Raw genomic sequence first — 57,671 nt, forward strand, 5'->3', positions numbered from 1 at the left:
TAGCCGCCATCAATTCTGGTGCCTTTCAGGCCGAGATTGTGCCGGTCAGCGTCACGTCGCGGAAGAAAACCATCGTCTTTGACCGCGATGAATTCCCCAAAGCCGACTCGTCAGCGGAAGGCCTTGCCGCCCTGCGTCCGGCGTTTGATAAGGCCGGCACCGTCACCGCCGGTAACGCCTCAGGGATTAACGACGGCGCGGCGGCGCTGGTGGTCATGGAAGAATCTGCCGCGCTGGCAGCAGGGCTGAAACCGTTGGCACGCATTAAGGCCTACGCCAGCGGCGGCGTCGCCCCGGCGCTGATGGGAATGGGCCCTGTACCCGCCACGCAAAAGGCGCTGCAATACAGCGGACTACAGCTTTCGGATATCGATCTGATTGAAGCCAATGAGGCGTTTGCCGCGCAGTTCCTCGCCGTTGGCAAAACGCTGGGCTTCGACCCAGAGAAGGTGAACGTTAACGGGGGCGCGATTGCGCTTGGTCATCCCATCGGTGCCAGCGGCGCGCGAATTCTGGTGACATTACTGCATGCGCTTTCAGCCAGGGATAAAACGCTGGGTCTGGCGACGCTGTGTATCGGCGGCGGTCAGGGAATCGCCATGATTGTGGAAAGGATGAATTAATACCTGGCGTCCCCCGGTTATACACAACATCATTCAGATGGCATGGATGCCGCTCCTGTAAACCCCTGGCACAGAGATAACGATGTGCCAGGGGTTTTTTACACCCCGGCAAAGCGATGGTCCGTAAGAGTGAGGTTCATGGATGAGCCGAGTAATGCCGTAGCCAACACAGAGGCTGCTTGAAGGATAAAGTGTATCTGTCATAATAAACAAAACCGAGGGACCTTAATGAACATTATCGAACAACTTCAGTTACTGGTAAAAACAGGCTCGCACGCGGAACAAACAATTAGCCGTTACATTCTGGCTACATTATCGGGCGCGGAAAAACTGACGTCGACGGCAATTTCAAAAAAGACACAGACCAGCCAACCCTCTATCGTGCGTTTTGCGCAATCCCTCGGTTATACGGGTTTTACGTCATTTAAATATGATTTAATTAAGTGTCTGCGTAGTGAACCAGAAACACTACTCCCGGCCCAGGCAACGAAGAACAACGTTATCCTTAGCGAGTTCATTAATAATAATAATCCGGCGGCACTCAACACTTTCTTTGAGATTATTAACTCCAGTCGCAACCTCTATTTCTGCCATCCGCGGGAATTAAGCTCTTTACTCAGCAATATTATTCAGGACTATAGCGATATTGGTAAAGTCTGTATTCCCGTAGAGTACCAGAATGCCCATTCACTGCTGACAAACGCCCTGACGGATTGCGATTCGGTGATCCTGCTGCCAGGACTCAAAGATGAGCCTGACAATCAATTGATTACGCTGATTCGAGAGCACGAAGCCGCCTCACTGGCGGTTGCCTGTCATCAGAGCGGCGCGTCGCTGGCCGATGTGACCTTATATACACCTCAGTCCAGTGCCAGTCCTCTTAGTTTCGCCGCGCTGAAAATGTCATTGCACACCCTCTTTTTCCATGCGCTGCAATATTGCTATCTGAATATGAATAATGAAAAGACGCCTCATAAACGATGATCATCGACCGGGTTGTGGGGGAATAAAGAACCCTGCCTTAATCAGAGAAATTAAAGCCAGAAAAGACTGTTTATGAGGCATAAATTGTAGATTAATTATAACTGCACAATACTTCCTGTTGATAACGAGTGGTGCACGGCTTCACAAATTAACGTAGCCTGCAACCCATCGTCTGCGGTTGCCAGATACGGGGTATCAAATAATATGTGCTCAACAAAATCATGTATTGGCTGAATTCCGTAACCGCTAGCCTTATTATTAACGTAGTTAATAAAATTATAATTTGGCGTTGCGCTACGCTGTGGCGTAAACATTTCATAACCCCGCAACTGCGCGTCGGCACGATAATAGTTATTCTCGGTGATAACAAAACTGCGACCGTCATTTGCTTTGGGGAATGAAGGAGGTAAGCACCACCCCACTTCAACAGTCCATTGCGCGCCATTATCAAACGTGACGAAAGACTGAATGGTGTCCCAGGAATCGATGCCTTCCGCAACCAGCTTCTTCTTCTGTCCTATCGCATAGACGCTTACTGCATTGGCGCCATTCATATAATATCGAATCAAATCAAAGCAGTGTGTTCCAAGGAAATGAACGGGAGAGCTCTCGTTCGCCCATGACAGCCAGTTTTTCGGCACGTCAATGATATCGTCCATGCTCATGTAGCCACGCAGAACCTGGCCGGTTTCGGGTTTCAACAGCTCATGATGAATATGCTGCGCCATCCCGTCCCAACGCTTGTGGTAATCGACACCAATCTTTACCCCCTGCTGTTGTGCACAACGGATGATTTCCCGACATTCCGCCGACGTTGTCGCCATCGGTTTTTCAATCAGCACATGTTTACCCGCGTTGATGGCCTCAATGGTGGCATCAAAGTGGAACGGATCCGGTGTGGCAATGGACACCAGATCAACCTCCGTCGCAGCAAATAACTCTGCCAGCGAGGCGTAACCGGGTACCTGAAACTCCGCCGCCACTCTGGCGCGGATGTCCGGATTGATCTCGCAAAACCCCACCAGATTCACCCACGGATTATAGTGATACGCATTGATATGATGTTTGCCGTAAATACCAGCCCCCACCACCGCGGCATTGATTTTGTTCATGACATGATTCCTCAGTTAAACAAGCCAAACGAAAACAGATAACCGATGGCCACCGCCAGAGGCGCGGTAATCATCCGTGATAACAAGAACGAGGGAACACCGAGACGAATGGTCTTCTCTTTCGCCTCCTGCATGGACAGCCCAACGGGAATGAAATCGGCCCCCACCTGGACGTTAATCGCGAACAGCGCCGGCAGCGCCATCAGAGGCGAAACCACCCCGCTACCGATGAGCGTTCCCACCAGCACGCCAACGACCTGTGCAATCGCCGCGCCGGGAGCCAGAATGGGCGAAATAAATGGCAGGCCGCAGATAATCGCAATCACAAACAGCCCGGTTAACGATCCGGCAAGCGGCGACAACGCATTCCCGGTCCACTGGCCAATCGCGGTTTCCTGAACCAGCGCGATCAGCACCGAGATAAAGGCCATAAAGGGGATCACGTTTTTAATACACAACTCGACCGATTCACGCGCCGAGGCGTAGAGAAGGCTGACAAAGTTACCGATCCCCGTCGCGAAACTCGTCATCAACTCCAGTGCGGTGTTGGTCGCTGAACCGCGCGGTTTTACCTGCCCGGTATCGCGAGCCACAGCACTGGCATTGCCTGCCGGGAGAGGCTCACTGAACTCGACGTTTTCATCATCGTTTACCGGTTGATTAATGGTCTCAATCAGCGAAAGCGAGTCAAGGCTGACATCCGAGATGTAGATATCCTCGGTGATATATTTCGCCAGCGGCCCCATCGCACCGGTAGGCAGCACGTTGATTGTCTTGATTCTTTTCTGTGGATAGATGCCACAGCGAAGTGAACCGCCACAGTTGATCACCACACAGAGGATTTTCTTATCATCCGGCATGGCATCAAAACCGTTAACCACGGTCATCTCCAGCATCTCACCCAGTTTTTTCGCGACCGGATCAATGGTTTTCCCGGTTAACGACAGAATCACCATGCGGGGATCGCGATATAAATACATGTCATCGCCAATCCCTGAATGACCTTTTTTAATCAGTACAGTTTTCATTGGTTTTCCTCATTATTTTCAATGGGCCAATCAATTCATTTACGGATGGAGAACAATGACTGTTTACGTGTAATGAACCATAGGCTATTGGCTTTTCAGCCCCGTCAAATACCACCGTCACATGGCCTAACTCGCATAAATTTTGCCATGCAGCCTCCCCCCAGCAGGTTATATTCCAGGTGTGATTATTCATCTGCAGAACATAATCCATTGTTTTTTGTAATGGGGTCACATCACAAACAATATTCTTAATAACCAGCACGTAGTCGAGATAATCTTCCGGAGCGCGGTCATTAAAGGTAATCAACATGCCATTAAGCAGTCCCTCTTCCACTTTTCTTCCAGCCTTTACGACGTCAGCCGAAAATAGTACTTTCATTGTTTTCCCTTATTCCTGATTAAGTTCGCGTTTCTCCAGCCGGGTGAAGATATATTCCGTAAGAAAACCACGGATAAAGCCGAGTAGAATACCCGCGGCGATATAGCGCAAAGCCAGGTCGGCAACCGGCAGGTCGAGTCGGGTCAGACCGGCGGCGACGCCCAGCCAGATAAATAGCTCCGAGGGTACAATGTGTGGGAACAGAGACGTCAGTGGGTGTACGGTACTACCCAGCGCATCCTGATAAGCGGGTTTACAGCGTTCTGGCAAAAATTTACCCATCGTCAGCGCACCCGGACTGCTTAGGAAGAACCAGGCAAAACTGGGCAAAATTCCATAGGTTAATATTTTTGATTTCCCCATCAGGGTGGCGACTTTTTCCATTCGCTGTTGGCCAATTAATTTCATAATAAAATTAACGGTCAAAATTAAGGTTATCAGCATCGGAATGGTACTGACGATCATCCCGGAGAATATCTTACCTGCGCTCTGGAAAAGATGGATAAAGCCTTCTGCAATTTCAACTATCATAGTTAACTCCCAACGTGTAGGTATAAGTATATTCATCCGTCAGAAGTGAACTGACAGACGAAGGCAGCCAACGCTTTTTTCTTTAACACTTCAGATGATTTTATTTATTAATTTTTAGTTCTCCTGCCAGTAAGGGCTCTTAAATATCGCGGTTTGGTAACAGGAAAGTTAACGGTAAATGGCTGAACAAACAGTGAGCACCTTCACAGAGTTATAATTATTCATTTAATTTTGTATTTTTATACATTAAAAGCAAAACTACTCAGACATGACTTTCGTGGCAATGGGAAAGGTGAATTCAGGACGTAAAAAAGGGAGGCTAAGCCTCCCTTTTGTGTGGTATGTAAACCCGCTAATTACTCGTCAGCATCGTCTGCGACATCATCATCGGTTTCCGCTTCCGGGGCGATATCATCATCCCCTTCCGCCGCGCTACCGTCGATAGAGTCGAGGTCTTCGTCATCTACCGGTTCAGCCACACGCTGCAGACCCACCACGTTTTCATCTTCCGCGGTACGGATGAGGATCACGCCCTGAGTGTTACGCCCTACCACGCTGATTTCCGACACACGAGTACGCACCAGCGTACCGGCATCGGTGATCATCATGATCTGGTCGCAGTCATCGACCTGCACCGCGCCAACAACGGAACCGTTGCGCTCGGTCACTTTGATAGAGATAACGCCCTGTGTCGCACGGGACTTGGTCGGATACTCTTCCGCCGCCGTACGCTTACCGTAACCGTTTTGCGTCACGGTGAGGATCGCGCCTTCGCCGCGTGGGATAATCAGGGAGACGACTTTGTCTTCGCCCGCCAGTTTGATACCCCGGACGCCGGTCGCGGTACGACCCATCGCACGGACCGCGTTTTCTTTAAAGCGCACCACTTTGCCCGCCGCCGAGAACAGCATGACTTCGTCGGAACCGGAGGTCAGATCCACGCCAATCAGTTCGTCGCCGTCGTTCAGGTTGACCGCAATGATACCGGCAGAACGCGGACGGCTGAACTCGGTCAGCGCCGTTTTCTTCACCGTACCGCTGGCAGTCGCCATAAAGACGTTCACGCCCTCTTCGTACTCACGTACCGGCAGGATGGCGGTGATGCGTTCGTTGGCTTCCAGCGGCAGCAGGTTGACGATCGGACGACCACGCGCGCCACGGCTCGCTTCAGGTAACTGATACACCTTCATCCAGTACAGGCGACCACGGCTGGAGAAGCAGAGGATCGTGTCATGGGTGTTGGCCACCAGCAGGCGGTCAATAAAGTCTTCTTCTTTAATACGCGCAGCAGACTTGCCTTTCCCACCACGACGTTGTGCTTCGTAGTCGGTCAGCGGCTGATACTTCACGTAGCCCTGGTGAGACAGGGTGACAACCACATCTTCCTGGTTGATCAGATCTTCGATATTGATATCGGCGCTGTTGGCGGTGATTTCGGTACGACGCTGGTCGCCGAACTGATCGCGGATCAGTTCCAGCTCTTCGCGGATGACTTCCATCAGGCGGTCAGCGCTGCCCAGAATGTGCAGCAGTTCCGCAATCTGTTCCAGCAGTTCTTTGTATTCGTCGAGCAGTTTTTCGTGCTCAAGGCCGGTCAGTTTCTGCAAACGCAGATCCAGAATCGCCTGGGCCTGCTGTTCCGTCAGGTAGTACTGACCGTCACGCACGCCAAATTCAGGCTCCAGCCACTCCGGACGCGCGGCATCATCACCGGCACGTTCCAGCATCGCCGCCACGTTGCCCAGATCCCACGGACGCGCAATCAGCCCCGCTTTCGCTTCCGCCGGGGTCGGCGCGCGACGGATCAGTTCAATGATCGGGTCGATGTTCGCCAACGCAATCGCCAGCGCTTCAAGGATATGCGCACGATCGCGGGCTTTACGCAGTTCGAAAATGGTACGGCGGGTCACCACTTCACGACGGTGGCGCACAAACGCTGAAATAATGTCTTTCAGGTTCATGATCTTCGGCTGACCATGGTGCAGTGCCACCATGTTGATACCGAAAGAGACCTGCAGTTGGGTCTGGGAGTAGAGGTTGTTCAGTACCACTTCACCGACCGCGTCGCGTTTAACTTCAATCACGATGCGCATACCGTCTTTATCAGACTCATCACGCAGCGCGCTGATGCCTTCAACGCGTTTGTCTTTTACCAGTTCCGCAATTTTCTCGATCAGGCGCGCTTTGTTCACCTGATACGGGATTTCATGAACAATGATGGTTTCACGACCGGTTTTCGCGTCAGCTTCCACTTCCGCGCGGGCGCGAATGTACACTTTGCCGCGACCGGTACGGTAGGCTTCTTCAATGCCGCGACGACCGTTGATAATCGCCGCCGTCGGGAAGTCCGGACCCGGGATGTATTCCATCAGCCCTTCAATGCTGATGTCTTCATCGTCGATATAGGCCAGACAACCGTTGACTACTTCAGTCAGGTTGTGCGGGGGAATGTTAGTCGCCATCCCAACCGCGATACCGGAGGAACCGTTCACTAACAGGTTAGGGATTTTGGTCGGCATAACGTCAGGGATTTTTTCCGTGCCGTCATAGTTGTCGACAAAATCAACCGTCTCTTTTTCCAGATCGGCCATCAACTCATGGGCAATCTTCGCCAGACGGATTTCCGTATAACGCATTGCCGCCGCAGAGTCGCCATCGATGGAACCGAAGTTCCCCTGGCCATCCACCAGCATATAACGCAGCGAGAACGGCTGAGCCATACGAACAATGGTGTCATATACCGCAGAGTCGCCGTGCGGGTGGTATTTACCGATGACGTCGCCAACGACACGGGCCGATTTTTTGTAGGCTTTGTTCCAGTCATTGCCCAATACGTTCATGGCGTAAAGTACGCGACGGTGTACCGGCTTCAGGCCATCTCGGACATCCGGCAGCGCACGGCCAACAATGACCGACATCGCATAATCCAGATAAGAGTTCTTCAGCTCTTCCTCAATGTTGACCGGTGTAATTTCTCTCGCAAGGTCGCTCATCTAACCGCTATCCCTCTACTGTATCCCGGATTCAAAGGTCGCAAATTATAACACATCCGCACCGATTGAGGTAAACCAATAAGCTTTATTCACCCGCGCGGACTGATATACTCCTGTAACAAGCCATAGAAGGAGTAAAAGCCCCGATGAATGCCGTAAAACCACCGGTAAACCACAACGTTGACCACGAAGAAATTGCCAAGTTTGAAGCAGTCGCGTCTCGCTGGTGGGATCTGGAAGGCGAATTTAAACCGTTGCATCGCATTAACCCACTGCGACTGGGTTACATTGCTGAACGCGCAGGCGGCCTGTTTGGTAAAAAGGTGCTTGATGTGGGCTGCGGCGGCGGCATTCTGGCAGAGAGTATGGCCCGTGAAGGTGCCACGGTGACCGGTCTGGATATGGGCTCTGAGCCTTTGCAGGTCGCCAAACTGCATGCGCTGGAAAGTGGCATTCAGGTGGAGTACGTGCAGGAAACCGTAGAAGAACACGCGGCGAAACATGCCCATCAGTATGACGTAGTGACCTGCATGGAAATGCTGGAGCATGTGCCCGATCCGCAATCGGTGGTCAGAGCCTGTGCCCAACTGGTCAAACCCGGCGGCGAGGTGTTCTTCTCAACCCTTAACCGCAATGGCAAATCCTGGCTGATGGCCGTTGTCGGCGCGGAATATATTTTGCGCATGGTGCCGAAAGGCACGCATGATGTTAAAAAATTTATTAAGCCTGCGGAGCTGTTAGGCTGGGTGGATCAGACGGTATTACAGGAGCGCCATATCACCGGATTGCATTTCAACCCTATCACCAACACCTTCAAGCTTGGTCCCGGCGTTGATGTGAACTATATGGTGCACACCACGGCGAAGGCGGAATAATCCACTTGCCAGATGGCGCTACGCTTATCAGGTCTACGGAAATATGCCCTGTAGGCCGGATAAGACGTTTACGTCGCCATCCGGCATCTCTCGCCCGTCTCCAGGTTACAAAATTTGCGCCAGGTCATAAGAAGATTCTATACCTTCGTTGAAGAAATCAGCACTCGATCAAATTATCTATTTTTTTTATAAATTATTGACATCCCCGCCAGGCCTTATAAGACGCGCACTTAGCCTTTCTTACCCTTTTGCAACCTCAATTTAACCTCAAAATCAACTCTTGTGCTGAAAAGAATCCCTACTAGAATACTCACCATATAGCGTTTACTTTAACACTCAACCCCTACATATAGTATTTATCCACAGAGTTAGTCACAAGGTGGCATTGTGGATAATGTAGGGGATATTTTTTCTTTCACGGACAGGTAAAAAACCACATGAATCAGAGTCTGCTGGTGACAAAGCGTGATGGTAGTACAGAGCGCATCAATCTCGACAAAATCCATCGGGTTCTGGATTGGGCGGCAGAAGGACTGAATAACGTATCGATTTCTCAGGTCGAACTGCGCTCCCACATCCAGTTTTATGACGGTATCAAGACCTCCGATATTCATGAAACCATCATTAAAGCGGCAGCGGATCTAATCTCTCGCGAAGCGCCGGATTATCAGTACCTGGCGGCGCGCCTGGCGATTTTCCATCTGCGTAAAAAAGCCTACGGCGAGTTCGAACCGCCGAAACTGTTTGACCATGTGGTGAAAATGGTTGAAATGGGCAAATACGACAATCATCTGCTGGAAGACTACACGGAAGAAGAGTTCAAGCAGATGGACTCGTTCATCGTACACGACCGTGATATGACCTTCTCCTACGCCGCCGTTAAGCAGCTGGAAGGGAAATATCTGGTACAGAACCGTGTCACCGGTGAGATCTACGAAAGCGCCCAGTTCCTCTATATTCTGGTGGCGGCTTGCCTGTTCTCTAACTACCCGCGTGAAACCCGTCTGGAATACGTAAAACGTTTTTATGACGCGGTGTCGACGTTCAAAATTTCTCTGCCGACGCCGATTATGTCCGGCGTTCGTACCCCGACGCGCCAGTTCAGCTCCTGTGTGCTGATCGAGTGCGGCGACAGCCTGGACTCGATCAACGCCACCTCCAGCGCGATTGTAAAATATGTCTCCCAACGCGCCGGTATCGGCATCAACGCCGGTCGTATCCGTGCGCTGGGTAGCCCGATCCGTGGCGGCGAAGCGTTCCACACCGGCTGTATCCCGTTCTACAAACACTTCCAGACCGCCGTGAAATCCTGCTCTCAGGGCGGCGTACGCGGCGGTGCTGCCACGCTGTTCTACCCGATGTGGCATCTGGAAGTGGAAAGCCTGCTGGTGCTGAAAAACAACCGTGGCGTCGAAGGCAACCGCGTTCGTCACATGGATTACGGCGTACAAATCAACAAGCTGATGTACACCCGACTGCTGAAAGGCGGTGACATTACACTCTTCAGCCCGTCCGATGTTCCGGGGCTGTATGACGCTTTCTTCGCCGATCAGGATGAATTCGAACGCCTGTACGTGAAATACGAGCAAGACGACAGCATCCGCAAACAGCGTGTCAAAGCCGTTGAACTGTTCTCGCTGATGATGCAGGAACGCGCCTCTACGGGTCGTATCTACATTCAGAACGTTGACCACTGCAACACCCACAGCCCGTTCGATCCGCAGGTCGCGCCGGTACGCCAGTCCAACCTGTGCCTGGAAATCGCCCTGCCCACCAAACCGCTGATGGATGTGAACGACGAAAACGGTGAAATAGCCCTGTGTACGCTCTCCGCATTCAACCTCGGGGCGATCAACAGCCTCGAGGAACTGGAAGAGCTGGCGGTGCTGGCCGTTCGCGCCCTCGATGCGCTGTTAGATTATCAGGACTACCCGATCCCGGCGGCCAAACGCGGGGCGATGGGTCGTCGTACGCTGGGTATTGGCGTGATTAACTTTGCTTACTGGCTGGCGAAAAACGGTAAGCGTTACTCCGACGGCAGCGCCAACAACCTGACGCACAAGACGTTTGAAGCCATTCAGTACTATTTACTGAAGGCCTCTAACGAACTGGCTATCGAACAAGGCGCCTGCCCGTGGTTTAACGAAACCACCTACGCGCAGGGCATTCTGCCGATCGACACCTACAAGAAAGATCTGGATGCCATCACCAACGAACCGCTGCATCATGACTGGGAAGCGCTTCGTGAGTCCATCAAGACCTTTGGTCTGCGTAACTCAACGCTCTCTGCCCTGATGCCGTCCGAGACCTCTTCGCAGATCTCGAACGCCACTAACGGTATTGAACCGCCGCGCGGCTACGTCAGCATTAAAGCGTCGAAAGACGGTATTCTGCGTCAGGTCGTGCCAGACTACGAGCACCTGGGCAACGCCTATGAACTGCTGTGGGAAATGCCGGGTAACGACGGCTATCTGCAACTGGTTGGTATCATGCAGAAATTTATCGATCAGTCGATTTCGGCCAACACCAACTACGATCCGTCACGCTTCCCGTCAGGAAAAGTGCCGATGCAGCAGTTGCTGAAAGACCTGCTCACCGCCTATAAGTTCGGGGTCAAAACGCTGTATTATCAGAACACCCGCGACGGCGCGGAAGATGCCCAGGACGATCTGGTGCCCTCCATTCAGGATGATGGCTGCGAAAGCGGCGCATGTAAGATCTGATATTGTAATGCCGGATGGCGGCGTAAACGCCTTATCCGGCCTACAAATGCATCGTGTTGTAGGCCGGATAAGCATTGCGCCATCCGGCAGTAAACTCCAAACAGGACACATTCATGGCATACACCACTTTTTCACAGACGAAAAATGACCAGCTTCTGGAACCGATGTTTTTTGGTCAGCCGGTTAACGTGGCCCGCTACGATCAGCAAAAATATGACATCTTCGAAAAGCTGATCGAAAAACAACTCTCGTTCTTCTGGCGCCCTGAAGAGGTTGACGTTTCCCGCGACCGCATCGACTACCAGGCACTGCCGGAGCATGAAAAACACATTTTTATCAGCAACCTGAAGTACCAGACGCTGCTGGACTCTATCCAGGGACGTAGCCCAAACGTGGCGCTGTTGCCGCTGATCTCCATTCCGGAACTGGAAACCTGGGTCGAAACCTGGGCCTTCTCCGAGACCATTCACTCGCGCTCTTACACCCATATTATCCGCAATATCGTTAACGATCCGGCCATCGTGTTTGATGACATCGTCACCAACGAGCAGATCCAGAAACGCGCGGAAGGGATTTCCAGCTATTACGATGAGCTGATCGAGATGACCAGCTACTGGCATCTGCTGGGCGAAGGGACGCACACCGTGAACGGCAAAACCGTCACCGTGAACCTGCGCGTGCTGAAGAAAAAACTGTATCTGTGCCTGATGAGCGTCAACGCGCTGGAAGCGATTCGCTTCTACGTCAGCTTCGCCTGCTCATTCGCTTTCGCTGAACGCGAACTGATGGAAGGCAACGCCAAAATCATTCGCCTGATTGCCCGTGACGAAGCGCTGCACCTGACCGGCACTCAGCACATGCTGAACCTGCTGCGCAGCGGCGTTGACGATCCGGAAATGGCGGAAATTGCTGAAGAGTGTAAGCAGGAGTGCTATGACCTGTTTGTACAGGCGGCCTTACAGGAAAAAGAGTGGGCAGACTACCTGTTCCGCGACGGTTCGATGATCGGCCTGAACAAAGACATTCTTTGCCAGTATGTCGAATACATCACCAACATTCGTATGCAAGCGGTCGGTCTGGATCTGCCGTTCCAGACCCGTTCAAACCCGATTCCGTGGATCAACACCTGGCTGGTGTCCGATAACGTTCAGGTGGCCCCGCAGGAAGTGGAAGTAAGCTCTTATCTGGTCGGGCAGATCGACTCCGAAGTCGATACTGACGATCTGAGCAATTTCCAGCTCTGATGGGACGCGTCACACTGCGCATCACTGGCACACAGTTGCTGTGCCAGGATGAACATCCTTCCCTGCTCGCCGCGCTTGAGTCGCACAACGTTGACGTGGAATACCAGTGTCGCGAAGGCTATTGCGGCTCATGCCGCACCCGGCTGATTGCCGGTCAGGTCGACTGGATCGCCGAGCCTTTAGCGTTCATTCAGCCAGGCGAAATTTTGCCCTGCTGTTGCAGGGCAAAAGGCGACATCGAAATTGAGATGTAACGCGCGTTACAGCGCGTAATAATAGGCTTTCACCTGTTCCCAGTCCGCTCTCGGGATGGGACTCAGGTACTTCTCAAGCTGGGAGAAGTCATGCTGTGCCGCTTTATGGCGACGCAAACGACGGCGGCTTTTTTCCAGATCTAAGAACCCGGCTTCTACCGTCCCTTCCGTTTTCACATAGATATGACGTACGTAGCAGCAGCCGTGCTGACGATTCACGCTATGCATCTTTTTAAAAGCCAGCGCGACCGCTTTCAGCATCGCGTCGCGCACCTCATCAGGATAGGGCGTCAGTGCATGCTGTTTATACCACTCCTCGATGCTCACAAAGCCTTTCATATCTTCGGTGATCAGTAGCGCACGCCACTCACCGTCAATTTTTGTCGCTTTGCCATAGACAATTTTCGGCACGATAACGCCCGCGCGGGCCAGTTCGTTGATCACCTCGATTTCGCGCACAATCGTCGGACGCCCGAAGGGATAGCGTACCGAGTGAAACAGGTGTTGAGTCATCCGTTTCACATACAGTCTCTTTCCGTCACGTTCGATGCATTGCACACCGCTCATCCCTTTGCGTCGATAATTCGGTTCTTCAACCCAATCGCCTTCCGTTGCCCACCAGTGATTAAACTCTTCCTGCACCATTTCGGCCTCATCCGTTACAATAACGACATAAACTATTCAGACTATTAATATAAATCGTCTACTTAAGGATTTCTTAAGATATTTATGTTCGGGTCCGGATTTCTTGATCTGGTGCGCGCTTTTTACGTCTTATCGTGAAAATGAGACAAAAAAAACTGCACCTTACTCAGCGGTCGCCCGATTTTGGGGTGCAGTGGAGAGATAACGCGATTTTACTCTTTACGTAAGAACATCACCGCTTTGTCGGGGAAGTCGGTGAACAGCCCGTCCACACCCGCCTGGTTGTACAGGATGTCATACAGTTGATTCACATCCGTCGTGTAGTCCGGCAACTGATCGGCGCGCACCGTATAAGGATGAACCGTCATCTTATTCTGATGGGCGTCCTGCACCATGCCCGTCAGAATGATATTGCCTTTCTTCGACGTCTCATCAATCAGCATGTGGTAGTCCGGCCCAATGCCGTCCGCATACTCCGCCACCTGCTTCATCGCCCCGGGTTTAAACATCCAGTCGTAGTTGTAATTAACCCAACTGCCGTCCGGCTGCTTCTCCTGGGTTTCATTCCAGTCGCTGTACGCGATCAGCTGTACCAGGTTCAGGTCCATCCCCATTTTGGGTTCCAGCTCATTTCTGATGCGCTTGAGTTCCGCCACATCAAAACTTTGCAAATAGACCTTGTCCTGCTTGTCGCTGTAACCGTACTTTTTCAGCACTTCCAGCGTTTTAGCCGCGATGTCCTTCCCTTCCTGATGATGGAACCACGGCGCTTTGATCTCCGGATAGATACCAATGTTCTTGCCGGTGGAATGGTTCAACCCCTGAATAAACTCGATCTCTTCGGCAAAGGTATGTACGCGGAAATCTGATTTACCCATCGGGAAGCGGCCAGGATAGGTCTGTACCTTCTTGCCGTTTTCCAGATCAAACCCTTCGGTAAACTTCAGGGATTTGATTTCGTCCAGGGTAAAGTCGATGGCGTAGTAGCGACCGTCTTTGCGCGCCCGATCGGGGAAACGCTCAGCGACATCAGTCACGCGATCCAGGTAATGGTCATGCAGAACGACCAGTTGGTCGTCTTTGGTCATCACCAGATCCTGCTCCAGATAATCTGCCCCCTGCGCATAGGCCATCGCTTTCGCAGGCAGCGTATGTTCCGGCAGATATCCACTCGCGCCACGGTGGGCAATCACCACTTTATCCGTGGTGCTGGCCGCCAGCGCATGACTTCCCATTACCGCGCCCGCCATTATCAGCGTCAGACTCAGTTTTTTCAGTGCGGTCTTCATTCACTTAGCCCCCGTTGCGTTTCAGTTGCATCTCAGCGTGGTGGCGTTTCTCGCCGATCATCACCACAATCAGCAGGACAACGGCCAGAATGCTGCCGCCAATCATCACCATGAAGCCGCCGTCCCAGCCGAAGAAGTCCACGGTGTAGCCGACGATGGCGCTGGCTGCCACGGAACCGCCGAGGTAACCAAACAGGCCGGTAAAGCCGGCTGCCGTCCCTGCGGCTTTTTTCGGCGCCAGTTCCAGCGCGTGCAGACCAATCAACATGACCGGACCGTAAATCAGGAAGCCGATCACAATCATACAAATCATATCGACGGTCGGGTTACCAGCCGGGTTCATCCAGTAAACGATAGTGGCAATAGTCACCAGCGTCATAAAGAACACGCCGGTCGCCCCACGGTTGCCACGGAACACTTTGTCCGACATCCAGCCGCACAGCAGCGTCCCTGGGATCCCTGCGTATTCATAGAAGAAGTAGGCCCAGGAGGATTTATCCAGCGCAAAGTGCTTCACTTCTTTCAGATAGGTCGGAGACCAGTCGAGAATGCCATAGCGCAGCAGATAAACGAACACGTTCGCGATAGCGATGTACCACAGCAATTTGTTCGGCAGGATGTACTGCATGAAGATCTGCTTCGCCGTCAGTTCTTCTTCCGCTTTTTCGTTGTAATCATCCGGGTAGTCGTTTTTGTACTCTTCGATTGGCGGCAGGCCGCAGGATTGCGGGGTATCACGCATCAGCGCGAAAGCGAAAATCGCCACCAGAATGGCGCCGAACGCTGGCATATACAGCGCCGCTTTCCAGTCGTTAAACCAGGCCATCCCGAGCAGGAACAGTAGCGGAGGGATCCCGCCACCGACGTTATGCGCACAGTTCCAGACGGAGACGATCCCGCCACGCTCTTTCTGCGACCACCAGTGCACCATGGTACGTCCGCACGGCGGCCACCCCATTCCCTGGAACCATCCGCAGAGGAACAGCAGCACAAACATCACGGCGATGCTCGATGTCGCCCACGGCACAAAGCCCATGAACAGCATCACCGCCGCCGCCAGAATCAGACCGGCTGGCAGGAAAACGCGCGGATTCGAGCGATCCGAAACCGACCCCATGATGAATTTCGAAAACCCGTAGGCAATAGAGATCCCCGAAAGGGCAAAACCTAAATCTCCCCGCGAAAAGCCCTGCTCCACCAGGTAAGGCATCGCGAGGGCAAAGTTCTTGCGTACCAGATAGTACGCGGCATAGCCAAAAAATATCCCCAGGAATATCTGCCAGCGAAGACGTCGGTAAGTCGGATCGATCTCCGCATCAGGCAAGCGAGCTTTGTGCGCCGCTGGTTTAAAAATACTCAACATAATGTAGCCTCCGTGGCCCGTCTTTTAGTCATGGTAAACATCGCAGGTGGTTCGAACGACCCCCGCCGATTCCCGCGTGGCGGCGATGTTAGGTAAAGATACATGTCGTTAATGTGAATTACAGCACATATTGTTACAGATTTATGACAAATGTTCAGAAAGGCGCACGAAATCACGTTTCATTTTCGAATCATGAGCGAATATGCGCGAAATCAAACAAACCATGTTTTTTATGTGGCTAAATGATAAAAAACGAACTGTGAGGGAAAACAATGAAAACTCGCGACTCGCAAACAAGTGACGTGATTATCATTGGGGGAGGTGCCACTGGCGCAGGGATTGCCCGTGACTGCGCGCTACGCGGTCTGCGTGTCATCTTAGTCGAACGTCACGACATTGCGACCGGTGCGACCGGCCGTAACCATGGACTGCTGCACAGCGGTGCGCGCTATGCCGTGACCGACGCGGAATCTGCCCGTGAATGCATCAGCGAAAACCAAATTCTCAAACGTATCGCCCGCCACTGCGTTGAGCCAACGGACGGTCTGTTTATTACCCTGCCTGAGGATGAACTTTCCTTTCAGGCCACCTTTATTCGCGCCTGCGAAGAGGCGGGTATTCGTGCTGAAGCAATCGATCCGCAACAGGCGCGGATCATTGAGCCGTCGGTGAATCCGCAACTAATTGGCGCGGTTAAAGTGCCGGACGGTACCGTTGACCCGTTCCGGCTGACCGCGGCCAACATGCTCGATGCGAAAGAGCACGGCGCCATTATCCTGACCGCCCACGAAGTGACTGGACTTATCCGCGAAGGCACGACCGTCAGCGGCGTCCATGTGCGTAACCACCTGAATGGCGAAACGCAAACCCTGCATGCACCGGTGGTGGTTAACGCCGCCGGGATCTGGGGACAGCGGATCGCGGAATATGCTGATTTGAGCATCCGTATGTTCCCGGCGAAAGGATCGCTGCTGATTATGGACCATCGCATCAATCAGCACGTCATAAACCGCTGCCGTAAGCCATCTGACGCCGATATTCTGGTGCCTGGCGATACGATTTCGCTGATTGGCACGACCTCAACCCACATTGATTACAACGATATCGACAGCAACAGAGTGACTGCTGATGAAGTCGATATCCTGCTGCGCGAAGGTGAAAAGCTGGCGCCGATTATGGCGAAAACCCGCATTCTGCGCGCCTACTCCGGCGTGCGCCCGCTGGTGGCGAGTGACGACGATCCCAGTGGTCGTAACGTCAGCCGCGGCATTGTGCTGTTCGATCACGCGAAACGTGACGGACTGGACGGGTTTATCACCATTACCGGCGGCAAACTGATGACCTACCGCCTGATGGCGGAATGGGCCACCGATGCGGTCTGCCGTAAGCTTGGCAACACGCGCCCTTGCATCACCGCAGACACGCCGCTGCCGGGTTCACAAGAGCCGACAGAAAGCACATTGAAGCGCGTGATCTCCCTGCCTGCCCCACTGCGAGGCTCCGCAGTGTATCGCCACGGCGATCGTACGCCGGCGTGGCTGAGTCATGGCCGCCAGCACCGCAGTCTGGTCTGTGAATGCGAAGCCGTCACCGCGGGTGAAGTGCAGTACGCCGTCGAAAATTTAAACGTTAACAGCCTGCTGGATCTCCGTCGTCGCACCCGCGTGGGGATGGGCACCTGTCAGGGTGAACTCTGCGCCTGCCGCGCGGCCGGATTGCTGCAACGCTTTAACATCACCACCGCTGCACAATCCATCACCCAGCTATCGGATTTCCTCAACGAGCGCTGGAAAGGCGTGCAACCAATCGCCTGGGGCGATGCGCTGCGCGAAAGCGAATTTACCCGCTGGGTGTACCAGGGATTATGTGGTCTGGAAAAGGAGCCGCGCGATGAGATTTGATACAGTCATTATGGGCGGCGGTCTCGCCGGACTCTTGTGCGGTCTACAGTTGCAAAAGAGCGGCTTACGTTGCGCGGTGGTCACCCGTGGACAGAGCGCGCTGCACTTCTCTTCCGGCTCGCTGGATCTGCTCAGCACGCTGCCGGATGGGCAACCGGTGAGTGATATCACTGCGGGCCTGAACGCCCTGCGCGAACAGGCTCCTGCACATCCTTACGCAACACTCGGCGCACAGCAGGTGCTGACACTCGCAGAGCAAGCGCAGGCGCTGCTGAACGCATCCGGTGCGCATTTACAGGGCGAGGTTCAGGCGTCGCATCAGCGCGTCACCCCGCTAGGGACGCTGCGTTCGACCTGGCTTAGTTCACCGGAAGTCCCTGTCTGGCCGCTGGACGCTAAACGTATCTGCGTAGTGGGCATTAGCGGCTTGCTCGATTTCCAGGCACACCTGGCTGCCGCCTCTCTCAGTCAACGCGACCTGGAGGTCGACACCGCAGAGATTGATCTGCCGGAACTGGACATTTTGCGCGACAACGCCACCGAATTTCGGGCGGTGAACATTGCCCGTTTTCTGGATAACGAAGACAAGTGGCCACTACTGTATGACGCGTTATTGCCGATAGCCAAAACGTGCGAAATGATCATCATGCCCGCCTGCTTTGGCCTGGCGGATGACAGTCTCTGGCGCTGGCTCAACGAGCGCCTGCCCTGCTCGCTCAGGTTACTGCCAACGTTGCCGCCGTCGGTGCTGGGGATCCGACTGCATAACCAGTTGCAGCGTCAGTTCGTCCGCCAGGGCGGGATCTGGATGCCCGGCGATGAAGTGAAGAAAGTCACCTGTAAAAATGGCGTGGTGAGCGAAATCTGGACGCGCAATCACGCGGACATCCCCCTGCGCCCACGCTTTGCCGTGCTCGCCAGCGGGAGTTTCTTTAGTAGCGGCCTGCTCGCCGAGCGTGAAGGTATCCGCGAGCCGATTCTGGGGCTGGATGTTCAGCAAGCGGCGACCCGCGCCGACTGGTATCAACGTGATTTCTTTGATGCGCAACCCTGGCAGCAGTTTGGCGTCACCACCGATGAGACGCTGCGCCCGTCGCTGGCGGGACAAACCGTAGACAATCTGTATGCCATTGGCTCTGTTCTCGGCGGATTCGACCCGATTGCCCAAGGATGCGGAGGCGGCGTCTGTGCAGTTACCGCATTACATGCCGCCCATCACATTGCAGCACGTGCAGGAGGTGAGCAATGAGCGATACCCGTTTTGAAAGTTGCATCAAATGCACGGTGTGCACCACCGCATGTCCGGTCAGCCGTGTTAACCCAGGCTATCCGGGCCCTAAACAGGCCGGTCCCGACGGTGAGCGCCTGCGCCTGAAAGATGGCGCGCTGTATGACGACGCGCTGAAATATTGCATTAACTGCAAACGCTGCGAAGTGGCCTGCCCATCTGACGTGAAAATCGGCGACATTATTCAACGCGCACGCGCCAAATATGACACCTCGCGCCCGTCGCTGCGTAACTTCATCTTAAGCCATACCGATCTGATGGGCAGCGTCTCCACGCCGTTCGCGCCGGTGGTTAATACAGCGACCTCACTGAAACCGGTGCGCCAGTTGCTCGATTATGCGCTGAAAATCGATCATCGTCGTACATTGCCGAAATACTCTTTTGGCACCTTCCGCCGCTGGTATCGCAGCGTGGCGGCCCAGCAGGCGCAGTACACCGATCAGGTTGCCTTCTTCCACGGTTGCTTTGTGAATTACAACCACCCACAGCTCGGCAAAGATTTGATCACCGTGCTGAACGCGATGGGCACGGGTGTCCAGTTGTTGAGTAAAGAGAAGTGCTGCGGTGTACCGCTGATTGCCAATGGGTTTACCGATAAAGCGCGTAAACAGGCGGTGACCAACGTCGAATCGCTACGTGAAGCGATTGCCGTAAAAGGGATCCCGGTGATTGCCACCTCTTCAACCTGTACCTTTGCACTGCGTGATGAGTACCCGGAAGTCCTGGACGTCGACAACAGCGGTCTGCGGGAACATATTGAACTGGCGACCCGCTGGCTGTGGCGAAAACTGGATGAAGGAAAAACGCTGCCGCTGAAAACACTGCCGTTGAAAGTGGTCTACCACACCCCGTGCCATATGGAAAAAATGGGCTGGACGCTGTACACCCTTGAACTGCTGCGCCGCATTCCGGGGCTGGAACTCACTGTGCTGGACTCCCAGTGCTGCGGGATTGCCGGCACCTACGGCTTTAAAAAGGAGAACTACCCCACCTCGCAAGCCATCGGCACGCCACTGTTTAAACAGATTGAAGAGAGCGGTGCGGATATCGTGGTTACCGACTGCGAGACCTGCAAATGGCAAATCGAGATGTCCACCAGCAAACGTTGTGAGCATCCGATCACCCTGCTGGCGAAAGCCTTAAGTTAAGCGTGTAGCCCGGTGGCGCAATGTCACCGGGCGTTTTTGCGTTTAGCCTTCCACAAAATTGAATACGTTACCGTCATCTGTATTTATCTCCCACACCTCTTCGCAAAGCCTGAATTTCGCACATGCAGCCCTTAATATAACGCCGTATCGTCACGTCACTGGATTCTTTGGTGACGGACAACCATGGCGAAATCAACGACGTCAACACCCCACGATGCCGTGTTTAAAAAGATGATGACACATCCTGACGTCGCGGAGGATTTTCTTAAGATTCATCTTCCTGAATCACTATGCAAACTCTGCGATTTAACCACGCTCAAACTGGAATCCACCACCTTCATTGAAGACAACCTGAGAACCTACTATTCCGATGTTTTGTGGTCGCTGAAAACACGCGAGGGAGAGGGTTACATTTATTGCGTTATCGAACATCAGAGTACCTCCGTGCCACACATGGCATTTCGTTTGATGCGTTATGCCACTGCCGCTATGCAACACCATCTTGATAGCGGAAATAAAACCCTGCCGCTGGTGATCCCGATACTGTTTTATCATGGCGAACAAAGCCCATACCCTTTTTCACTAAACTGGCTGGACGAATTTGACGACCCACAACTGGCGCGGCGACTCTACACGGAAGCCTTTCCGCTGGTCGATATCACGGTCATCTCTGACGACGAAATCATGCAGCATAAGCGCATAGCCCTGCTGGAACTGATGCAAAAGCATATCCGCGATCGTGATTTGATGGGGCTGGTTGACCGACTGGTTTCGCTTTTAATAACCGGTACCGCTAATGACAGCCAGTTGCATACGCTGTTTAATTACCTGGTGCAGTACGGCGAGGCGTCCCGCTTCAGCGACTTTATCCGTGACGTCGCCAGACGTGTTCCCCATCACAAGGAGAGATTGATGACGATTGCAGAAAGGCTTCGGCAGGAAGGCCACCACACGGGGCTGCAGAAAGGACTACAAAAGGGTCTACAGGAAGGATTACAAAAAGGTACCCGGGAAGAGGCATTACGTATCGCGCGAATGATGCTGAAAAGCGGGATCGAACGCGACAAGGTAGTCGCGATTACCGGGTTGTCATTCGACGATGTCATGGCAAACAGCCCTAAAGCCTGACAGATAGCCCGGTGGCGGAGTGCCACCGGGCTATGAGTTTAGTAACTCTTTTTCAGTTTCTGCGTCGCCTGACCGGGCTTAAACATCGCCAGCCGCTGGTCCAGTGCGTCGGTATACAGCATGGTATCGACGCCGACGGCAACAAAGTTCGCGCCCCACTCCAGACATTTCTGCGCCATAAGCGGATCGACGGCGAGAAAACCCGCCGCTTTTCCAGCCGCACGAATGCGCTGGATGCTCTCTTTGATAATCCGCTGTACCTCCGGGTGTCCGCTGTTGTCCGGATACCCCAAAGACGCCGAAAGATCGGCAGGACCAATAAACACACCGTCAATACCGTCCACGTCCAGGATCGCATCCAGATTTTCCAGCGCGGCTTTACTTTCGACCTGCACCAGCAGGCAGAGTGACGCATTGGCCTGCGCCATATAGTTGTCAATCCGTCCCCAGCGCGCCGCCCGCGCCACGCTGGCCCCAACGCCGCGCTCGCCCTCGGGCGGGTAACGGGTGGCGGCAACCACCTGCCGCGCCTGTTCTGCGCTATCAACCATCGGAATCAACAGCGTCTGTGCGCCGATATCCAGAACCTGTTTGATCAGCGCCTTAGTGCCTTCTACCGGGCGGATCACCGGCTGGCTGGCATAGGGAGCCATCGCCTGCAACTGATGATAGAGATCCTGCACCGTGTTCGGCGCGTGTTCGCCGTCAATCAGCAGCCAGTCATAACCCGACGTCGCGGCAATTTCCGCCATGTAAGAGGTCGTCGAACTCAGCCACAGTCCAATTTGTACTTCCCCTTTGCGGAGCGCGTCCTTAAAAGGGTTTGCTAACAATGCGTTCATAATGATCCTTACAACGTGGATAAAATTATTGATGCGCAGCACCCGGTTGCGACGCGGGGCGGTTCACGCTCAGCGTGAAGATAATCAACGAGCCGATAATCGCGACGCCCGCCAGCGTCAACAATCCTGCGGCATCGCTGGCAAACATCGTTTCCGCCTTAACGCGCAGGATTGGCGCAATAAACCCGCCCACCGCGCCAAACAGGTTCACGAAACCGATCCCCGCCGCCAGCGCCGTGCCGGAAAGCAACTGGGTCGGCATTGTCCAGAACACCGGTTGTACGGCGATGAAACCAACAGCCGCCACGCAAAGCGCCAGAATCGCCACCACCGGAGACGCCAGACCGGATACACCAATGCCAATCCCCGCCGCCAGCAGCGTCAGCGCGGCGACATTACGGCGTTCGCCAGTGCGGTCGGAGTAGCGAGGGATAAGCCAGGTCCCGAACAGTGCGGCAACCCACGGAATGGCAGTCACCACCGACGCCGTGAAGCCCACTTTGGTTCCCAGCAGCGCCGCAACCTGAGTCGGCAGGAAGAAAATCAGTCCGTATACCGCCACCTGAATCGTCAGGTAGATAATCGCCAGTTGCCAGACGCGCCCGTTACGCAGGGCATCCGAGAGTTTTGACGTGGTTTTCTTCTCTTCTTCGCTCGCCAGTTGGCTAATAAGCGCCGCTTTCTCTTCTGCGCTCAGGAAACGCGCCTGTTGTGGGGTGTCATCCAGCCAGAAGAAGGTGAAGACCCCGGCGCCGACCGCCAGTAAACCTTCGATAACGAACATCCAGAACCAGCCGGGATGGCCCATAAAGCCGTGCATCTCCAGCAGGGCGCCGGACAGCGGCGATCCCAGCGTCAGCGCCAGCGGCGCCCCCATGTAAAATAGCCCCATAATGCTGGCGCGGTTACGCTGCGGGAACCATTGCGAGGTGAGATAGATCATGCCAGGGAAGAAACCGGCTTCTGCCGCCCCCAGCAGGGTACGTATAATCAGGAATTTCGCCTCGGTATCCGCCCACGCCATCGCGGCGGAGAGGAATCCCCACAGTAGCGTCGTGGTGCCAATCCAGGTTCTGGCCCCCAGTTTGCGCATCAGCAGGTTAGCGGGCACACCGAGAAAGGCGTAGACCACAAAGAAGATCCCCGCGCCAAGCGCGTAGGCCTCATTGCTCAGCCCGGTGTCAATCTGATAGGTCTCTTTGGCAAAACCAATGTTCGAACGGTCCAGAAACGCCAGTACATACAGTGCCAGCATGAACGGGATCAAACGTGCGCGGTTTTTCTTCACTACGCCGTCAAGAAGAGTGGTGCTCATAGCAAGATCCTCAAAGAAATGAGGGCGTTGCCGTCTCTGCGGCAACGCACAGGTCATTAGTGGCTATAAGGGCGTTTCAGGTTACAGTCGCGGTTAAGCTCGACGCCGAATCCCGGTTTATCCAGCACAGATTTATGAATGCGGCCCTTCACCGGAACCGGCTCATCAAGCAGAATCGGGTCAAACTGTGGACGCATCGTTGAGCAGTCCGGACTGGTCATCAGGAACTCACTGAACGGCGTGTTGGTGAAGGTAATCACCGCATGGTGCGAATAGACCGACGAGCCGTGCGGCACGACCAGTTGTCCGCGCGATTTCGCAATCGCAGCAATCTCGACCAGCGTGGTCAGGCCGCCACACCAGCCCACATCCGGCTGCATGATATCGATGCCGGTTTCCGCCAGCGTGCGGAAGGACTGCAGCGTGCCGTGGTGCTCGCCGCTGGTGACCATCATGCCTGCTGGCGCATTGCGCTTCAGTTCGCGATAGCCCTCGTACTGCTGCGGCGGTAAACATTCTTCGATCCACTTCAGGTTAGATGGCGCGCAGGCGTGGGCCAGTTTCGTGGCGTAATTCACGTCCTGACTCATCCAGCAGTCCAGCATCAGCCAGAAATCCGGGCCGCACTTCTCACGCATCTCCGCCACCATAGCGGCATCTTTGCGGATCCCCGCATCGCCATCGTGCGGTCCCCAGTGGGTCGGCATTTTGCCGCCAATGAAGCCCATCTCTTTTGCCAGATCCGGACGCGCCCCGGTGGCATAGAACTGAATTTCATCGCGCACCGCGCCGCCCAGCAGTTTGTAGACCGGCAGGCCCACCACCTTGCCAAACAGATCCCACAACGCCAAATCGACGCAGGAGATGGTGTTCATCACCAGACCGCCGGAACCCGAGTAATACAGCGTCGCGCCGAGCATCTGATCGTGAATGAGTTTGATATCGCTGACGCATTTCCCTTCGATAAAGCGGTTGAGATGTTTTTCAACGATAAAGCAGCCCATCTCCCCTGCCGTGGAGACCGCAAAGCCCGTCTGTCCGTTTTCGGCTTCGACTTCAACAATCAGCGTACCCAGCACGTTAATCCCAAAGGACTGACGCGACTGTTCGTACTCACGATATTTGCTCATCGGCGTGGCGATGTGATCGTCAATCCAGTGGTTAGCGCCCTGGTCATGATAATCACCGCCGCCTGCACCTTTTTCTGCCGTTGCTCCACCGGTAAACCAGGCGCGGACATGTTTAATTTTGGGTAGGGTCATGATGTTCTCCATTATTATGATGCGAGTGAATCGAAGGGACTTTTCCATCCCAACAGACGTGAAATATCCTTCGCGCAGGCAATGGCTTTGCCGGCAAGATAATCACGATTCTCTTCGTTGATTTCTAAGCGAGTGCCGACCACCGAAATGGCGGCGGCGGGTTCGTTATTGGCATTAAAAATAGGGGCGGCGACACAGCGGACATCCGGATAATCTTCTCCGTTATCGAAGCTCCAGCCGCGCTGACGGATGCGCTCCAGTTCGTCTCTGAGTTGTTGCGGTTGGGTGATCGTGGTGGGAGTCGTCTGCTCCCACACCAGTTGTTCAATAATGGCGTTGCGCACGGCGGCAGGCTGCCACGCCAGCAGACATTTACCAATGCCAGAGCGATACAGCGAAAGGCTTTTCCCTTCATGAGAGCGCACGCTGATGGTCGAAGACGATTCCACCTTCAGGATGTAATACGCGCTTTCATGGTCGATGATCCCCAAATGGCAGAGCAGCCCGGTTTCATCCATCAGTTGCGTCAGGCGTGGGCGCGCCAGTTCACGCAGATCCATTTTGCTGAGCGCATGGCCGGAAAGTTCCACCAGCTTGGTCCACAGACAAAAGTTCTCCTGATGATCGACGCTGATAAACCGCTGACGCTTCAGTTCACTCAACAGCAGGTAAGCCGTGCTTTTGGGAATGCCCAGCGTTTCAATGATCGTGGCGGCGCTACAGGGGCCAATCCGCGCAATCAGATTGAGAATATCAATGGCGCGAGTGAGCGCCGGGACTTTGCTTGATTCCAACATACTGGACTCCAGTCTGAGATACTGGAATCAGTGTGATCGGTCATGGCGGGTAAATTTGTGAGGCGCGTCATGCCACGTCTTTCTTCCAGCAGGATGGAGAAGTTACGTGCAGAAATGCGAGATGAATCACGGATTTTTTCGCGGGGAGTACAACAGGTTGGACAAAAAAAGAGAATCAGCCCGAAAAGCACAGCGCCATCGGGCGATTGAAGACTACAGCGTCAGTGATTCAACCACGTCAATCCAGCCATGTTCGCTGGCAATATCCTGTTCGTTGAACCAGCGACGCAGCATGTTAAGCGCCATCATCGCGCAGACCTCCTGACGAACCTGCAGGTTGTGACGGGTGACGCTGAAATGTACGCGCAGCGCAAACGTCCCATCTGGAGTCGCCAGCGCAAAGTTCAGGTGATCGTTTTCCAGCCCGGAGATCGCCAGCGCCAGTCCGGCGTAATGTTTACCGCGTCGTTCCGACGTCCAGTGCGCGGTCTGCGCCAGCGTTTCTTCCTGCGAAGGCACCACTTCACTGGCCAGTAACGGCGCGCCCACGCGGGAAAGCTGCAATGCCACCAGTCCGCCGGTGAACTGCTCGCTCAACGTCAGGCTGAGCTGCCTTTTCTGCAACTCACGCGCAATCTGCAAAGGAAGTCCTTCGGTGCCTTCAAAAATCAGACTTTGCCCGGCAACGCGCTTAACGTCCTGCCACAGGCTGCGCATCGCCTCGCGCTGGGCGTACGGCCCGGTGAGCTTAAGCTCGATGATCGGCATCGATGAGCGATAACCCAAGGTCACTCCGTCCGGTAATGGAAGCGAGTCGAGGCTTTGCGCCAGATCGCTTTCCGAACGACCAAAGGTGGTCAGACGCAGACACAGCGGCGGCTCGGTGAGGGAGAAGCGCTCGCGCAAGCGCGGCAGAATCTCATGTTCCACCATCACTTTAAATTCTGACGGTACGCCCGGCGTAAAGAACATCAGGCAACGATTGAGCTGCACGGCAAAACCGCAGGCGGTGCCGACAGGGTTATTGATAAATTCGGCGCTGGCGGGCAGTTCCGCCTGTTTACGGTTGCTGGGCGCCATGACTCTGCCACGCTCCCGGAAGAATCGCTCCATCTCCGCAAGCCAGGCCTCGTGCAGAACCAGCCCTTCCCCTTTTGCCATCGCCGCCGCAAGCGCGCTGAGATCGTCACTGGTCGGCCCCAGGCCGCCGTTGACGATCAGAACGTCAGCATGTTGACTCCGCTCGCGCAAAATGGCGACCAGATCGTCGAGGTTATCGCCCACCGTATTACGGCGCGTTAAGGGCAATCCCTGATTAAAGAAAAAATCGGCCAGCCAGGCAGCATTCGTGTCGACGATTTGCCCGTGCAACACTTCATCCCCGGTGGATAACATCTCCACATTTAACATCGTGTTCTCCTGCTTTTATGATGAAAATACTATAACGCAAAGGGGGAAGTGGCGTGGCAGAGAAATATCCGGAAGGAAATAAAAGTGGCGCGACAGGAGATCGCGCCACCGGAATTAGAAGCTGGCGTTGACCCCAACGTAGGGGCCGTCTGCAATGGCATTATCGCGATTGCCATCTTTACCTGCCAGATTCAGGTAGCGATAACCTGCTTCAATGCTAAGCGGACGCATGATCTTCAAACGCGCGCCGGCATTCGCCTCTTCATAGCTCTGGATACCGCTTGATAGCGAATCCGGAGAGTAGTAGTACTCACCGAACAGGCGGATGTTTTCACCTATTGGCCACTGTAATCCACCGCCAACGGCTGCCGCATAACCTTCATCACTGTCGTTCGGACTGGTATAAACCCCTTTACCGCCCACGGTCGCCATCAGTGGACCGAGCGGAAGATTCAGCCCTAATCCCAGCCCCGCAGCATCGCCGTCGTCATCGTTATGCATCCAGTTACCGCTCACGGCCAGTCCGGTTGTCTCCGTACCAAATCCAACGCCAATGTTGGTATATTCTTTACCCGCCTGACCGCTGATGCTTATCGCACTCGCAGAAGCGGAAACGAACAGCATTCCAGCTATTCCAAATAATACGCTTTTTTTCATTTTTACCCTTTCCAGCAAGCAAATACGTAAAGTTCCCCAAAGCTGCGGAATTGTACTGCCAATACCAAAGGAATCAATGAGCTAAAAAAGCGATCGTTCGACGTTTTGTAACTAAATAATACCGTTAAAGAGAGAGAAGAGAATCGTTAACCCCCTTTATCCCCCAGTGAGCATCCGGGAACCATTTCTCATTCATTATTATCCTTTACAGTACATTTCTCATGTGAATGGAAAATAAACATGTTATCTGATGTTGCCAGACGATAAACTTTTCCCTGCTAACTCTACCTCTGCTTCAAGGAACATTACCGTGCGTCAAAGGACAATTGTTTGCCCCTTAATACAGAATGCGGGAAGTTATCTCCTGTGCCAGATGGCCGACGATCGGGGGGGTTTCCCGGGTCAATGGGCGCTGTCTGGCGGTGGCGTTGAGCCGGGAGAGCGGATTGAAGAGGCCCTGCGCCGTGAGATTCGCGAAGAACTGGGCACTGAGCTGGTTCTGACTGACATCAAACCCTGGACCTTCAGTGACGATATCCGTACCAAAACCTACCCCGATGGCCGTCAGGAGGAGATCTATATGATTTACCTGATTTTCGACTGTATCGCCGCCAATCGCGAAGTGCATATCAATGAAGAATTTCAGGCGTTTGCCTGGGTCAAGCCGGAAGATTTACCGCAATACGATCTGAACGTTGCGACAGTGAAAACCTTAACGCTGAAAGGGTTATTATAATCTCTGATGACAGCTATTGCGGCTGTCATCTTTTATTCATAATGTTGGTTAAGGTGAGACCAGTTTACCGTCAAGATACAGTTTTCCCTTATCAACATGCATCACCAGACCGTCCAGATAATCCGGCGTCAATTTTACGCCACGCATATTTTTTGCCAGATAGGTCAGGCAATGATTGTGAGTAAATATAACCACATCTTTATTTTCTGATTTATTTACCAGGCGCTCAATAGCCTGCCCGGTTCCCCGGCCACAGGCATGCATGCCTTTATCCACCGTCAGTTTTTTATCCGCAGAAAACCAGGTTGCTGACTGAACAGTGCGCACCGTATCGCTGGCATACAGATCGTAGTCTTTAATCTCTTTGCTAAACGAGGCACCCAGCGCGCGAGCCTGCTTCGCCCCCTGCTCGGTGATGCCGGTTTTATCCGACAGACAGGTATTGTCTGACCGGTCGCAGCGCTCAGCATGACGAAACAGCACCACTACCGGATGCTGTTTTGCCAGTACCGCCAGAGTACGGGAATCGATTCTCGGTAGACCGTTGCTGCTCCAGGCGAAATGGCTGCCCAGCCCCACCATGATCGCCAGTGCCGATAGCAGAACAGCCGTATATTTTTTGTATTTAACAAAATATTGGGATACTACAAACACATTAAACTCCACTTGATACCGGCAAACAGAAATATAACCTTACGGCGCGCCGCTTAATGAAAGGCATGATCATTCATGTGGGGAAAATGCCCGAAAGCCGCGGCCATTGCAAATGCAATACCGATAAAAAAGCATATATTTCCATAATGTTAAGTTCTTAAGGTTAATTTAATATTCATAGACTACTATTTAGTTCTGACTGGATAATTCTCATTTAGCCTCCTGTTTATGACGCAATAAATAAAAGGCTCGCAGTATCCAAATGGCTGAAGGAAATATAATGTCTGATTTTCTGCCTTTCTCTCGCCCGGCGGTAGGTACGGAAGAACTTGCCGCTATCAAAGCGGTTCTCGATTCTGGATGGATTACCACCGGCCCGAAAAATCAGCAACTGGAAGAGGCTTTTTGCCAGTTGACGGGAAACCAACACGCCATTGCCGTGAGTTCTGCCACGGCAGGCATGCATATCGCCCTCATGGCGCTGGGAATCGGTGCCGGTGATGAAGTCATCACTCCGTCAATGACCTGGGTTTCCACACTGAACATGATTGTGCTGCTGGGGGCAACCCCGGTCATGGTGGATGTTGACCGCGACACGCTGATGGTCACCGCTGAACACATTGAAGCCGCCATTACCCCGCGCACGAAAGCCATCATTCCCGTCCATTACGCCGGCGCACCGGCCGATCTGGATGCTATTTACGCCCTCGCGGAACGTCACGGTATTGCGGTTATCGAAGATGCCGCCCACGCGGTCGGCACTTATTATCAGGGTCGTCACGTCGGCGCTCGGGGCACCGCGATTTTCTCCTTTCACGCCATCAAGAATGTCACTTGTGCAGAAGGGGGACTCATCGTCACCGACGATGAGCCACTCGCCCGGCAGTTACGCAACCTGAAGTTTCACGGACTCGGCGTTGATGCCTTTGACCGCCAGACCTGGGGTCGTGCGCCCCAGGCGGAGGTCCTGACGCCGGGCTACAAATACAATCTGACCGACATTAACGCGGCGATGGCCCTGGTTCAGTTAGATAAGCTTGAGACACTCAACCGTCGTCGGGCTGCCATCGCTCAGGAGTACCAACACGCGCTGGCCGATCTCCCGTTTCAGCCGCTGAGTCTGCCGCCGTGGCCCCACGTTCATGCCTGGCATCTGTTTATTATTCGTACCGACGAAGACCGGTGCGGCATCAGCCGCGACGCGCTGATGGAAGCGCTCAAAGCCCAGGGGATCGGGACAGGTTTGCATTTCCGCGCGGCACACACGCAGAAATATTACCGCGAACGTTTTAACACCCTGTCGCTCCCCAATACCGAATGGAACAGCGCGCGTATCTGCTCGCTCCCGCTGTTCCCCGATATGACCCCGGCGGATACCGCTCGCGTCATTACCGCGCTTCGCCAGATTGCAGGAAAATAACCATGTTTGAAGCCCTTCCGATAACGAAAGTATCGGTGGTGATCCCTGTCTACAATGAACAGGAAAGCCTGCCGGAACTGCTCAGGCGAACCACCGCGGCCTGTGAGAGTCTGGGAAAAGATTATGAGATCCTGTTGATTGATGACGGCAGCAGCGACAATTCTGCACAGTTGTTGATTGACGCGTCAGAAGCCGAAGGCAGCCATGTGGTGTCGATTTTACTGAATCGCAACTACGGGCAGCATTCCGCCATCATGGCGGGATTCAGCCACGTCACCGGCGACCTGATCATTACGCTCGATGCCGATCTACAAAACCCACCGGAAGAGATCCCGCGTCTGGTGGCAAAAGCCGATGAAGGGTATGACGTCGTCGGCACCGTGCGCCAGAATCGTCAGGACAGTCTGTTTCGCAAGACCGCCTCGAAGATGATCAACCACCTGATTCAACGAACCACGGGCAAAGCGATGGGCGACTACGGCTGCATGCTTCGCGCTTACCGCCGTCACATTATCGATGCCATGCTGCATTGTCATGAGCGCAGTACGTTTATCCCGATTCTGGCGAATATCTTTGCCCGACGCGCCACGGAGATCCCCGTTCATCACGCTGAACGTGAATTTGGCGACTCCAAATACAGCTTTATGCGGCTGATTAACCTGATGTACGACCTGGTGACCTGCCTGACGACGACGCCTCTGCGCATGCTGAGCCTGCTCGGTAGCGTCATTGCCGTCACCGGATTTACCCTGTCGATACTCCTCGTCATCCTCCGCCTGACGCTGGGACCCCAATGGGCGGCAGAAGGGGTGTTCATGCTGTTTGCCGTTCTGTTTACCTTTATTGGCGCGCAGTTCATCGGCATGGGATTACTCGGCGAATATATTGGCCGAATTTACAACGATGTCCGCGCCCGTCCCCGCTATTTCGTCCAGCAAGTTATTCGTCCGGAAAGCTCGCACTCTACTAAGGAAAACCAACAATGAAAGCCGTTGTCTTCGCGTATCACGATATGGGGTGTTTGGGCGTTCAGGCTGTGCTCGACGCCGGTTATGACATTGCCGCCATTTTTACGCATGCGGATAATCCGGGAGAAAACGCGTTTTTTGGCTCCGTTTCTCGCCTGGCGGCTGACGCGGGGATCCCGGTCTACGCTCCCGATGACGTCAATCACCCGATCTGGGCTGAACGTATCAGCCAACTCGCTCCCGACGTTATTTTCTCTTTCTACTATCGCCATCTGCTCAGCGATGCGATTCTGGCGCTGGCTCCGGCAGGCGCATTCAACCTGCACGGTTCGCTATTGCCGAAATATCGCGGTCGCGCCCCGCTGAACTGGGTACTGGTGAACGGCGAAAGCGAAACCGGCGTGACGCTGCACCGCATGGTGAAACGCGCCGATGCGGGTGCCATTGTCGAGCAACAGCGCGTCGCCATCTCGCCTGACGATACGGCCCTTACGCTACATCATAAGCTTTGTCAGACCGCACGCCTGGTGCTGGAACAGGCATTACCGTCCATCAAACGGCAAGAGACACACGACGTTCAGCAAAACGAAAGCGAAGCGACGTACTTTGGTCGCCGCACGCCCGAAGACAGCTTCCTGACCTGGAACAGACCGGCAACGACGCTGCACAACATGGTGCGGGCGGTCGCGGCCCCCTGGCCGGGCGCGTTCAGCTATTCCGGTACGCAAAAATTCACCATCTGGTCATCCCGCGTCCACGCTCAGAACCAGAACGTGCAACCGGGCACCGTGATTTCCGTCTCCCCTTTGCTGATCGCCTGTTCCGAAGGCGCGCTGGAAGTGGTGACGGGACAGGCAGGCAACGGCATCACGGTGCAAGGCGCACAGTTAGCACAGATCCTCGGCCTGGTTGCGGGTTCTCGTTTAAATAACCCATCGCTGGCGGCCAGCAAGCGCCGTACCCGCGTGCTGATCCTCGGCGTGAATGGCTTTATCGGCAACCACCTTACCGAACGCCTGTTACGCGAAGACCACTACGAAATCTATGGTCTGGACATCGGCAGCGACGCAATCGGTCGTTTCCTCAACCATCCGCGTTTTCATTTCGTGGAAGGCGATATCAGCATTCATTCTGAATGGATCGAATATCACGTTAAGAAATGTGATGTCGTGCTGCCGCTGGTGGCCATTGCCACCCCCATTGAATATACCCGCAACCCGCTGCGCGTCTTTGAACTGGATTTTGAAGAGAACCTGAAAATCATTCGCTACTGCGTGAAATACCGTAAGCGCATCATTTTCCCATCGACCTCCGAAGTTTACGGGATGTGTACCGATAAAGTGTTTGATGAGGACAGTTCAAATCTGATTGTCGGGCCGGTCAATAAGCCCCGCTGGATTTACTCGGTGTCCAAACAGCTTCTCGATCGCGTCATTTGGGCTTACGGCGAAAAAGAAGGGCTGCGCTTTACCCTCTTCCGCCCGTTCAACTGGATGGGACCGCGTCTGGACAGCCTGAATTCCGCGCGAATTGGCAGCTCACGCGCCATTACTCAGTTGATCCTCAATCTGGTAGAAGGCTCGCCGATCAAGCTGATCGAAGGCGGAAAACAGAAGCGCTGCTTTACGGATATCCGCGATGGTATCGAAGCGCTATACCGGATCATTGAAAACGCCGGGGGCCGCTGTGACGGTGAAATCATCAACATCGGTAACCCGGAAAACGAAGCCAGCATCAAGGAACTGGCGGAAATGCTGCTGGAGAGTTTCGACAAACATCCCCTGCGCAATCACTTCCCGCCGTTTGCCGGGTTACGCGTCGTCGAGAGCAGCAGCTATTATGGCAAAGGCTATCAGGATGTGGAGCACCGTAAGCCCAACATCCGTAATGCAAAACGTTGCCTGGACTGGGAACCGACCATCGATATGCGCGAAACGGTCGACGAGACGCTGGATTTCTTCCTGCGCAGTGTGGATCTCACGGAACATTCATCATGACAAAAGTAGGCTTGCGAATTGATGTCGATACCTTCCGTGGCACCCGCGAAGGCGTGCCACGCCTGTTAGCGTCATTGAACCGATATCACATTCGGGCAAGTTTTTTCTTTAGCGTCGGACCAGACAACATGGGGCGCCATCTCTGGCGCCTGATCAAACCGCAGTTTCTGTGGAAGATGCTGCGCTCAAACGCTGCGTCTCTTTACGGCTGGGATATTTTGCTGGCGGGTACCGCCTGGCCGGGAAAAGAAATCGGCCGCGCAAACGCAGAGATTATCCGGGAAGCCGCGCGCCTGCATGAAACGGGGCTGCACGCCTGGGATCACCATGCCTGGCAGTCCCGCAGCCCGCAGTGGAGCGAACAGCAGCTTATCGCCGATATTGCACACGGGATAACCGCCCTGGAGGCGATCACCGGTCAGCCGGTGACCTGTTCCGCCGTCGCAGGCTGGCGCGCTGACCAGCGAGTGGTTCTCGCCAAAGAGGCATTCCCTCTGCGTTACAACAGCGATTGCCGCGGCAGAACACCGTTCCGTCCGCTTCTCGGGGACGGTTCATTCGCCACACCGCAAATTCCGGTCACGCTGCCCACATGGGACGAAGCGGTGGGTCGCGAGGTTCAGGCGGAGGATTTCAACGACTGGATCCTCTCCCGGATGCAGCAGGATACCGGTACCCCTGTGTATACCATCCATGCCGAAGTCGAAGGCGGAGCCTGGAATCACCAGTTTGAGGATCTGCTTGCGCGTGCGACTGAGAGGGGCATCACCTTCTGCCCGCTTGGCGATTTGCTACCTGACGATCGCAATATCTTGCCGTCGGGAGAGATTGTTCGCGGTAAAATCGCGGGAAGAGAAGGATGGTTAGGCTGCCAGCAAGCGATGAGCGTCACACGATGAAGAACACCCGTTATTATCAGATACTGATCGCGCTTATCGCGTTCTGGTACATCATCCCCATCAACCTGCGCCTGCTGTGGCAGCCTGATGAAACGCGCTATGCCGAGATCAGTCGCGAGATGCTGGCCTCCGGCGACTGGCTCGTCCCCCATTTTTTGGGCGTGCGTTACTTTGAAAAACCGATTGCCGGATACTGGATCAACAGTATCGGGCAATGGCTGTTTGGGGCGAACAACTTCGGCGTTCGCGCTGGCGCGATTTTTGCGACGCTGGTAACCGCCGCGCTGGTAGCATGGCTCGCCATGCGCTTATGGCGGGATACGCGTACCGCGCTGTTGTCGGCCATTATCTTCTTGTCGTTGTTCATTGTTTACGGGATCGGCACCTACGCGGTACTCGATCCACTGATCGCGCTCTGGCTAATGGCGGGACTGTGCAGCTTCTGGCTGGCGATGCAGGCCACAACCTGGCAAGGGAAAAGCGTGGGATTCCTGCTGCTCGGCGTGACCTGCGGGATGGGCGTCATGACCAAGGGCTTTCTGGCGCTTGCCGTACCGGTGCTCAGCGTTCTGCCGTGGGTTGCCGCGCAGAAACGCTGGAAAGATCTGTTTCTCTACGGCGGGTTAGCGGTCATCAGTTGTGTCGCGGTTATTCTGCCGTGGGGACTGGCGATCGCCCAGCGTGAACCCGACTTCTGGCACTACTTTTTCTGGGTCGAACATATCCAGCGTTTCGCGATGGATGACGCCCAGCACAAAGCGCCGTTCTGGTACTATCTGCCGGTGCTGATCGCCGGAAGCCTGCCGTGGCTCGCCCTGCTTCCGGGAGCATTAAAAACCGGCTGGCAGGAGCGCGATAACTCACGCGGTGCTCTCTATCTGCTCGGTTGGATAGTGATGCCACTGCTGTTCTTCAGCATCGCCAAAGGCAAATTACCGACCTATATCCTGTCGTGTTTCGCCCCACTCGCGATACTGATGGCGAGATATGGGTTGAATGCCGCGGAAAAAGGCTATGCCGCGCTGCGCATCAACGGCTGGATCAACATCCTGTTCGGCGTGATCGGGATTATTGCCACGCTGGTCGTCTCGCCGTGGGGGCCGCTGAAATCGCCGGTCTGGGTGCACATTGAGGTGTACAAGGTCTTCTGCTCTCTGGGTATTTTTTTCCTGTGGATCTTTTTCGGCTGGTATACGCTGAGTAACACGGAGAAAAGCTGGGTTTACGCCGCGTTGTGTCCGCTGGCGCTGGCGCTATTGTTTGGTTTTTCCGTTCCCGATCGGGTGATGGAATCCAAACAGCCGCAGTTTTTTGTCGAGATGACCCGAGAAACTCTGGAGCCGAGCCGCTACATTCTTACCGATAGTGTAGGGGTCGCCGCCGGTCTGGCCTGGAGTCTGAAGCGGGACGATATCTTAATGTATGGGCAAACCGGCGAGCTAAAATATGGCCTTAACTATCCCGATGCCCGAGGCCGGTTCATTCGCTATGCCGATTTTGCGGACTGGCTCAGCCAACACCGTCAGGAGGGGATTATTACGCTCGTGCTCACCATCGCGAAGGATGAAGACATCAACCGCCTTGCCATTCCGCCTGCCGATAAAATCGATAATCAGGGGCGTCTGGTGCTGATTCAGTATCGTCCCAAATGATCTGGCTGGTTTTAGTGATGGCCAGCCTGCTCAGCGTGGCGGGACAGTTATGCCAGAAGCAGGCGACGCTTCGCGTGCCAACACGCGCGCGAAGACGCCATGTTACCCTGTGGCTGGGGCTGGCGCTCGCCTGCCTCGGCCTGGCGATGGTCCTGTGGTTGCTGGTATTGCAGCGCATTCCTGTGGGCATTGCTTATCCCATGCTCAGTCTCAATTTTGTCTGGATCACACTGCTGGCATGGAAAATCTGGCGCGAACCGGTGACACTTCACCACTGGCTGGGCATCGCCTTAATCATCAGCGGTATTTTTATTCTGGGGAGCGCGGCGTAATGGGATTACTGTGGGGACTGTGCAGCGTTGTCATCACGTCCATCGCGCAACTGGGTTTGGGCTTTGCGATGGAAAACCTGCCGCCGATGGCGCAGTGGCAGGCCTTTATCCCGGCGCTGTTCTCCATCCATACCGGTACTCTCGCGCTATTCGCTGGCTTAGCGGGTTATTTGCTGTCGGTTTTCTGCTGGCATAACGCGCTGCATCACCTCGCGCTGAGCAAGGCGTACGCGCTGCTCAGCCTGAGTTATGTGCTGGTGTGGGTGGCGTCGATTATCTTACCCGGCTGGCAGGGCGTGTTTTCCCTGAAAGCGTTACTGGGCGTGCTGTGTATCATGGCCGGACTGATGTTCATTTTTCTGCCCGCGCAGCGAAAAACGCGCTGATGTTCATTTTTTTACCAACAGCGTCTTCAAGCGCTCCCACTCGTCGCAGGTATAGCTTCGGGCGTCCAGAATCTTCACCATCCGCCCGTTATCATGGTTGACGGAATACAGGGCATCTTTCAGCGGCGACAGGATGTCACCAGCATTCACCATAATGTCGGACTGGACTTCAGCGATCATTTTCAATGAACCGCCAGCATCACTCAACACTAATGCATGCTTCCCTGACGTTTTGTCATAGCACGACTTCTTCACCAGCCATTCCATTGCTTACCTTTACTTATCGGGAACGTTTACATTACGTTACACAGTAGCAGATAAACAAAATGGCAATGGGCATCAATTGGTAAAACTGCGAAGTGAAATTAATGTTTTCTTAATAATTCATTCACCCAGTCAACAATTTCCCGTCGGGAAATCTTGATCCCCCCATTTTTCAGTTCTGCAGGCAGAGAAAACCAGTGGACCGGTTGCTGGAAGCGCGCCAGTTTGTCTTTCACCCATTCACAGAGATCGTCCTCTGTGACATCTGCGTCATACTCAACCACCGCCACCGGACGATGACCAAATTCGGCGTCCTCGATCGGGACGATAAACGCCTGCAGCACATGGGGATGAGTCACAATGACCCGCTCCACCTCTTCGGGCTGAATCCCCTCTCCGCCGCTAAAAAAGAGATTATCCAGACGCCCGGCGATGGTCAGTTTGCCTCCATTCAGCACGCCGCGATCGCGTGTGGCAAACCAGCCTTCATCGTTGACCAGCGGAACCAGTTTACCGTTTCGCCAGTAGCCTTCCGCCATACTGGCCGCCCGCAACCAGACTTCGTCATTCACGATTCTGACGTCTCGTCCCGGTAAGGGCATACCCACGTCAGCCAGACCGTCCGCCTCTTTCGCACACACCGTCGAGGCAAATTCCGTCAGGCCGTAACCACACCAGCAGCGAATGCCCTGCGCGCGCGCCTGTTCGGTTAACGCGACCGGAATCGCCGCACCGCCCAGCAAAACCGCTTTCAGCGCTACTGGCGTCTGGTTCACCAGCAGTCGCCAGAGCTGCGTCGGCACCAGCGAAGCATGCGTGCACCCGGCCAGCATCTGTTCCAGCGGCTGTTTTTCCCTCACGGTCATCCGCGCACCGGCGGATAACCAGCGCCACATAATTCCCTGTCCGGAGACATGAAACAGCGGCAGAGAAAGCAGCCAGTCATCCTCTTTTGCCAGCGGCATCAGCGACAGCACGCCTTCGGCACTGGCAAGATGCGCCTGGCAGGTATGGACCGCTGCTTTCGGTAGACCCGTCGAGCCGGAGGTCAGCGTCATGGAACACAGACGCTGCGGTTGCCAGTCGACGGCATGCTGACCATCAGCGTCCTGACAGTCCAGCGAGATCAGAAAGGGAAATGAATTTTCTCCCTCCAGATCCAGCGCAAACTGCAACGTGAGATCGGGTAACAGGGTCGCCAGCAGCGGGTGGGGAAGCTGTGGGTTGACCGGCAAAATTCTTGCTCCGCACTGTAACAGCGCCAGCCACGCCAGCAGGGTCTGCGGATGATTCCAGGCGCGCAACATAACGCCGCTGCCTTCGGTGACGCCCTGTGCGGCAAAACCGCTCGCCAGGGCATCAGTCCGGTTACAGAGCATGCGCCAGCTTAATACCTCATCATTCAGGCGTAAGGCTGGCGCGTCTCCCTGAACCTGCCGCCAGTACCGCCACGGCCAGTCAGGAAAGGTCATCGCAGGCGTTCCAGCGCGTCAACGTCTACGCACGGTAGAGCACTCCCCGGCCAGGTACGCACCTGTTGTATTTGCATCAGGCTCAGCGTATCCAGACCAGGAATAGTTTGTGGCGTCAACCAGGCAGCAATGCGCGCCAGTTGCGTCAGGCCCAGGCTCGACTCAATGGACGAACTGATCACCGCCGTCAGCCCCAGCGCCTGCGCCGTCTGCACCTGCTCGCGCACTTTCTCCAGCGAACCGGTCAGCGTCGGTTTGATAACGACCGCACGTACGCCTTCTTCTGCCTCAAAGGCAAAATCCGCTTCACGCAGGCTCTCGTCCCAGGCGATGGCAATGCCGGTTTCCCGGGCAAAGGCTCGCGAGTCATCTCGTGTTTTACACGGCTCTTCGAGGAACGCGATGCGGTTGCGGTAGTCCGGGTTCACGTACTTCGCGAACTGCTGGGCCTTCAGCGGCGTCCAGGCGCGGTTAGCATCCAGCCGCAACTGTAGATCCGGTATCGCCTCCAGCAGCAGATTGACCACCATGCCGTCGCGAACCGCTTCGTACAGCCCAACCTTCACCTTCGCCACTTTTTCGCCGGGCATATCTGCCAGTTGCAGCACCAGATCGTCAGGATCCCCGGTACACAGCGGCGCGGCCCGATAGTCCGCGGTTTCAGGCAAGGTTCCGGCAATCTCCGCCAGCGCACAGCTGACGCCAAAGGCCACAGAAGGCATCGTCGGCAAGGCGTCTTCTCCCTGCTGCCAGCCGTCAACCCAGGCCAACAGCGCAACCTGCGCTTCTTCCCAGGTTTCCTGACTGAAGCCCGGCAGTGGGGAGATCTCTCCCCATCCCTGACGCTCGCCCTCGTGCAGACGGACATACAGCCCATCACGCGTTTTTAACCGCCTGTCGCGCAGAACCACCCCCGCGTCCATGGGGATCTGCCAGCGGTATACCTGCGCGCTACGCATTACGGATTCCGTTTGAATTTGCTGAAATCAGGCTGACGTTTCTGGTTGAAGGCGTTACGGCCTTCCTGACCTTCTTCCGTCATGTAGAACAGCATGGTCGCGTTACCCGCCAGTTCCTGCAGGCCAGCCTGACCATCGCAGTCGGCATTCAGCGCGGCTTTCAGGCAACGCAGCGCCATCGGGCTGTTTTGCAGCATTTCACGACACCAGCGCACGGTCTCTTTTTCCAGATCCGCCAGCGGAACCACGGTGTTAACCAGGCCCATATCCAGCGCCTGTTTAGCGTCGTACTGACGGCACAGGAACCAGATTTCACGCGCTTTCTTCTGCCCAACGATCCGCGCCATGTAAGATGCGCCCCAGCCGCCGTCGAAGGAACCGACTTTCGGGCCGGTCTGGCCGAAGATGGCATTTTCCGCCGCGATCGTCAGGTCGCACATCATGTGCAGCACATGGCCGCCGCCGATGGAATAACCCGCCACCATCGCCACAACCGGCTTCGGACAGGTACGGATCTGACGCTGGAAGTCCAGCACGTTCAGATGATGCACGCCGGAGTCATCCTGATAGCCGCCGTAGTCGCCGCGAACCTTCTGGTCGCCACCGGCACAGAAGGCTTTATCGCCTGCGCCAGTCAGAATAATCACGCCGACGTTATCGTCGTAACGGGCATCCGCCAGCGCCTGAATCATCTCTTTGACGGTCAGAGGACGGAATGCGTTGCGCACCTGTGGACGATTAATGGTGATTTTTGCGATACCGTCGGTTGATTTCTCATAGCGAATGTCGGTGTAGCCTTCGGAGCAATCTTGCCATTCTACCGGCGCATAAAGCATTGTTTCATCAGGATAGATCATAGTGTGTCCTTTAGTCAGAGACGCAGAATCTGAGCCAGACAGTCCACCACGCCCGCGGGATTTTCCCGATGCGCGTTGTGTCCGGCGTTACGAATCACATGGCGGGTCGCCGCTAACTCCGTCGCGAGGGCGCAGAATTTGCTGTCACGTTCACCACATAAATAATAAAACGGAAATGCGCGCGCGTTGAGCGCATCGCGTAAATCAGGCTGGACCGCCAGCGAAGTGGCCTCCAGCATTGCCGCCAGCGTTTCGCCGTTATTCTGGCTACGCAGTGCCACCAGCGCTTCTCGTTGCTGTGCGTTCAGCGAGGCAAACACCGGCTGCTGATACCAGTCAGTAAACACGTCAGCCAGCGCGTCATGGCGAAAACGTTCCGCCCAGTGATGGTCAGAACGTCGGCGCGCGTCGCGTTCAGCGTCGCTTTGCAGTCCCGGATGACCGCCTTCAACCACCAGGCCGCAAAGCCCCGGCATTCCCTGACAGGCCGCCATCATCGCCACTCTGCCGCCGAGCGAATATCCCACCAGCCAATAGTTTAGTATGTTGTAACTAAGAAGAGTATTACACAGCAAGGCAGTGACATCGGCAAATCCGCTGACGCGAATTTCCGCCGATCCGCCGTGACCGGGTAAGTCTACATACAGTCGGGAAAAGCCTGCAAGCTGCTCGCCAACCGTCTGCCACTCCTGGCCGTCACCCGAAAATCCGTGCAGAAAAACCAGCCAGGGCGAACCTGGTTGGGCGTCTTTTGCCTGCGCGTGCAGGATCATAGATGGCTTACCTGCGCCAGGAGCTGTTGCAACGTTTGTGTACCGTCAGTGTCGTTGACCACCAGTTCAATCACCGTGGTTGCAGGCGTACGCCATGCACCCGCCAGCGCCGCCTCCAGTTCATCCCAGCTTTCCGGGCGATGGTACTTGAGGTTGAACATCGCGGCAGCGTGTTCAAAATGGACATTCTGCGGCATCAGGTAGAAGCGTTCACGTTCGCTCTGCGGCGTGGGCAGCAGCGAGAAAATCTGCCCGCCGTTATTGTTCACCACAATCAGTACGAACGGCGCGGAAACCTGGCGTAGCAAGGCTAACGCATTGAGGTCGTACAACGCCGACAAATCACCCACGATCGCCAGCGTCGATTTCGCGCTGGCGCGCTGCACACCGGCGGCCGTCGATAACAGACCATCAATGCCGCTGGCCCCACGATTACTGTAAACCGGGTAACCGGCCGGGAGTTTTGACAGCGCATCAATCAGGCGCACCACCAGGCTGTTGCCGACAAAAAGCTGCCCTTGTTCAGGCAGATAGTCACGAATACGATGCGCCAGTTGCGCCTCGCCAAAGGTATCCCGACGCGCCACCACGGCCTGCCAGGCCTGCTCCGCCAGACGCGGGATGTCGACACACCACGGCTGACGTTTTTCCGCTGGATGCAGTTCCAGCCAGTCGCCGATTTTTGCGACCAGACGACGACCACGATGATGCGCCGGATCCAGCCGTCCTTCGATATTATCGACAATCCAGTACTCTTGCGGCTCACAGTTTGCCTGCCATTGCAGTAAGCGCTTTCCGGTCAGGCTGCTCCCCAGTTGCACCACAATCTGCGCCTGCTGGAGTTCCGTCACCGCCTTCGCATTACCGAGCCAGAGATCGGCGCAGGGAAGCGGCTGTCCGGTTTGCGACAGCACATCGCCAATCAGCGGCCAGCCTAACGTCTGTGCCCACTGCGCCACTTTTTTGCCCTCTTCCGCGCTCATTCGCCCGGCGATGACAACGCCGCGTTTTTGGCGCCAGAAGAACCAGTCGCGCTGCTTGTCGCTTTCCAGCCGACGCGCTTCGCGCAGCCAGGGCTTGTCATCCTGCCACCAGTCGCCGAGGCGCTGCTGCCAGGCCAGACCGGTCTCATCCATCTCGCCATACAGCGGTTCGGCAAACGGACAGTTGATGTGTATCGCGCCAGCATGCAGCGAGGCCAGCGCATTATCGATGGTCGACACCAGCCAGCGGGCCGGAATGTCCTGCGTCGGACGCGGGAGGGAAAGCGTTTGTGACGGATGCGACGCAAACATGCCCGCCTGGCGAATCGCCTGGTTCGCGCCACAGTCAATCAGTTCAGGGGGACGGTCAGCCGTCAGGAGAATCAGTTTTTCACCGGTCAGCCCCGCTTCAATCAGTGCCGGATAAAGGTTAGCAACCGCCGTACCAGAGGTCACGATCACGGCAACGGGCTGTTTGCTCACCTTTGCCAGTCCCAGCGCCAGATGGCCAAGACCACGCTCATCAAAATGGGTGTGGTGAATAAAGGCCGAATTTTCCGCCGCCGCCAGGGTGAGCGGCGTGGAACGAGAGCCAGGGGCAATACAAACATGCCTGACACCGTGGCGAGTTAATGCTTCCAGAATGACCGCCGCCCAGCGTCGGTTAAATGCGCTTACTGACATGAGATTGTCCGGTATCAATATTGCGACTCAGTATAAAGAACGGAAAAAAGGGATTATTGATATGAATCGGGAATATGTGACTCATTATCCATCCATCTGTAACAAAGATCGCAGGCCAGCGGCTTTATTGTCGATTTCCTGCCACTCCTGCTCAGGATCTGACCCGCGAACAATCCCCGCGCCAGCATACAGTCTAACCACGTTATTGCTAATTTTCGCCGATCGCAGCGAGACACAAAATTCGCTTTGCTGTAATGACAGATAGCCCGCCGACCCGGCGTACCATTCCCGCGCAAAAGGTTCATGCTGCTGAATAAACGCCCGCGCCCGTTCGCGGGGGATCCCGGCGACGGCCGCCGTCGGCTGCAACTGCAGTAAACACAGCGTGTCGTCCGCCTGATTCAGCGCCGTCCAGATGCAGCGTCGCAGATGCTGCACTTTTCGCAACCGCAGCACCTGCGGCGGCAAAACGTCCAGCGAATGGGTGTAGTCTTGCAGGCGCTGACAGATATCCTCGACCACCAGCATATTTTCGCGCTGGTTTTTGTCGTCTTTCATCAGCCATTCGCCCAGTTGCCAGGCCTTATAATCATCAGGATGATTCGCCACCGTCCCGGCGAGCGCCTCGGTGCGTAGCGCGGTATCACGCCGACGCCAGAGACGTTCCGGAGACGAGCCCAGGAACGCGCGCTCGGCGCAAAAGGCCATGTAAAAATGGTAGCAGTTCAGATTCAAACGGCGGCTTGAGGCCATGACGGCAGCGGCATTCACCGGGCGAGAAAATTGCAGATCGCTGGCTCGCGCCAGCACCACTTTATCCAGTTCGCCGTCGGCTATCGTCTGAGTGGCCTGCTCAATCAGGTTTATCCAGCCCGCTTTTTCAGGCCAGTGCTGTTCACCCGTTTTGCTCAGACGCAGCGTCGGCAACGCTTTTACGCTCGTCAGCGAGGCCAGGAAGGTCAGCGCCCGATCAGCATCCTCGCGCAGAGAAAAATCACTCCACAGATGCAGACGCAGTACCGCTACGCCCGCACAGCGGCGCCACTCAAGGCGCGGTAACACCAGGTTGCCCTGCTGAGGGTCGAACGCGTTCAGCCCCCAGATACGCAGGTCGGTTTGCTGCGGATGTTGACGAAGAAAGCGTTGCGCCTCATCGAGCGAGGAAAAAGGGGCAACGACGCCCAGCACGGCGGCCTCTTCATCGCCGTTGCGCTGCTGCCAGTAAAATTGCGGATAAATGGACTGACTTGCCAGCCAGCTTAACGCATCGAAGGCGTCATTAAGGGGAAAAGGGACATCGAGAACCCGAATGCCTGGTGCCGCCGGGATCGCCTGCGACAAAAGACGCGTCAGACCTTCCAGCGCAGTAGTGAGTGAATGCACGCGGACCTCTCCCTGTTAAAAACCTCACATTATACGGGGTACTGCGGAAAAAAAGCAGTACCCCAGTTTAGGGAGTCAATGCGATCACGGTTTCAGGTTAGCGTCGTGCCAGCAGTAAGCCGAGCACCAGTCCGACCGTTGCGCCAACGCCAATCCCCTGCCAGGGCTTTTCGTGCACATAGTCATCCGCGCGATAAACCGCCTGCCTGGCGCGATAATAGTAACTATCTGACGCCTGGCTTACGCGATTTTTGACCTCCTCCAGCGCCTGTTCCGCCCGCGCTTTCAGTTCAATGTATTTTTGATCGGCAGGATCCCCTGAGGAACGCAGCACCTCTTCCAGCGTTTCACTCAGCAACGTCAGGTCGTCATCAATACGCGAATCACCAAATTGATAAGACATTCTCGTTCTCCATGTTAGTAAAACCTGCCCCTAACTATAGACAACGACTGAGGATCACGCCCGAATCGCTTCGCGCGCCATCCCCACATGAAGGATGCCATCTTCATCGTACACGTCAGTGACCGGCGTAAAACCAAATCGCGCGTAGAACGCCTGCAAATGTGCCTGTGCGCCCAGATACAGCGCCTTCTCCGGCCAGTGTTGCTGGCAGGACGCCAGCGCCTGCGCCATCAGGTTTTGTCCCAGTTTTTCACCACGTAACGCTTCACTGACGATCACCCGTCCAATCACGACGGGTTCCAGATCTTCTCCACTTTTCAGAATCCTCGCATACGCCACCAGTTCACCGTCATGCCAGCCGAGGATATGGCGGTTTTCACCCACCAGGTCGTCGCCGTCCACATCAAGATAGGGGCAGTTCTGCTCGACAACAAACACGGCGCAGCGCAGTTTTAATAACGCATAGAGTTGAGGGACTGTTAATTCCGAATGATGCAGATCTTGCCAGGTAATCATCGTGCGCTCCTTTTTCCGTAAACGATTTATACTAGCCAGATTATTTTTCAAAAGTGTAATGAAATTATGGAATTTCTCTTTTTAGGTACTTCGGCAGGCGTTCCCACGCGTGCCCGTAACGTGACGGCCATGTTGCTGCATCATCAGCACCCAACGCAGCCCGCACTGTGGCTGTTTGACTGTGGTGAAGGCACACAGCATCAGATGTTGAGCACGGCACATCATCCCGGCAAGATTGAGCGGATTTTCATCAGCCATCTGCACGGCGATCATCTGTTCGGTTTACCGGGTCTATTGTGCAGTCGTTCGATGGCGGGCAATGCTCACCCGCTGACGCTTTACGGCCCGAAAGGGCTGCGCGAGTTTACGGAAACCGCGCTGCGCCTGAGCGGTTCCTGGACCGACTATCCGCTGGAAATCGTCGAAATCACCGCCGGGGAAATTCTCGATGACGGGCTGCGAAAAGTGACGGCTTACCCGCTTGAACATCCGCTGGAATGCTACGGCTACCGCGTTGAAGAGCATGACAAACCCGGCGCGCTGAATGCCAGAGCGCTAAAAGCCGCAGGGGTGAAAGTCGGCCCCTGGTTTCAGGATCTGAAAGCAGGCAAAACTGTCACCCTAGAAGACGGCAGTGTGATATGCGGGGTGGATTTTCTTGCTCCGGCGACGCCCGGCAAAGCGGTTGCGATTTTTGGCGACACCGCCCCCTGTGCATCCTCGCTTGCGCTGGCGAAAGGGGTTGATGTGATGATTCACGAAACCACGCTGGATACGTCTATGGAAGAAAAAGCCAACAGCCGTGGACACAGTTCCACCCGTCAGGCGGCGCTGCTGGCGCGCGAGGCCGCGGTCGGGAAGCTCATCATGACGCACGTCAGTTCACGCTATGACGCCGCGGGCTGCCAGCGACTGCTGGCAGAGTGTCAGGCAATCTTTCCAGCCACGGAACTTGCCGACGATTTCGCCGTTTTCACGGTTTAGTGCTCCATTTTTCACTCTCAGTGCCGATAACAGTAAAAACGCAGTATTCACACTGAGGACAGAATGGATAATTTCCAGAAAGATATCGATGACAGGGCGAATCTGACCCTGTCCAACCGCTTTGAATTGCTGCTGTTTCGTCTGGGAAACTCCCTGCACGAACAGAAGTCTGAGCTGTTTGGCATTAACGTGTTCAAATTGCGCGAAATTGTACCCATGCCAGCCTTTACCCGTCCGGCGGGGATGAAAGCCCCCCTGCTGGGAATGGTCAACATTCGCGACCAGGTCATTCCGGTCATTGATCTCCCCGCCGTTGCCGGTTGCAAGCCGGAGAATGGGCTCAACATTCTGTTGATCACCGAATACGCCCGCAGCGTGCAGGCCTTCGCCGTTGAGTCGGTAGAAAACATCATGCGGCTGGACTGGAAGCAGGTACACACTGCCGAGAAAGCGGTAAACGGCCGCTATATCACCAGTATCGCCTGTCTGGATGAAGACAAAGAGACCAACAACCTGGCGCTGGTGCTCGACGTGGAGCAAATTCTGTATGACATCGTGCCGTCGAATCATGACCTGCGCGCAACGGAACTGAAAACCAATAAGTTTAATATCACCCCCGGTGCCGTCGCCATTGTCGCGGAAGACTCCCGCGTGGCCCGCGCGATGCTGGAGAAAGGTCTGACGGCGATGGAGATTCCCCATCAGATGCACATCACCGGTAAAGATGCGTGGGACAAAATCCAGCAACTGGCGCAGGAAGCAGAAGCGGAAGGCAAAGCTGTCAGCGAGAAGATCGCGCTGGTGCTCACCGATCTTGAAATGCCTGAGATGGATGGCTTCACCCTGACCCGGAAAATCAAAACCGACGAGCGGCTGAAGAAGATCCCGGTGGTCATTCACTCCTCCCTCTCCGGCAGCGCCAACGAAGATCACATCCGCAAAGTCAAAGCCGATGGCTACGTGGCGAAGTTTGAGGTAAACGAACTGTCATCCGTTATTCAGGAAGTGATGGACCGTGCGGCGCAAAACGTCAGCGGCCCGCTGGTCAGCCGTCAGCGGATTGCCTGAAGATTACCGCCCATAAAAAAACCCGCCGAGGCGGGTTTTTTCGTTTCTGCTTTTCGCTTACATCAGCGGTGCGGCTAACTGCACAATGCTGATCAGCGGCTGCGGGTAGACCCCGAGGATCAGCACCAGCAGCGCGGAGATAAGCACCACAATACCACCCGCGCTGTATTGCCAGTTAGACGGCGCATCGCGGTTAAGCTGCTGCGGCGCGCTCAGGTACAGACTCACGGCAACGCGCAGGTAGTAGTACAAACCAATCGCGGAACCGACCACCACAGCGGCAACCAGCCACCACAGGTGCGCCTGCACACCGACTGCCAGCACGTAGAACTTACCGATAAAGCCCAGCGTCATCGGGATACCGGCCAGAGACAGCATCATCACCGTCATCACTGCCGCGAGGATCGGACGATGCCAGAACAGACCTCGGTAGGAGAACAGAGAATCGGCATCCGGGCCACGATACGGGCTGGACATCAGGCTGACTACGCCGAATGCGCCGAGGCTGCTGAACAGGTAACCGGCGAGGTAAACGCCGACCGCTTCCATTGACATCTCACCGCTCTGCAGAGCAATCAGTGCCACCAGCAGGTAGCCAAGGTGGGAGATAGACGAGTAACCGAGCAGACGCTTGATGTTGGTCTGACTCAGCGCCATCAGGTTACCGAAGATGATGGAGGCAAAGGCAATCACGCCCAGCACCACGCGAACCGCTTCACTGTTGCCAACCGGCGCGTACAGGAACAGGCGCATCACCACACCGAAGATAGCGATTTTGCTCGCCGTCGCCAGGAAGGTGGACACCGGAGCCGGTGCGCCCTGATAGACGTCTGGCGTCCAGAGGTGGAACGGAACCAGCGAGAGTTTAAAGCCCAGACCCACAATCATCATCCCAAAGCCCGCCAGCAGCAGCGGCTCGTTCAGCATACCGTCGCCGAGGCTCTTACCGAGCGCGACAAACGACAGGTTGCCAGACTGCGCGTACACCAGCGCCATACCGAACAGCAGGAATGAAGAGGCGGCAGCAGACAGGATGGTGTATTTGATACTGGCTTCAAGCGATCGTTTCTGGCGGAACGCATAACCCACCAGGCCAAACAGCGGCAGGGAGATAAGCTCGATACCGAGGAACAGCGCCGCCAGATGATTCGCGTTCGCCAGCAGAATACCGCCCAGTGCGGCAATCAGCACCAGCAGGTAGAACTCTTCCCGGTTGTCGTCATAACCTTCCAGCCATGGGTAGGCAAAGGTACAGGTCGCCAGACTTGCCAGCAGAACCAGTCCGGTGTAGAGCATCGCGAAACCGTCAACTCGCATCAGCGGGGTGACATCCATCGCGCCAGCCTGGCCAACAAACCAGAGCGAAACCAGCGCGGCGTTAAGCCCAATGACCGACAGCGTGGCATTGAGGAAGTGATTGCGTCGCCACGCAATGGAGAGCATCACAACCACCACCGTCAAGCCGACGATCAGCAGCGGTAGCAGCGCAATCAGGTGTTGTGGAGTTATTGTCATGGCGATTTACGGCCTTGTAGTAGTAACGGAATTAACAAACCACTGCTGGATGTTGCTCATCGCAGAATGCGAGGTATCCAGAATCGGCTGCGGATAGAAGCCAAGCAGTACCAGAAGCACGACCAGCAACAGGATGATAAACAGCTCACGCAGCGACATCCCTGGCAGTTCTTGTTTTGCAATCTGGCTCTTTGCTTTACCGAAGTAAGCGCGATGCAGCATCGCCAGCGAGTAAACAGAGGCAAACACCAGACCAAAGGTCGAAATCACGGTGATGACCGGAACCACCTGGTAGCTGCCGAACAGGATCATAAATTCGCCAACGAAGTTACCAGTACCCGGCATACCCAGCGTCGCCACCGCGAAGAACATGGACAGCGCAGGCAACCATTTCATTTTGCCCCACAAACCGCCCATCATACGCATGTCGCGGGTGTGCAGACGTTCGTACAACTGACCACACAGAATGAACAGACCCGCCGCGGACAGGCCGTGCGCGATCATCTGAATTACCGCACCCTGATACGCCAGTTGGCTGCCGGTGTAGATGGCAATCAGCACGAAGCCCATGTGCGAAACCGAGGTGTAAGCGATCAGACGTTTGATGTCGTACTGCGTGAACGCCATCCACGCACCGTAGAAGATACCGATGACGCCCAGCCACATTGCGATAGGCGCAAATTCCGCCGACGCGTTCGGGAACAGCGGCAGAGAGAAACGCAGCAGACCGTAGGCCGCGGTTTTCAGCAAAATACCAGCGAGGTCAACGGAACCTGCGGTCGGTGCCTGGGAGTGCGCATCCGGCAACCAGCCGTGCAGTGGAACCACCGGCATTTTCACCGCAAACGCGATGAAGAAGCCCAGCATCAGCAGATACTCGACGCCGTGCGACATCGGGGTTTTCAGCAGGTCTTCATAGTTGAAGGTCCACACGCCGGTCGCATTGTAGTGAACGAACACCAGCGCCAGGATGGCAATCAGCATCACCAGACCACTCGCCTGGGTGTAAATGAAGAACTTGGTTGCCGCCGTGATACGCGTTTTCCCGTCAGACGCCTTGTGACCCCAAAGCGCTATCAGGAAGTACATCGGCACCAGCATCATTTCCCAGAAGAAGAAGAACAGGAACATGTCGATGGCAAGGAACACGCCGATAACGCCGCCCAGGATCCACATCAGGTTCAGGTGGAAGAAGCCCTGGTATTTTTCGATTTCTCGCCAGGAGCACAGTACCGCCAGAACGCCGAGCAGACCGGTCAGCACCACCATCAGCAACGACAAGCCGTCGATGGCCAGATGAATCGAGATGCCAAAGCGCGGGATCCACGGCAGGACAAATTCAGACTGCCACTGCGGAATACCAGCAGATTGCGTCAGCGAATAGCCGCCCTGTAGCCACAGTTGCAGGCCAAGTGCGAGCGTCAGTCCCATGGTTACCAGCGCAATCCAGCGCGGCACCTTCACGCCAAAGCGTTCGGTCTGCCAGCACAGGAAGCCACCGATAAAGGGGATTAGTATCAACCAGGGTAATAACATGGTGATCTTTATTCCTTGTAAAAGTCCTCTAAAGGACCTGATTTTCAACGAATTTCGAAAATTCTTTTGGGTACTGTCGGATGGCGCTAACGCTTATCCGACCTACGTTTCGTAGGCCCGGTAAGCCCTGCGCCACCGGGCAAAACACCCCAATCCTCAAACTCAACGCAATACCATCAGCAGTGCCAGCACCACAACGGCGCCAATGCTCATTGAAGCGACATACCAGCGCAGATAACCGTTCTCGCTGAACAGCAGGCCTTTACCTGCGAAGCGGGAAAGAATTGCTGGCACGTTCATCAGCGCATTGAGCGGATCGCGTTTAAGCAGCCAGGCGACGCCAAGGAACGGCTTAACGAACACTTTGTCGTACAGCCAGTCGAAGCCCCAGGCGTTATACCACCAGGTCCCCAGCAGACGGCCAGGGGCGCTGTTGGCAATCGACGTCACAAGCGTACGTTTACCCAGCCACAGCCACGCGGCAATCATGATGCCCGCAATCGCCACCACGCCAGAGGTAATTTCCAGGGTCATCACGCGACCATGCTCAAGTTCAGTTGTCTGCGGCAGTACACCTTGCAGCGGCGGCACAATCAGCGCGCCAACGAAGGTGGACAGGATCATCAGGACAATCAACGGCAGGTGGTGAGTAATCCCCTTCCCTGCATGAGCGTGAATTTGTTCTTTACCGTGGAACACGATGAAAATCATACGGAAGGTATACAGAGAGGTCATGAACGCGCCGACCAGGCCCGCCACCATCAGGTTGATATGACCGTTCGCCATCGCACCCGCCAGGATCTCATCCTTACTGAAGAAGCCCGCCGTGATGAGCGGAAGCGCAGAGAGCGCCGCACCGCCAATCAGGAAGCAGGCATAAACCAGCGGAATGGATTTACGCAGGCCGCCCATCTTGAAGATGTTCTGTTCGTGATGGCAAGCCAGAATGACGGAACCGGACGCCAGGAACAGCAGCGCTTTAAAGAACGCGTGCGTCATCAGGTGGAAAATCGCCGCATCCCATGCCTGGACGCCGAGCGCCAGGAACATGTAGCCAATCTGGCTCATGGTGGAGTAAGCGAGCACACGTTTGATGTCGGTCTGCACCAGTGCCGCAAAACCTGCCATCACCAGCGTGACGGCACCGACGATACCGACCAGATGCAGAATTTCCGGAGTCATCAGGAACAGGCCGTGAGTACGGGCAATCAGGTAGACACCGGCGGTGACCATCGTTGCCGCGTGGATCAACGCGGAAACCGGCGTCGGGCCCGCCATCGCGTCAGCCAGCCATGTCTGCAACGGCAGCTGTGCCGATTTACCGACCGCGCCACCCAGCAGCATCAGCGTCGCCCACGTCAGCATGTTGTTGCCTGCCGCGAAGTGCGCCGGGGCCAGTTCCACCATTTCGCGGAAGTTCAGGGTGCCCAGTTCGTTGTACAGAATAAACAGCGCGAACGCGAGGAACACATCACCCACACGGGTCACGACAAACGCTTTCATGGCCGCTGCGCCATTCTTCGGATCGGTGTAGTAGAAACCGATCAGCAGATAGGAGCACAGGCCCACGCCTTCCCAGCCGAGGTACATCAACAGCAGGTTATCGGCCAGCACCAGAACAACCATGCTGGCGATAAACAGGTTGGTGTAGGCGAAGAAGCGGGAATAGCCCTCTTCACCGCGCATGTACCAGGACGCAAACATGTGGATCAGGAAGCCGACACCGGTGACCACCGACAGCATGGTCAGCGACAGGCCGTCCAGTACCAGGTTGAAACCAATGTTGAAATCTCCGACAGACATCCACGTCCACAGCGGGACGCTAAACGCCTGCTTGCCGTTTGCGAAGAAGTCGACACCGACAAAAGCGGTGACCAGCGCCGCCAGACCGATGGAGCCCACGCCCACGGTTGCGGAGAGATTTTCTGACCAGCGGCCACGAGAGAACGCCAGCAGGACAAAGCCAATCAATGGCAGAATGATGGTTAAGGCAAGCATGTTCATCCACGCATCTCACTTACTGAATCGATGTTCAGGTTCTGGCGACGGCGATGAAGTTGCAGCAACAGCGCAAGTCCAATACTCGCTTCGGCAGCCGCAAGGCTGATAGCGAGAATATACATCACCTGACCATCGGTCTGGCCCCAGTAGCTCCCGGCGACCACAAAGGCCAGCGCGGAAGCGTTGATCATGATTTCCAGACCAATCAGCATAAACAGCAGATTGCGGCGGATAACCAGACCGGTTAAGCCCAGAACGAACAAAATCGCAGCGAGGATAAGTCCATGTTGTAAGGGGATCATGCGTGCTCCTCCGTTTTTCTTTTCGCGCTGTCGTCTTTACGGTTGCTCAGCACGTCACCAGAGCGTTCTTCGCGACCGACGTGGAAAGCGACCACCAGCCCCGCCAGCAGCAGCATGGACGCCAGCTCAACCGCCAGGACGTAAGGCCCGAACAGCGTAATACCGACCGCTTTCGCGCTGATTGGCGTGCCGTCGATACCCTGATCGTTAACCCCCAGAATGGCGTAAACAATCACCACCAGCATGATGGCCGACAGAATCGCCGGACCAATCCACACCTGCGGCTTCAGCCACTGGCGCTCCTGTTCGATTTCAGAACCGCCCAGGTTGAGCATCATCACCACGAACACGAACAGCACCATAATGGCACCGGCATAAACGATAATTTCCAGCGCACCCGCGAAGTAAGCGCCCAGCGAGAAGAACACCCCGGAAATCGCCAGCAGCGAAATAATCAGGTACAGCAACGCGTGCACCGGATTGGTATGGGTGATCACCCGCAAGGTAGCGAGAATGGCGACCAGGCCACAGATATAAAAAGCGAACTCCATTGCCCCTCTCCTTACGGTAACAGGCTCTTGACGTCGATAGGCTTAGCTTCGTTCTCTGCTTCGCCCTTATCTTTGCCGTCGATTGCCATACCTGCCATCCGGTAGAAGTTATATTCCGGATATTTACCCGGACCGGAGATCAGCAGATCCTCTTTCTCGTAAACCAGATCCTGGCGCTTGTACTCACCCAGTTCGAAATCTGGCGTAAGCTGAATCGCGGTTGTCGGACAGGCTTCTTCGCACAGCCCGCAGAAAATGCAGCGTGAGAAGTTGATGCGGAAAAACTCCGGATACCAGCGACCGTCTTTGGTCTCTGCTTTTTGCAGAGAAATACAGCCTACCGGACACGCTACCGCACACAGGTTACAGGCAACGCAGCGCTCCTCGCCGTCGGGATCGCGCGTCAAAACGATACGACCACGAAAACGGGGCGGTAGATAGACCGGCTCTTCCGGGTACATCTGCGTTTCGCGTTTCGCGAACGCATGCAGGCCGATCATCCAGATACTGCGTACCTGGGTGCCGAAGCCTACTAACAATTCTTTTAAGGTCATGGTCTTTGTGCCCCTTATTGCGCCTGCCAGAGAATGACAGCCGCCGTTACCAGCAAGTTGATGAGCGTCAGCGGCAGGCAGATCTTCCAGCCGAAGGACATTACCTGGTCATAACGAGGACGCGGTAACGACGCACGAATCAAAATGAACATCATCATGAAGAACGCGGTTTTCACCGCGAACCAGATGAATGGCGGTAAGAACGGGCCCTGCCAGCCACCGAAGAACAGGGTTACCATCAGCGCAGAAATGGTGACGATACCGATGTACTCCCCCACAAAGAACAGACCGAATTTCATCCCGGAATATTCAATGTGATAACCATCGGCCAGTTCCTGCTCGGCTTCCGGTTGGTCAAACGGGTGACGGTGACACACCGCCACGCCTGCGATAGCGAAGGTGACAAAACCAAAGAACTGCGGAATGACGTTCCAGATATCAGCCTGGTTGTTGACGATGTCGGTCATGTTAAATGAACCGGCCTGCGCCACCACGCCCATCAGGGAAAGTCCGAGGAACACTTCGTAGCTGAGCGTTTGCGCAGACGCACGCATTGCACCCAACAGCGAGTATTTGTTGTTGCTCGACCAACCGGCGAACAGCACCGCATACACCGCCAGACCCGCCATCATCAGGAAGAACAGGATCCCGATGTTCAGATCCGCAACCACCCAACCCGGACTCACCGGCACGATGGCAAACGCCAACAGCAGCGAAGTAAAGGCGATCATTGGCGCAAGCGTAAAGATGACGCGATCCGAGAATTTCGGGATCCAGTCTTCTTTAAAGAACATCTTGATCATGTCCGCGACCAACTGGAGCGAACCGCCCCAGCCTACACGGTTCGGTCCGTAACGGTTCTGGAACAGCCCCAGCAGACGACGTTCGCCAAAGCTCATGAATGCCCCGCAGGTGACCACCACCAGCAGGATCACCACCGCTTTGAGGATGGTCAGCAGGATCTCAATCAGATCCGGTGTAATCCAACTCATTGTTGTGCCTCCTGCAGATCCTCAAGACGTGCGCCCGCCAGAACAGGGGCAATGCCTGGCATGCCCATCGGCAAACCGACCTGCCCTGCCGTCAACCCTTCAGCGATTTCAACCGGCAGCGTGACCGTATTGCCATCGTAGCTAAAGGAGACGCGGGTACCGGCATTCACGCCCAACTTCGCGGCATCGGCCGGGTTGAGTTTGATGTACGGTTGCGGCATGCGGCTCTGGAAGACCGGCGCACGCTGAGACAATTCGTCGCTACCAAACAGATGGTAGTACGGCGCGATACGCCACTGTCCGTCCTGCGCCTGGAAGCTCGCCGGAACGGTTGTGAAGTAATCCAGACCGCCTTCTGACGCTTCAATCAGACGCACACCCGGATCGCCATGACGCAGTTTACCGCCCACTTCATCCTGGAACTTGTTCCACGCCTGCGGGGAGTTCCAGCCCGGAGCCCAGGCAAATGGAATCTGTGAACGCGGCGCCGACGGCTGGTTGTTCCCTTCCATAGAGAAGGCAAACATCGTGTCTTTGTCCTGCGGCTGACGCGGTTCGTGGACGCTGATGTTCGCGCGCATGGCTGTACGACCGCTGTAACGGTGCGGCTCACGCGCCAGTTTCTGTCCACGAATGCGGAAGGTGGCATCCGGCGCGGCGTCTTTAATGCCGGCCAGTTCAGGCATTGCGGCAACCACGGCGTCGATAACGTGGTCAAGCTGCGTCCAGTCCACTTCACGGCTCTGCACGGTGCTGTGCAGCGAATGCAGCCAGCGCCAGCTTTCCAGCATAATGGTGTTGGCGTCGTAGTACGCCGGATCGTAAACCTGGAAGAAACGTTGGGCACGGCCTTCGTTGTTGATGACTGTACCGTCGCTTTCGGCAAAACTTGCCGCAGAAAGCACCAGGTGAGCGTTTTCCATGATTGCGGTGCGCTGATGGTCAATCACCATTACCAGCGGCGCTTTTGCCAGCGCGGCATTCACGCGCGTTGCCGACGCGTGACGATGCAGATCGTTTTCCAGCACCACCACCGCGTCTGCACGACCGGTTTCCAGTTCAGTCAACGCATCATCAAGTGAACCGCCGCCCATAATGCCCAGGCCCATACTGTTCACAGAACGGGCAATCATCGTGATACCGACGTCAGCCCCGCGACCTTTCAGCGCTTTCGCCACGTTGGCAGCCGCCTGAATCACTTCAGCGCTACCGGCGTTGGTGCCGGAAATAATCAGCGGCTTTTTCGCCCCGGCCAGCGCCTGAACGATCACGTCGATTTTGTTTTGCAAATCGCTGCTGATGCCGTCAACGGCTGGCGCCGTGTTGTCCAGCGCGTGGGCGATAGCGAAACCTAAGCGCGCCTGATCTTCAACCGGCGCACGGTAGGTCCAGGCCGCGATATCATCCAGACGGGTGTTATCGACGTTGGTCACGAACAGCGGATGCTTCGCACGTTGGCCGATGTTGAGGATCGCCGCAATCTGCCAGTCAGCCACTTTCTGGGCTGCCGCCATTTCGCGAGCTTTGCCTTTCACCGCCTGGCGCACGGCCAGCGCAACGCGGGCTCCGGTCTGGGTGATGTCTTCGCCCAGCACCAGCACCGCATCGTAAGATTCGATATCACGCAGCGCAGGGGTATGCACTCCGCCTTCACGCAGCACTTTCAGTGCCAGTTGCAGACGTTCCTGCTCGCCCTGGGCGATACCGGTGTAGAAGTTTTCCGCTCCAACCAGTTCACGCAGCGCGAAGTTACTCTCGACGCTGGCGCGCGGAGAACCGATGCCAATGACTTTCTTCGACTGACGCAGAATGTCTGCCGCGCCCTGCATCGCCTGTTCGGCGTTGAGGGTGATCAGGTCATCGCCACGACGCTGTACCGGCTGACGCGGACGGTCTTTCAGGTTCACGTAACCATAACCAAAACGACCGCGGTCGCAGAGGAAGTAATGGTTAACGGTCCCGTTGTAGCGGTTTTCGATACGACGCAGTTCGCCGTAGCGCTCACCCGGGCTGGTGTTACAGCCGATGGAACACTGTTGGCAGATGCTTGGCGCAAACTGCATGTCCCACTTACGGTTATAGCGTTCGGAGTGCGTTTTATCGGTGAATACGCCGGTCGGGCAGATTTCTACCAGGTTGCCGGAGAACTCGCTTTCCAGCACGCCGTCTTCCGGGCGACCAAAGTAGACGTTATCGTGCGCGCCATACACGCCCAGATCGGTGCCGTCTGCATAATCTTTGTAGTAACGCACGCAGCGATAGCAGGCGATACAGCGGTTCATTTCGTGAGAGATGAACGGCCCCAGATCCTGATTGCGGTGAGTACGTTTGGTGAAACGATAACGACGGAAACTGTGGCCGGTCATCACGGTCATATCCTGAAGATGGCAGTTACCGCCCTCTTCACAAACCGGACAATCGTGCGGGTGGTTGGTCATTAACCACTCCACCACGCTTTCGCGAAACTGTTTCGCTTCTTCGTCGTCAATCGAAATAAACGTGCCTTCGGTGGCCGGTGTCATACAAGACATCACCAGGCGACCACGCGTGTCTTCCGCGTTTTGGTATTGCTTCACCGCACACTGGCGGCAAGCACCAACGCTTCCCAGCGCCGGATGCCAGCAAAAGTACGGAATATCAAGGCCGAGAGACAGACAAGCTTCCAGCAGGTTGTCCGCTCCGTTGACCTCATATTCTTTGCCGTCTACATGAATCGTAGCCATAGTCAGCATGCTTCCAGTTGGCTTAGTCGGAGACTAAGCGTTAATCGAATTTCTTTTCCGCTTTATCCTTCAAGCTACCTCGGCGTTGGCTTCCGTCGTTCACCCCTGTCACTTACTTCAGTAAGCTCAGGGGATTCGCTCAGTCGCCGCCTTGACGTAACGTGAATGCTTTCGCGTAAAACGTTTACCAGCGCTCTTTCAGCAGGTTCGGCTGAATACCACCAATTGCATGGGTATTGCTGAACGACTGCTTGATGCCAGCTTCGAATTCTTCGCGGAAATATTTAATGGCGCTCTGTAGCGGTTCAACCGCACC

53 protein-coding genes and 1 pseudogene (2 of these 54 only partly in view) are annotated in these 57,671 nt (G+C 55.2%); 20 read left to right on the forward strand and 34 right to left on the reverse strand.

Annotated elements, in window-relative coordinates; all coding sequences use genetic code 11:
* Both F384_RS11935 and F384_RS11940 read left to right on the forward strand, forming a co-directional pair.
* Positions 1 to 623, forward strand: the 3' portion of a protein-coding gene (locus F384_RS11935; RefSeq protein WP_046482681.1) for an acetyl-CoA C-acetyltransferase. 562 nt of this gene lie to the left of the window's left edge; 623 of the gene's 1,185 nt are visible here — the last part of the coding sequence; its start codon lies beyond the left edge, outside the window; its stop codon occupies positions 621 to 623.
* Positions 624 to 851: 228 nt separating this feature from the next.
* Positions 852 to 1,607 carry a MurR/RpiR family transcriptional regulator gene (locus F384_RS11940; RefSeq protein ID WP_046482684.1) on the forward strand — a complete coding sequence of 252 codons (756 nt, stop codon included), beginning with the start codon at positions 852 to 854 and terminating at the stop codon, positions 1,605 to 1,607.
* A 95-nt stretch (positions 1,608 to 1,702) separates the two neighbouring features.
* On the opposite strand, the gene F384_RS11945 is transcribed toward F384_RS11940, so the two are convergent.
* The 5 genes from F384_RS11945 to gyrA all read right to left on the reverse strand — a co-directional run bounded on the left by F384_RS11945 (position 1,703) and on the right by gyrA (position 7,650).
* A complete protein-coding gene (locus F384_RS11945) occupies positions 1,703 to 2,719 on the reverse strand; it encodes a Gfo/Idh/MocA family protein (protein WP_046482687.1) in 1,017 nt (338 codons plus the stop codon).
* A gap of 11 nt (positions 2,720 to 2,730) precedes the next feature.
* Positions 2,731 to 3,747 carry a PTS glucitol/sorbitol transporter subunit IIB gene (locus F384_RS11950; RefSeq protein WP_046482689.1) on the reverse strand — a complete coding sequence of 339 codons (1,017 nt, stop codon included), beginning with the start codon at positions 3,745 to 3,747 and terminating at the stop codon, positions 2,731 to 2,733.
* Entirely contained in the window at positions 3,728 to 4,126 is a 399-nt protein-coding gene (locus tag F384_RS11955; RefSeq protein WP_046482691.1) for a PTS glucitol/sorbitol transporter subunit IIA, read from the reverse strand. The genes F384_RS11950 and F384_RS11955 overlap by 20 nt, the downstream gene beginning before the upstream one ends.
* 9 nt (positions 4,127 to 4,135) lie before the next feature.
* Complete coding sequence (locus tag F384_RS11960) at positions 4,136 to 4,657, reverse strand: PTS glucitol/sorbitol transporter subunit IIC (protein WP_042317872.1); 522 nt, start codon at positions 4,655 to 4,657, stop codon at positions 4,136 to 4,138.
* Between the two features lie 356 nt (positions 4,658 to 5,013).
* Positions 5,014 to 7,650: a DNA topoisomerase (ATP-hydrolyzing) subunit A gene (gene gyrA, locus F384_RS11965; RefSeq protein ID WP_046482694.1), complete on the reverse strand. Its 2,637-nt coding sequence runs from the start codon at positions 7,648 to 7,650 to the stop codon at positions 5,014 to 5,016.
* 146 nt (positions 7,651 to 7,796) lie between these two features.
* Between gyrA and ubiG the strand changes: the two genes are divergently transcribed.
* Both ubiG and nrdA read left to right on the forward strand, forming a co-directional pair.
* Positions 7,797 to 8,525: a bifunctional 2-polyprenyl-6-hydroxyphenol methylase/3-demethylubiquinol 3-O-methyltransferase UbiG gene (gene ubiG / locus F384_RS11970; protein ID WP_046482696.1), complete on the forward strand. Its 729-nt coding sequence runs from the start codon at positions 7,797 to 7,799 to the stop codon at positions 8,523 to 8,525.
* Between the two features lie 437 nt (positions 8,526 to 8,962).
* The gene (nrdA, locus tag F384_RS11975; RefSeq protein ID WP_046482699.1) at positions 8,963 to 11,248 is read left to right on the forward strand and encodes a class 1a ribonucleoside-diphosphate reductase subunit alpha; all 2,286 of its coding nucleotides are present in this window, start codon (positions 8,963 to 8,965) and stop codon (positions 11,246 to 11,248) included.
* On the opposite strand, the pseudogene F384_RS30775 reads toward nrdA, so the two are convergent.
* Positions 11,249 to 11,341: pseudogene (locus tag F384_RS30775) on the reverse strand (hypothetical protein); the annotation flags it as partial.
* 20 nt (positions 11,342 to 11,361) lie between these two features.
* On the opposite strand from F384_RS30775, the gene nrdB reads away from it, so the two are divergent.
* A complete protein-coding gene (gene nrdB / locus F384_RS11980) occupies positions 11,362 to 12,492 on the forward strand; it encodes a class Ia ribonucleoside-diphosphate reductase subunit beta (protein WP_046482700.1) in 1,131 nt (376 codons plus the stop codon).
* On the forward strand, positions 12,492 to 12,746 hold the full coding sequence (gene yfaE / locus F384_RS11985) for a ferredoxin-like diferric-tyrosyl radical cofactor maintenance protein YfaE (RefSeq protein WP_046482703.1): 255 nt from the start codon (positions 12,492 to 12,494) through the stop codon (positions 12,744 to 12,746). Before nrdB ends, yfaE begins: the two co-directional genes overlap by 1 nt.
* Before the next feature lie 6 nt (positions 12,747 to 12,752).
* On the opposite strand, the gene inaA is transcribed toward yfaE, so the two are convergent.
* From inaA to glpT, 3 genes are all read right to left on the reverse strand, one after another.
* Complete coding sequence (gene inaA, locus F384_RS11990; RefSeq protein ID WP_046482705.1) at positions 12,753 to 13,391, reverse strand: lipopolysaccharide kinase InaA; 639 nt, start codon at positions 13,389 to 13,391, stop codon at positions 12,753 to 12,755.
* A gap of 212 nt (positions 13,392 to 13,603) precedes the next feature.
* The gene (gene glpQ, locus F384_RS11995; protein ID WP_046482708.1) at positions 13,604 to 14,680 is read right to left on the reverse strand and encodes a glycerophosphodiester phosphodiesterase; all 1,077 of its coding nucleotides are present in this window, start codon (positions 14,678 to 14,680) and stop codon (positions 13,604 to 13,606) included.
* Between the two features lie 4 nt (positions 14,681 to 14,684).
* Complete coding sequence (gene glpT, locus F384_RS12000; RefSeq protein ID WP_046482710.1) at positions 14,685 to 16,043, reverse strand: glycerol-3-phosphate transporter; 1,359 nt, start codon at positions 16,041 to 16,043, stop codon at positions 14,685 to 14,687.
* Between the two features lie 272 nt (positions 16,044 to 16,315).
* Between glpT and glpA the strand changes: the two genes are divergently transcribed.
* The 4 genes from glpA to F384_RS12020 all read left to right on the forward strand — a co-directional run bounded on the left by glpA (position 16,316) and on the right by F384_RS12020 (position 21,508).
* The gene (gene glpA, locus F384_RS12005; RefSeq protein ID WP_046482712.1) at positions 16,316 to 17,944 is read left to right on the forward strand and encodes an anaerobic glycerol-3-phosphate dehydrogenase subunit A; all 1,629 of its coding nucleotides are present in this window, start codon (positions 16,316 to 16,318) and stop codon (positions 17,942 to 17,944) included.
* Positions 17,934 to 19,193, forward strand: a complete 1,260-nt coding sequence (gene glpB, locus F384_RS12010) for a glycerol-3-phosphate dehydrogenase subunit GlpB (RefSeq protein ID WP_046482714.1) — start codon at positions 17,934 to 17,936, stop codon at positions 19,191 to 19,193. The genes glpA and glpB overlap by 11 nt, the downstream gene beginning before the upstream one ends.
* Positions 19,190 to 20,380, forward strand: coding sequence for an anaerobic glycerol-3-phosphate dehydrogenase subunit GlpC (gene glpC / locus F384_RS12015; protein ID WP_046482717.1), 1,191 nt, complete (start codon positions 19,190 to 19,192; stop codon positions 20,378 to 20,380). Before glpB ends, glpC begins: the two co-directional genes overlap by 4 nt.
* Positions 20,381 to 20,563: 183 nt before the next feature.
* Positions 20,564 to 21,508 (forward strand): Rpn family recombination-promoting nuclease/putative transposase, encoded by a 945-nt coding sequence (locus F384_RS12020; protein ID WP_046482719.1) that lies wholly within the window; start codon positions 20,564 to 20,566, stop codon positions 21,506 to 21,508.
* A gap of 38 nt (positions 21,509 to 21,546) precedes the next feature.
* On the opposite strand, the gene yfaU is transcribed toward F384_RS12020, so the two are convergent.
* From yfaU to F384_RS12050, 6 genes are all read right to left on the reverse strand, one after another.
* The gene (gene yfaU, locus F384_RS12025; RefSeq protein ID WP_046482721.1) at positions 21,547 to 22,350 is read right to left on the reverse strand and encodes a 2-keto-3-deoxy-L-rhamnonate aldolase; all 804 of its coding nucleotides are present in this window, start codon (positions 22,348 to 22,350) and stop codon (positions 21,547 to 21,549) included.
* A gap of 25 nt (positions 22,351 to 22,375) precedes the next feature.
* A complete protein-coding gene (locus tag F384_RS12030; protein ID WP_046482724.1) occupies positions 22,376 to 23,665 on the reverse strand; it encodes an MFS transporter in 1,290 nt (429 codons plus the stop codon).
* A 56-nt stretch (positions 23,666 to 23,721) separates the two neighbouring features.
* On the reverse strand, positions 23,722 to 24,927 hold the full coding sequence (rhmD, locus tag F384_RS12035) for an L-rhamnonate dehydratase (RefSeq protein WP_046498087.1): 1,206 nt from the start codon (positions 24,925 to 24,927) through the stop codon (positions 23,722 to 23,724).
* Positions 24,928 to 24,941: 14 nt separating this feature from the next.
* Entirely contained in the window at positions 24,942 to 25,724 is a 783-nt protein-coding gene (locus F384_RS12040) for an IclR family transcriptional regulator (protein WP_046482726.1), read from the reverse strand.
* Positions 25,725 to 25,937: 213 nt separating this feature from the next.
* Positions 25,938 to 27,134: a nicotinamide mononucleotide deamidase-related protein YfaY gene (locus tag F384_RS12045; protein ID WP_046482728.1), complete on the reverse strand. Its 1,197-nt coding sequence runs from the start codon at positions 27,132 to 27,134 to the stop codon at positions 25,938 to 25,940.
* A gap of 114 nt (positions 27,135 to 27,248) precedes the next feature.
* Complete coding sequence (locus F384_RS12050) at positions 27,249 to 27,791, reverse strand: YfaZ family outer membrane protein (protein ID WP_046482731.1); 543 nt, start codon at positions 27,789 to 27,791, stop codon at positions 27,249 to 27,251.
* Positions 27,792 to 28,101: 310 nt separating this feature from the next.
* Here F384_RS12050 and nudI point away from each other — a divergent pair, with 310 nt between their 5' ends.
* Positions 28,102 to 28,527, forward strand: coding sequence for a nucleoside triphosphatase NudI (gene nudI / locus F384_RS12055; protein WP_046482734.1), 426 nt, complete (start codon positions 28,102 to 28,104; stop codon positions 28,525 to 28,527).
* A 48-nt stretch (positions 28,528 to 28,575) separates the two neighbouring features.
* Here the strand turns inward: nudI and F384_RS12060 are convergent, their stop codons facing one another.
* On the reverse strand, positions 28,576 to 29,181 hold the full coding sequence (locus tag F384_RS12060) for a histidine phosphatase family protein (protein WP_046482737.1): 606 nt from the start codon (positions 29,179 to 29,181) through the stop codon (positions 28,576 to 28,578).
* A gap of 280 nt (positions 29,182 to 29,461) precedes the next feature.
* Here F384_RS12060 and arnB point away from each other — a divergent pair, with 280 nt between their 5' ends.
* From arnB to arnF, 7 genes are read left to right on the forward strand one after another with little or no spacing between them, the layout of a single operon-like run.
* Positions 29,462 to 30,601: a UDP-4-amino-4-deoxy-L-arabinose aminotransferase gene (gene arnB / locus F384_RS12065; protein WP_046482740.1), complete on the forward strand. Its 1,140-nt coding sequence runs from the start codon at positions 29,462 to 29,464 to the stop codon at positions 30,599 to 30,601.
* A gap of 2 nt (positions 30,602 to 30,603) precedes the next feature.
* On the forward strand, positions 30,604 to 31,587 hold the full coding sequence (gene arnC / locus F384_RS12070) for an undecaprenyl-phosphate 4-deoxy-4-formamido-L-arabinose transferase (RefSeq protein WP_046482743.1): 984 nt from the start codon (positions 30,604 to 30,606) through the stop codon (positions 31,585 to 31,587).
* Positions 31,584 to 33,566 (forward strand): bifunctional UDP-4-amino-4-deoxy-L-arabinose formyltransferase/UDP-glucuronic acid oxidase ArnA, encoded by a 1,983-nt coding sequence (gene arnA / locus F384_RS12075; RefSeq protein WP_046482746.1) that lies wholly within the window; start codon positions 31,584 to 31,586, stop codon positions 33,564 to 33,566. Before arnC ends, arnA begins: the two co-directional genes overlap by 4 nt.
* Complete coding sequence (arnD, locus tag F384_RS12080; protein ID WP_046482747.1) at positions 33,563 to 34,465, forward strand: 4-deoxy-4-formamido-L-arabinose-phosphoundecaprenol deformylase; 903 nt, start codon at positions 33,563 to 33,565, stop codon at positions 34,463 to 34,465. The genes arnA and arnD overlap by 4 nt, the downstream gene beginning before the upstream one ends.
* Entirely contained in the window at positions 34,462 to 36,117 is a 1,656-nt protein-coding gene (arnT, locus tag F384_RS12085; protein ID WP_046482750.1) for a lipid IV(A) 4-amino-4-deoxy-L-arabinosyltransferase, read from the forward strand. The genes arnD and arnT overlap by 4 nt, the downstream gene beginning before the upstream one ends.
* Positions 36,114 to 36,449 carry a 4-amino-4-deoxy-L-arabinose-phosphoundecaprenol flippase subunit ArnE gene (gene arnE / locus F384_RS12090; RefSeq protein ID WP_046482753.1) on the forward strand — a complete coding sequence of 112 codons (336 nt, stop codon included), beginning with the start codon at positions 36,114 to 36,116 and terminating at the stop codon, positions 36,447 to 36,449. The genes arnT and arnE overlap by 4 nt, the downstream gene beginning before the upstream one ends.
* Positions 36,449 to 36,835, forward strand: a complete 387-nt coding sequence (gene arnF, locus F384_RS12095; RefSeq protein ID WP_046482755.1) for a 4-amino-4-deoxy-L-arabinose-phosphoundecaprenol flippase subunit ArnF — start codon at positions 36,449 to 36,451, stop codon at positions 36,833 to 36,835. Before arnE ends, arnF begins: the two co-directional genes overlap by 1 nt.
* 3 nt (positions 36,836 to 36,838) lie before the next feature.
* Here the strand turns inward: arnF and pmrD are convergent, their stop codons facing one another.
* The 9 genes from pmrD to F384_RS12140 all read right to left on the reverse strand — a co-directional run bounded on the left by pmrD (position 36,839) and on the right by F384_RS12140 (position 45,129).
* Positions 36,839 to 37,102: a signal transduction protein PmrD gene (pmrD, locus tag F384_RS12100; RefSeq protein ID WP_046482758.1), complete on the reverse strand. Its 264-nt coding sequence runs from the start codon at positions 37,100 to 37,102 to the stop codon at positions 36,839 to 36,841.
* Positions 37,103 to 37,200: 98 nt separating this feature from the next.
* Complete coding sequence (gene menE, locus F384_RS12105; RefSeq protein WP_046482760.1) at positions 37,201 to 38,571, reverse strand: o-succinylbenzoate--CoA ligase; 1,371 nt, start codon at positions 38,569 to 38,571, stop codon at positions 37,201 to 37,203.
* Positions 38,568 to 39,530, reverse strand: a complete 963-nt coding sequence (gene menC / locus F384_RS12110) for an o-succinylbenzoate synthase (protein WP_046482764.1) — start codon at positions 39,528 to 39,530, stop codon at positions 38,568 to 38,570. Before menC ends, menE begins: the two co-directional genes overlap by 4 nt.
* On the reverse strand, positions 39,530 to 40,387 hold the full coding sequence (menB, locus tag F384_RS12115) for a 1,4-dihydroxy-2-naphthoyl-CoA synthase (RefSeq protein ID WP_046482766.1): 858 nt from the start codon (positions 40,385 to 40,387) through the stop codon (positions 39,530 to 39,532). The genes menC and menB overlap by 1 nt, the downstream gene beginning before the upstream one ends.
* Positions 40,388 to 40,401: 14 nt before the next feature.
* Positions 40,402 to 41,160: a 2-succinyl-6-hydroxy-2,4-cyclohexadiene-1-carboxylate synthase gene (gene menH / locus F384_RS12120; RefSeq protein ID WP_046482769.1), complete on the reverse strand. Its 759-nt coding sequence runs from the start codon at positions 41,158 to 41,160 to the stop codon at positions 40,402 to 40,404.
* Positions 41,157 to 42,827 (reverse strand): 2-succinyl-5-enolpyruvyl-6-hydroxy-3-cyclohexene-1-carboxylic-acid synthase, encoded by a 1,671-nt coding sequence (gene menD / locus F384_RS12125; protein WP_046482772.1) that lies wholly within the window; start codon positions 42,825 to 42,827, stop codon positions 41,157 to 41,159. The genes menH and menD overlap by 4 nt, the downstream gene beginning before the upstream one ends.
* 84 nt (positions 42,828 to 42,911) lie before the next feature.
* On the reverse strand, positions 42,912 to 44,210 hold the full coding sequence (gene menF, locus F384_RS12130; protein ID WP_046482775.1) for an isochorismate synthase MenF: 1,299 nt from the start codon (positions 44,208 to 44,210) through the stop codon (positions 42,912 to 42,914).
* Positions 44,211 to 44,307: 97 nt separating this feature from the next.
* Entirely contained in the window at positions 44,308 to 44,613 is a 306-nt protein-coding gene (elaB, locus tag F384_RS12135) for a stress response protein ElaB (RefSeq protein ID WP_046482778.1), read from the reverse strand.
* Between the two features lie 54 nt (positions 44,614 to 44,667).
* Positions 44,668 to 45,129: a GNAT family N-acetyltransferase gene (locus F384_RS12140; RefSeq protein WP_046482781.1), complete on the reverse strand. Its 462-nt coding sequence runs from the start codon at positions 45,127 to 45,129 to the stop codon at positions 44,668 to 44,670.
* Between the two features lie 66 nt (positions 45,130 to 45,195).
* Here F384_RS12140 and rbn point away from each other — a divergent pair, with 66 nt between their 5' ends.
* Positions 45,196 to 46,113 carry a ribonuclease BN gene (rbn, locus tag F384_RS12145; protein WP_046482782.1) on the forward strand — a complete coding sequence of 306 codons (918 nt, stop codon included), beginning with the start codon at positions 45,196 to 45,198 and terminating at the stop codon, positions 46,111 to 46,113.
* Between the two features lie 63 nt (positions 46,114 to 46,176).
* Positions 46,177 to 47,181 (forward strand): chemotaxis protein, encoded by a 1,005-nt coding sequence (locus F384_RS12150; protein WP_046482784.1) that lies wholly within the window; start codon positions 46,177 to 46,179, stop codon positions 47,179 to 47,181.
* A 57-nt stretch (positions 47,182 to 47,238) separates the two neighbouring features.
* Here F384_RS12150 and nuoN read toward each other — a convergent pair whose 3' ends face one another.
* The 9 genes from nuoN to nuoF all read right to left on the reverse strand — a co-directional run.
* Positions 47,239 to 48,696 carry an NADH-quinone oxidoreductase subunit NuoN gene (nuoN, locus tag F384_RS12155; protein ID WP_046482786.1) on the reverse strand — a complete coding sequence of 486 codons (1,458 nt, stop codon included), beginning with the start codon at positions 48,694 to 48,696 and terminating at the stop codon, positions 47,239 to 47,241.
* A gap of 6 nt (positions 48,697 to 48,702) precedes the next feature.
* Positions 48,703 to 50,232: an NADH-quinone oxidoreductase subunit M gene (nuoM, locus tag F384_RS12160; protein ID WP_046482788.1), complete on the reverse strand. Its 1,530-nt coding sequence runs from the start codon at positions 50,230 to 50,232 to the stop codon at positions 48,703 to 48,705.
* Positions 50,233 to 50,394: 162 nt separating this feature from the next.
* The gene (gene nuoL / locus F384_RS12165) at positions 50,395 to 52,236 is read right to left on the reverse strand and encodes an NADH-quinone oxidoreductase subunit L (RefSeq protein WP_046482790.1); all 1,842 of its coding nucleotides are present in this window, start codon (positions 52,234 to 52,236) and stop codon (positions 50,395 to 50,397) included.
* Positions 52,233 to 52,535 (reverse strand): NADH-quinone oxidoreductase subunit NuoK, encoded by a 303-nt coding sequence (nuoK, locus tag F384_RS12170; RefSeq protein WP_000612644.1) that lies wholly within the window; start codon positions 52,533 to 52,535, stop codon positions 52,233 to 52,235. The genes nuoL and nuoK overlap by 4 nt, the downstream gene beginning before the upstream one ends.
* Entirely contained in the window at positions 52,532 to 53,086 is a 555-nt protein-coding gene (nuoJ, locus tag F384_RS12175; protein WP_046482990.1) for an NADH-quinone oxidoreductase subunit J, read from the reverse strand. The genes nuoK and nuoJ overlap by 4 nt, the downstream gene beginning before the upstream one ends.
* A gap of 11 nt (positions 53,087 to 53,097) precedes the next feature.
* Positions 53,098 to 53,640: an NADH-quinone oxidoreductase subunit NuoI gene (nuoI, locus tag F384_RS12180; protein WP_005129470.1), complete on the reverse strand. Its 543-nt coding sequence runs from the start codon at positions 53,638 to 53,640 to the stop codon at positions 53,098 to 53,100.
* Positions 53,641 to 53,654: 14 nt separating this feature from the next.
* Entirely contained in the window at positions 53,655 to 54,632 is a 978-nt protein-coding gene (gene nuoH / locus F384_RS12185; protein WP_046482996.1) for an NADH-quinone oxidoreductase subunit NuoH, read from the reverse strand.
* Positions 54,629 to 57,355: an NADH-quinone oxidoreductase subunit NuoG gene (nuoG, locus tag F384_RS12190; protein ID WP_046482999.1), complete on the reverse strand. Its 2,727-nt coding sequence runs from the start codon at positions 57,353 to 57,355 to the stop codon at positions 54,629 to 54,631. Before nuoG ends, nuoH begins: the two co-directional genes overlap by 4 nt.
* Before the next feature lie 184 nt (positions 57,356 to 57,539).
* Positions 57,540 to 57,671 carry the 3' end of an NADH-quinone oxidoreductase subunit NuoF gene (nuoF, locus tag F384_RS12195; RefSeq protein ID WP_046483001.1) on the reverse strand. Its footprint extends 1,206 nt past the window's final position, so only the last 132 of its 1,338 coding nucleotides appear in the window; the start codon falls outside the window, past its right edge; its stop codon occupies positions 57,540 to 57,542.

It is taken from the genome of Citrobacter amalonaticus Y19 (assembly GCF_000981805.1).
Classification (GTDB): domain Bacteria; phylum Pseudomonadota; class Gammaproteobacteria; order Enterobacterales; family Enterobacteriaceae; genus Citrobacter_A; species Citrobacter_A amalonaticus_C.

Excerpts from the sequence above, each read along its gene's own strand:
- glpA (WP_046482712.1), top strand. The coding sequence starts at position 16,316 with ATGAAAACTCGCGACTCGCAAACAAGTGACGTGATTATCATTGGGGGA.
- F384_RS11960 (WP_042317872.1), bottom strand. The coding sequence starts at position 4,657 with ATGATAGTTGAAATTGCAGAAGGCTTTATCCATCTTTTCCAGAGCGCA.
- glpB (WP_046482714.1), top strand. The coding sequence starts at position 17,934 with ATGAGATTTGATACAGTCATTATGGGCGGCGGTCTCGCCGGACTCTTG.
- arnD (WP_046482747.1), top strand. The coding sequence starts at position 33,563 with ATGACAAAAGTAGGCTTGCGAATTGATGTCGATACCTTCCGTGGCACC.
- nuoL (WP_046482790.1), bottom strand. The coding sequence starts at position 52,236 with ATGAACATGCTTGCCTTAACCATCATTCTGCCATTGATTGGCTTTGTC.
- F384_RS12030 (WP_046482724.1), bottom strand. The coding sequence starts at position 23,665 with ATGAGCACCACTCTTCTTGACGGCGTAGTGAAGAAAAACCGCGCACGT.
- arnB (WP_046482740.1), top strand. The coding sequence starts at position 29,462 with ATGTCTGATTTTCTGCCTTTCTCTCGCCCGGCGGTAGGTACGGAAGAA.
- F384_RS12045 (WP_046482728.1), bottom strand. The coding sequence starts at position 27,134 with ATGTTAAATGTGGAGATGTTATCCACCGGGGATGAAGTGTTGCACGGG.
- arnT (WP_046482750.1), top strand. The coding sequence starts at position 34,462 with ATGAAGAACACCCGTTATTATCAGATACTGATCGCGCTTATCGCGTTC.
- glpQ (WP_046482708.1), bottom strand. The coding sequence starts at position 14,680 with ATGAAGACCGCACTGAAAAAACTGAGTCTGACGCTGATAATGGCGGGC.
- arnF (WP_046482755.1), top strand. The coding sequence starts at position 36,449 with ATGGGATTACTGTGGGGACTGTGCAGCGTTGTCATCACGTCCATCGCG.
- F384_RS12140 (WP_046482781.1), bottom strand. The coding sequence starts at position 45,129 with ATGATTACCTGGCAAGATCTGCATCATTCGGAATTAACAGTCCCTCAA.
- nuoH (WP_046482996.1), bottom strand. The coding sequence starts at position 54,632 with ATGAGTTGGATTACACCGGATCTGATTGAGATCCTGCTGACCATCCTC.
- F384_RS12020 (WP_046482719.1), top strand. The coding sequence starts at position 20,564 with ATGGCGAAATCAACGACGTCAACACCCCACGATGCCGTGTTTAAAAAG.
- menC (WP_046482764.1), bottom strand. The coding sequence starts at position 39,530 with ATGCGTAGCGCGCAGGTATACCGCTGGCAGATCCCCATGGACGCGGGG.
- F384_RS11955 (WP_046482691.1), bottom strand. The coding sequence starts at position 4,126 with ATGAAAGTACTATTTTCGGCTGACGTCGTAAAGGCTGGAAGAAAAGTG.
- F384_RS12050 (WP_046482731.1), bottom strand. The coding sequence starts at position 27,791 with ATGAAAAAAAGCGTATTATTTGGAATAGCTGGAATGCTGTTCGTTTCC.
- nuoK (WP_000612644.1), bottom strand. The coding sequence starts at position 52,535 with ATGATCCCCTTACAACATGGACTTATCCTCGCTGCGATTTTGTTCGTT.
- F384_RS11950 (WP_046482689.1), bottom strand. The coding sequence starts at position 3,747 with ATGAAAACTGTACTGATTAAAAAAGGTCATTCAGGGATTGGCGATGAC.
- elaB (WP_046482778.1), bottom strand. The coding sequence starts at position 44,613 with ATGTCTTATCAATTTGGTGATTCGCGTATTGATGACGACCTGACGTTG.
- menE (WP_046482760.1), bottom strand. The coding sequence starts at position 38,571 with ATGACCTTTCCTGACTGGCCGTGGCGGTACTGGCGGCAGGTTCAGGGA.
- F384_RS12150 (WP_046482784.1), top strand. The coding sequence starts at position 46,177 with ATGGATAATTTCCAGAAAGATATCGATGACAGGGCGAATCTGACCCTG.
- nrdA (WP_046482699.1), top strand. The coding sequence starts at position 8,963 with ATGAATCAGAGTCTGCTGGTGACAAAGCGTGATGGTAGTACAGAGCGC.
- yfaU (WP_046482721.1), bottom strand. The coding sequence starts at position 22,350 with ATGAACGCATTGTTAGCAAACCCTTTTAAGGACGCGCTCCGCAAAGGG.
- arnC (WP_046482743.1), top strand. The coding sequence starts at position 30,604 with ATGTTTGAAGCCCTTCCGATAACGAAAGTATCGGTGGTGATCCCTGTC.
- gyrA (WP_046482694.1), bottom strand. The coding sequence starts at position 7,650 with ATGAGCGACCTTGCGAGAGAAATTACACCGGTCAACATTGAGGAAGAG.
- F384_RS12040 (WP_046482726.1), bottom strand. The coding sequence starts at position 25,724 with ATGTTGGAATCAAGCAAAGTCCCGGCGCTCACTCGCGCCATTGATATT.
- nuoN (WP_046482786.1), bottom strand. The coding sequence starts at position 48,696 with ATGACAATAACTCCACAACACCTGATTGCGCTGCTACCGCTGCTGATC.
- F384_RS11945 (WP_046482687.1), bottom strand. The coding sequence starts at position 2,719 with ATGAACAAAATCAATGCCGCGGTGGTGGGGGCTGGTATTTACGGCAAA.
- menB (WP_046482766.1), bottom strand. The coding sequence starts at position 40,387 with ATGATCTATCCTGATGAAACAATGCTTTATGCGCCGGTAGAATGGCAA.
- nuoI (WP_005129470.1), bottom strand. The coding sequence starts at position 53,640 with ATGACCTTAAAAGAATTGTTAGTAGGCTTCGGCACCCAGGTACGCAGT.
- glpT (WP_046482710.1), bottom strand. The coding sequence starts at position 16,043 with ATGTTGAGTATTTTTAAACCAGCGGCGCACAAAGCTCGCTTGCCTGAT.
- pmrD (WP_046482758.1), bottom strand. The coding sequence starts at position 37,102 with ATGGAATGGCTGGTGAAGAAGTCGTGCTATGACAAAACGTCAGGGAAG.
- F384_RS11940 (WP_046482684.1), top strand. The coding sequence starts at position 852 with ATGAACATTATCGAACAACTTCAGTTACTGGTAAAAACAGGCTCGCAC.
- nrdB (WP_046482700.1), top strand. The coding sequence starts at position 11,362 with ATGGCATACACCACTTTTTCACAGACGAAAAATGACCAGCTTCTGGAA.
- glpC (WP_046482717.1), top strand. The coding sequence starts at position 19,190 with ATGAGCGATACCCGTTTTGAAAGTTGCATCAAATGCACGGTGTGCACC.
- menD (WP_046482772.1), bottom strand. The coding sequence starts at position 42,827 with ATGTCAGTAAGCGCATTTAACCGACGCTGGGCGGCGGTCATTCTGGAA.
- yfaE (WP_046482703.1), top strand. The coding sequence starts at position 12,492 with ATGGGACGCGTCACACTGCGCATCACTGGCACACAGTTGCTGTGCCAG.
- arnE (WP_046482753.1), top strand. The coding sequence starts at position 36,114 with ATGATCTGGCTGGTTTTAGTGATGGCCAGCCTGCTCAGCGTGGCGGGA.
- nuoG (WP_046482999.1), bottom strand. The coding sequence starts at position 57,355 with ATGGCTACGATTCATGTAGACGGCAAAGAATATGAGGTCAACGGAGCG.
- inaA (WP_046482705.1), bottom strand. The coding sequence starts at position 13,391 with ATGGTGCAGGAAGAGTTTAATCACTGGTGGGCAACGGAAGGCGATTGG.
- menH (WP_046482769.1), bottom strand. The coding sequence starts at position 41,160 with ATGATCCTGCACGCGCAGGCAAAAGACGCCCAACCAGGTTCGCCCTGG.
- rhmD (WP_046498087.1), bottom strand. The coding sequence starts at position 24,927 with ATGACCCTACCCAAAATTAAACATGTCCGCGCCTGGTTTACCGGTGGA.
- nuoJ (WP_046482990.1), bottom strand. The coding sequence starts at position 53,086 with ATGGAGTTCGCTTTTTATATCTGTGGCCTGGTCGCCATTCTCGCTACC.
- nuoM (WP_046482788.1), bottom strand. The coding sequence starts at position 50,232 with ATGTTATTACCCTGGTTGATACTAATCCCCTTTATCGGTGGCTTCCTG.
- rbn (WP_046482782.1), top strand. The coding sequence starts at position 45,196 with ATGGAATTTCTCTTTTTAGGTACTTCGGCAGGCGTTCCCACGCGTGCC.
- arnA (WP_046482746.1), top strand. The coding sequence starts at position 31,584 with ATGAAAGCCGTTGTCTTCGCGTATCACGATATGGGGTGTTTGGGCGTT.
- ubiG (WP_046482696.1), top strand. The coding sequence starts at position 7,797 with ATGAATGCCGTAAAACCACCGGTAAACCACAACGTTGACCACGAAGAA.